General features: G+C 71.8%; 44 protein-coding genes and 1 pseudogene. 17 read left to right on the forward strand and 28 right to left on the reverse strand.

Annotated elements, in window-relative coordinates:
- Positions 1-162, forward strand: a pseudogene (locus tag ACZ7EC_RS32365) (ketol-acid reductoisomerase); the annotation flags it as partial.
- A 60-nt stretch (positions 163-222) separates the two neighbouring features.
- On the opposite strand, the gene ychF reads toward ACZ7EC_RS32365, so the two are convergent.
- Positions 223-1,311, reverse strand: a complete 1,089-nt coding sequence (gene ychF / locus ACZ7EC_RS32370; RefSeq protein ID WP_471068638.1) for a redox-regulated ATPase YchF — start codon at positions 1,309-1,311, stop codon at positions 223-225.
- Positions 1,312-1,500: 189 nt separating this feature from the next.
- Between ychF and ACZ7EC_RS32375 the strand changes: the two genes are divergently transcribed.
- Positions 1,501-2,040 (forward strand): DUF6542 domain-containing protein, encoded by a 540-nt coding sequence (locus ACZ7EC_RS32375; RefSeq protein ID WP_471068641.1) that lies wholly within the window; start codon positions 1,501-1,503, stop codon positions 2,038-2,040.
- A gap of 80 nt (positions 2,041-2,120) precedes the next feature.
- Here ACZ7EC_RS32375 and ppgK read toward each other — a convergent pair whose 3' ends face one another.
- Positions 2,121-2,867 (reverse strand): polyphosphate--glucose phosphotransferase, encoded by a 747-nt coding sequence (gene ppgK, locus ACZ7EC_RS32380; RefSeq protein WP_471068643.1) that lies wholly within the window; start codon positions 2,865-2,867, stop codon positions 2,121-2,123.
- Positions 2,868-2,916: 49 nt separating this feature from the next.
- Entirely contained in the window at positions 2,917-3,924 is a 1,008-nt protein-coding gene (locus ACZ7EC_RS32385) for a 4-hydroxy-3-methylbut-2-enyl diphosphate reductase (RefSeq protein ID WP_471068646.1), read from the reverse strand.
- A gap of 92 nt (positions 3,925-4,016) precedes the next feature.
- Between ACZ7EC_RS32385 and xseA the strand changes: the two genes are divergently transcribed.
- The 3 genes from xseA (at position 4,017) to ACZ7EC_RS32400 (ending at position 6,198) form a co-directional block, all read left to right on the forward strand.
- On the forward strand, positions 4,017-5,225 hold the full coding sequence (gene xseA, locus ACZ7EC_RS32390) for an exodeoxyribonuclease VII large subunit (protein WP_471068649.1): 1,209 nt from the start codon (positions 4,017-4,019) through the stop codon (positions 5,223-5,225).
- Entirely contained in the window at positions 5,222-5,470 is a 249-nt protein-coding gene (locus ACZ7EC_RS32395) for an exodeoxyribonuclease VII small subunit (protein WP_471068652.1), read from the forward strand. The genes xseA and ACZ7EC_RS32395 overlap by 4 nt, the downstream gene beginning before the upstream one ends.
- Positions 5,471-5,607: 137 nt before the next feature.
- Positions 5,608-6,198, forward strand: coding sequence for a malonic semialdehyde reductase (locus tag ACZ7EC_RS32400; protein ID WP_471068654.1), 591 nt, complete (start codon positions 5,608-5,610; stop codon positions 6,196-6,198).
- Positions 6,199-6,286: 88 nt separating this feature from the next.
- Here ACZ7EC_RS32400 and ACZ7EC_RS32405 read toward each other — a convergent pair whose 3' ends face one another.
- Positions 6,287-6,829 carry a DUF4245 domain-containing protein gene (locus ACZ7EC_RS32405; protein ID WP_471068657.1) on the reverse strand — a complete coding sequence of 181 codons (543 nt, stop codon included), beginning with the start codon at positions 6,827-6,829 and terminating at the stop codon, positions 6,287-6,289.
- 126 nt (positions 6,830-6,955) lie between these two features.
- On the opposite strand from ACZ7EC_RS32405, the gene glpX reads away from it, so the two are divergent.
- On the forward strand, positions 6,956-7,990 hold the full coding sequence (gene glpX, locus ACZ7EC_RS32410) for a class II fructose-bisphosphatase (RefSeq protein WP_471068659.1): 1,035 nt from the start codon (positions 6,956-6,958) through the stop codon (positions 7,988-7,990).
- Positions 7,991-8,078: 88 nt separating this feature from the next.
- Here glpX and ACZ7EC_RS32415 read toward each other — a convergent pair whose 3' ends face one another.
- Entirely contained in the window at positions 8,079-8,456 is a 378-nt protein-coding gene (locus tag ACZ7EC_RS32415) for a WhiB family transcriptional regulator (RefSeq protein ID WP_471068662.1), read from the reverse strand.
- Positions 8,457-8,575: 119 nt separating this feature from the next.
- On the reverse strand, positions 8,576-9,274 hold the full coding sequence (locus ACZ7EC_RS32420; protein WP_471068664.1) for a DUF1707 SHOCT-like domain-containing protein: 699 nt from the start codon (positions 9,272-9,274) through the stop codon (positions 8,576-8,578).
- Between the two features lie 155 nt (positions 9,275-9,429).
- Between ACZ7EC_RS32420 and ACZ7EC_RS32425 the strand changes: the two genes are divergently transcribed.
- The 4 genes from ACZ7EC_RS32425 (at position 9,430) to ACZ7EC_RS32440 (ending at position 15,734) form a co-directional block, all read left to right on the forward strand.
- Complete coding sequence (locus ACZ7EC_RS32425; protein WP_471068667.1) at positions 9,430-11,097, forward strand: fumarate hydratase; 1,668 nt, start codon at positions 9,430-9,432, stop codon at positions 11,095-11,097.
- 76 nt (positions 11,098-11,173) lie between these two features.
- A complete protein-coding gene (locus ACZ7EC_RS32430; protein WP_471068669.1) occupies positions 11,174-12,559 on the forward strand; it encodes a class II fumarate hydratase in 1,386 nt (461 codons plus the stop codon).
- 95 nt (positions 12,560-12,654) lie between these two features.
- The gene (gene fomD, locus ACZ7EC_RS32435; RefSeq protein WP_471068672.1) at positions 12,655-13,344 is read left to right on the forward strand and encodes a cytidylyl-2-hydroxypropylphosphonate hydrolase; all 690 of its coding nucleotides are present in this window, start codon (positions 12,655-12,657) and stop codon (positions 13,342-13,344) included.
- Positions 13,345-13,640: 296 nt separating this feature from the next.
- Positions 13,641-15,734, forward strand: a complete 2,094-nt coding sequence (locus ACZ7EC_RS32440) for a SpoIIE family protein phosphatase (protein WP_471068675.1) — start codon at positions 13,641-13,643, stop codon at positions 15,732-15,734.
- 52 nt (positions 15,735-15,786) lie between these two features.
- Here ACZ7EC_RS32440 and ACZ7EC_RS32445 read toward each other — a convergent pair whose 3' ends face one another.
- Complete coding sequence (locus tag ACZ7EC_RS32445) at positions 15,787-18,147, reverse strand: transglycosylase domain-containing protein (RefSeq protein ID WP_471068678.1); 2,361 nt, start codon at positions 18,145-18,147, stop codon at positions 15,787-15,789.
- Positions 18,148-18,370: 223 nt separating this feature from the next.
- Here ACZ7EC_RS32445 and ACZ7EC_RS32450 point away from each other — a divergent pair, with 223 nt between their 5' ends.
- From ACZ7EC_RS32450 to ACZ7EC_RS32460, 3 genes are read left to right on the forward strand one after another with little or no spacing between them, the layout of a single operon-like run.
- A complete protein-coding gene (locus tag ACZ7EC_RS32450; RefSeq protein ID WP_471068681.1) occupies positions 18,371-18,895 on the forward strand; it encodes a PadR family transcriptional regulator in 525 nt (174 codons plus the stop codon).
- Complete coding sequence (locus tag ACZ7EC_RS32455) at positions 18,892-19,581, forward strand: ABC transporter ATP-binding protein (RefSeq protein ID WP_471068684.1); 690 nt, start codon at positions 18,892-18,894, stop codon at positions 19,579-19,581. The genes ACZ7EC_RS32450 and ACZ7EC_RS32455 overlap by 4 nt, the downstream gene beginning before the upstream one ends.
- On the forward strand, positions 19,578-21,914 hold the full coding sequence (locus tag ACZ7EC_RS32460) for an ABC transporter permease (protein ID WP_471068687.1): 2,337 nt from the start codon (positions 19,578-19,580) through the stop codon (positions 21,912-21,914). The genes ACZ7EC_RS32455 and ACZ7EC_RS32460 overlap by 4 nt, the downstream gene beginning before the upstream one ends.
- Positions 21,915-21,972: 58 nt before the next feature.
- Here the strand turns inward: ACZ7EC_RS32460 and ACZ7EC_RS32465 are convergent, their stop codons facing one another.
- Positions 21,973-22,923 (reverse strand): LysR substrate-binding domain-containing protein, encoded by a 951-nt coding sequence (locus ACZ7EC_RS32465; RefSeq protein ID WP_471068690.1) that lies wholly within the window; start codon positions 22,921-22,923, stop codon positions 21,973-21,975.
- A 133-nt stretch (positions 22,924-23,056) separates the two neighbouring features.
- Here ACZ7EC_RS32465 and ACZ7EC_RS32470 point away from each other — a divergent pair, with 133 nt between their 5' ends.
- Positions 23,057-23,611 carry a peroxiredoxin gene (locus ACZ7EC_RS32470; protein ID WP_366668151.1) on the forward strand — a complete coding sequence of 185 codons (555 nt, stop codon included), beginning with the start codon at positions 23,057-23,059 and terminating at the stop codon, positions 23,609-23,611.
- A 3-nt stretch (positions 23,612-23,614) separates the two neighbouring features.
- Positions 23,615-24,148 (forward strand): alkyl hydroperoxide reductase, encoded by a 534-nt coding sequence (locus tag ACZ7EC_RS32475; RefSeq protein WP_397984262.1) that lies wholly within the window; start codon positions 23,615-23,617, stop codon positions 24,146-24,148.
- A gap of 30 nt (positions 24,149-24,178) precedes the next feature.
- Here the strand turns inward: ACZ7EC_RS32475 and ACZ7EC_RS32480 are convergent, their stop codons facing one another.
- From ACZ7EC_RS32480 to ACZ7EC_RS32505, 6 genes are all read right to left on the reverse strand, one after another.
- Entirely contained in the window at positions 24,179-25,543 is a 1,365-nt protein-coding gene (locus tag ACZ7EC_RS32480; protein ID WP_471068695.1) for an AI-2E family transporter, read from the reverse strand.
- Positions 25,544-25,654: 111 nt separating this feature from the next.
- Positions 25,655-26,347, reverse strand: coding sequence for an aggregation-promoting factor C-terminal-like domain-containing protein (locus tag ACZ7EC_RS32485; protein WP_471068697.1), 693 nt, complete (start codon positions 26,345-26,347; stop codon positions 25,655-25,657).
- A 398-nt stretch (positions 26,348-26,745) separates the two neighbouring features.
- Entirely contained in the window at positions 26,746-28,071 is a 1,326-nt protein-coding gene (locus ACZ7EC_RS32490) for a PhoH family protein (protein ID WP_471068700.1), read from the reverse strand.
- A 360-nt stretch (positions 28,072-28,431) separates the two neighbouring features.
- Positions 28,432-29,205 (reverse strand): isoprenyl transferase, encoded by a 774-nt coding sequence (locus ACZ7EC_RS32495; RefSeq protein ID WP_471068703.1) that lies wholly within the window; start codon positions 29,203-29,205, stop codon positions 28,432-28,434.
- Positions 29,206-29,894: 689 nt separating this feature from the next.
- Positions 29,895-30,680: a class I SAM-dependent methyltransferase gene (locus ACZ7EC_RS32500; RefSeq protein WP_471068706.1), complete on the reverse strand. Its 786-nt coding sequence runs from the start codon at positions 30,678-30,680 to the stop codon at positions 29,895-29,897.
- A gap of 79 nt (positions 30,681-30,759) precedes the next feature.
- Positions 30,760-31,629 (reverse strand): LLM class flavin-dependent oxidoreductase, encoded by an 870-nt coding sequence (locus ACZ7EC_RS32505; RefSeq protein ID WP_471068709.1) that lies wholly within the window; start codon positions 31,627-31,629, stop codon positions 30,760-30,762.
- Positions 31,630-31,706: 77 nt separating this feature from the next.
- Between ACZ7EC_RS32505 and ACZ7EC_RS32510 the strand changes: the two genes are divergently transcribed.
- Positions 31,707-32,078, forward strand: coding sequence for a DUF192 domain-containing protein (locus ACZ7EC_RS32510; RefSeq protein WP_471068712.1), 372 nt, complete (start codon positions 31,707-31,709; stop codon positions 32,076-32,078).
- A gap of 4 nt (positions 32,079-32,082) precedes the next feature.
- Here the strand turns inward: ACZ7EC_RS32510 and ACZ7EC_RS32515 are convergent, their stop codons facing one another.
- From ACZ7EC_RS32515 to ACZ7EC_RS32580, 14 genes are all read right to left on the reverse strand, one after another.
- On the reverse strand, positions 32,083-32,706 hold the full coding sequence (locus ACZ7EC_RS32515; RefSeq protein ID WP_471068715.1) for an OmpA family protein: 624 nt from the start codon (positions 32,704-32,706) through the stop codon (positions 32,083-32,085).
- Positions 32,707-32,719: 13 nt separating this feature from the next.
- A complete protein-coding gene (locus tag ACZ7EC_RS32520; RefSeq protein WP_471068718.1) occupies positions 32,720-33,295 on the reverse strand; it encodes a hypothetical protein in 576 nt (191 codons plus the stop codon).
- Positions 33,296-33,324: 29 nt separating this feature from the next.
- Positions 33,325-33,930 carry a pilus assembly protein TadG-related protein gene (locus ACZ7EC_RS32525; RefSeq protein WP_471068746.1) on the reverse strand — a complete coding sequence of 202 codons (606 nt, stop codon included), beginning with the start codon at positions 33,928-33,930 and terminating at the stop codon, positions 33,325-33,327.
- Entirely contained in the window at positions 33,927-34,124 is a 198-nt protein-coding gene (locus ACZ7EC_RS32530) for a Flp family type IVb pilin (RefSeq protein ID WP_421680318.1), read from the reverse strand. The genes ACZ7EC_RS32525 and ACZ7EC_RS32530 overlap by 4 nt, the downstream gene beginning before the upstream one ends.
- Positions 34,125-34,247: 123 nt before the next feature.
- A complete protein-coding gene (locus tag ACZ7EC_RS32535) occupies positions 34,248-35,003 on the reverse strand; it encodes a response regulator (RefSeq protein WP_471068722.1) in 756 nt (251 codons plus the stop codon).
- Between the two features lie 18 nt (positions 35,004-35,021).
- Positions 35,022-36,317 (reverse strand): sensor histidine kinase, encoded by a 1,296-nt coding sequence (locus ACZ7EC_RS32540; protein WP_471068749.1) that lies wholly within the window; start codon positions 36,315-36,317, stop codon positions 35,022-35,024.
- Positions 36,318-36,403: 86 nt separating this feature from the next.
- Positions 36,404-37,291, reverse strand: coding sequence for a DUF5936 domain-containing protein (locus ACZ7EC_RS32545; protein WP_471068725.1), 888 nt, complete (start codon positions 37,289-37,291; stop codon positions 36,404-36,406).
- A 13-nt stretch (positions 37,292-37,304) separates the two neighbouring features.
- Positions 37,305-38,252: a type II secretion system F family protein gene (locus ACZ7EC_RS32550; RefSeq protein WP_471068728.1), complete on the reverse strand. Its 948-nt coding sequence runs from the start codon at positions 38,250-38,252 to the stop codon at positions 37,305-37,307.
- 8 nt (positions 38,253-38,260) lie between these two features.
- Positions 38,261-39,598, reverse strand: coding sequence for a CpaF family protein (locus ACZ7EC_RS32555; RefSeq protein WP_471068731.1), 1,338 nt, complete (start codon positions 39,596-39,598; stop codon positions 38,261-38,263).
- A 12-nt stretch (positions 39,599-39,610) separates the two neighbouring features.
- On the reverse strand, positions 39,611-39,973 hold the full coding sequence (locus ACZ7EC_RS32560; protein WP_471068734.1) for a TadE/TadG family type IV pilus assembly protein: 363 nt from the start codon (positions 39,971-39,973) through the stop codon (positions 39,611-39,613).
- 1 nt (position 39,974) lies between these two features.
- The gene (locus ACZ7EC_RS32565) at positions 39,975-40,304 is read right to left on the reverse strand and encodes a pilus assembly protein (RefSeq protein ID WP_471068752.1); all 330 of its coding nucleotides are present in this window, start codon (positions 40,302-40,304) and stop codon (positions 39,975-39,977) included.
- 85 nt (positions 40,305-40,389) lie between these two features.
- Positions 40,390-41,646 carry an AAA family ATPase gene (locus tag ACZ7EC_RS32570; RefSeq protein WP_471068737.1) on the reverse strand — a complete coding sequence of 419 codons (1,257 nt, stop codon included), beginning with the start codon at positions 41,644-41,646 and terminating at the stop codon, positions 40,390-40,392.
- 12 nt (positions 41,647-41,658) lie between these two features.
- A complete protein-coding gene (cpaB, locus tag ACZ7EC_RS32575) occupies positions 41,659-42,369 on the reverse strand; it encodes a Flp pilus assembly protein CpaB (protein ID WP_471068740.1) in 711 nt (236 codons plus the stop codon).
- Positions 42,370-42,447: 78 nt separating this feature from the next.
- Positions 42,448-43,308 carry a hypothetical protein gene (locus tag ACZ7EC_RS32580; RefSeq protein ID WP_471068743.1) on the reverse strand — a complete coding sequence of 287 codons (861 nt, stop codon included), beginning with the start codon at positions 43,306-43,308 and terminating at the stop codon, positions 42,448-42,450.
- Positions 43,309-43,607: 299 nt separating this feature from the next.
- Here ACZ7EC_RS32580 and ACZ7EC_RS32585 point away from each other — a divergent pair, with 299 nt between their 5' ends.
- Positions 43,608-45,296 (forward strand): chitinase, encoded by a 1,689-nt coding sequence (locus tag ACZ7EC_RS32585; RefSeq protein ID WP_471068755.1) that lies wholly within the window; start codon positions 43,608-43,610, stop codon positions 45,294-45,296.
- The last annotated feature ends 221 nt before the right edge of the window (positions 45,297-45,517 follow it).

Genomic DNA, 45,517 nt, shown 5'->3' on the forward strand with positions numbered 1-45,517 from the left:
GCCGAGATCCAGGACGGCACCTTCGCCAAGAACTGGATGGACGAGTACCACGGCGGCCTGAAGAAGTACGACGAGTACAAGAAGCAGGACTCCGAGCACCTGCTGGAGACCACGGGCAAGCAGCTGCGCCGGCTGATGAGCTGGGTGAACGAGGAAGCCTGACCACCGAAAACGGGGCCGGCCTCTTACCTCGACGCCAGGCCCCGTTCCGGTGGCATCCGGTCAGACGTTGAACCTGAACTCCACCACATCCCCGTCCTGCATCACATAGTCCTTCCCCTCCATCCGCGCCTTCCCCTTGGCGCGGGCCTCCGCCACCGAGCCGGCGGAGAGCAGGTCGGTGAAGGAGATGACCTCGGCCTTGATGAAGCCCTTCTGGAAGTCGGTGTGGATGACTCCGGCGGCCTCGGGGGCGGTGGCGCCCTTCTTGATGGTCCAGGCGCGGGATTCCTTGGGGCCGGCCGTGAGGTAGGTCTGGAGGCCGAGGGTGTCGAAGCCGACGCGGGCCAGGGTCGCGAGGCCCGGCTCCTCCTGGCCGACGGACTGGAGGAGTTCGAGGGCCTCGTCCTCGTCCAGCTCGGCGAGGTCGGCCTCCAGCTTGGCGTTCAGGAAGATCGCCTCCGCGGGGGCGACCAGCGCGCGCTGCTCGTTCTTGAAGTCCTCGTCCGTCAGCTCGTCCTCGTCCACGTTGAAGACGTAGAGGAACGGCTTGGTGGTCAGCAGGTGCAGGTCGTGCAGCAGCTCGGCGCGCTCGGAGCCCTGGAGGATGCCGTGCGCGAAAAGCGTGTCGCCCTTCTCCAGGATCTCCTTGGCCTCCTCGACCGCCTTCACCTTCGGCGCGACGTCCTTCTTGATCCGGGACTCCTTCTGGAGCCGCGGCAGGACCTTCTCGATGGTCTGGAGGTCGGCGAGGATCAGCTCGGTGTTGATCGTCTCGATGTCGTCCTTGGGCGAGACCTTGCCGTCGACATGGACGACGTTCTCGTCCTTGAACGCGCGGATCACCTGGCAGATCGCGTCCGACTCACGGATGTTCGCGAGGAACTTGTTGCCCAGGCCCTCACCCTCGGACGCGCCGCGCACGATACCGGCGATGTCCACGAAGTCGACCGTGGCCGGAAGGATGCGCTCCGAGGAGAAGATCGACGCCAGCTGGGCCAGCCGGCCGTCGGGCACGCCGACCACACCGACGTTGGGCTCGATCGTGGCGAACGGGTAGTTGGCCGCCAGCACGTCGTTCTTGGTCAGGGCGTTGAACAGGGTCGACTTGCCGACGTTGGGCAGGCCGACGATTCCGATCGTGAGCGACACGTTGCGACTTCCCGTGGATGAGAGGGCCAGGAGCTGGGGCTGCCAGGCCCTCGGAGGACACTGGCCGATCCACCAGTCTACGGCGTTCCGCGCGCCCTCTTCCCTGGGAGCACCGCCCGTCCGGCCAAGGTCCGCCCATCGGCGTGTCTGGGAGCCGATCAGGCACATAAGCAGACCTAAGTTGGTCCAATGGAGCAGCACAGAACGCGACCCCCGAACGACGGACGGCGACGCGGCAACCCGGCCCGCGCCCAGTTGCCGCCCCAGGCCCGGCGGCGGCCGTCCGGCCCGGAGGCGGGGCGCGGCGCGGGGCAGACACGCCAGGGCCGGCCGGCGCCGCAGGGCCCGAGAGTGCCGGGCCCCCGGCTCACCGGGCTGGGCGGCGGGCTGTTCTGCGTCGCCGCGATGTTCCTCCTGGGCTGCCTCGACCAGCTGCTCCTCGACGGCTCGCTGCCGGTGTACGGCCTGCTGTTCCTGCCCGTGTGCGTGCTGACCGCGCTGTGGGTGCGTCCCGGAGACGTGCTGACCGCGCCCGTCGCCGTGCCCATCGCCTTCGCGTCCGGGCTGTTCGTGGTGGCCGACGGGCGCGGGGGGATGCTCGGCCGCCTGATGGGCCTGGTGACCGGCCTCGCCACCCAGGCGGGCTGGCTGTACGGGGGGACGCTGGCCGCCGGGGTGATCGTGCTCGTCCGCCGGGTGCGGTGGGTGCGGCACCGCAGGCGGCCGTAGACACAGGCGGCGCAGGTCGCGGTAGGCACAAGGAGGCGGCAGCGAGCGCCCGCGCTCCCGCGGCCTGGCGTCCGCCACGTCTACACCTGCTGGGCCGCCCGCATCGCCGCCCCCACGATCCCGGCGTTGTTCTGGAGCTGCGCGGGCACGATCTCCGCCTTGATGCCCTCGATGCGGTGCAGGAACTTGTCGGCCTTGCGGCTGACCCCGCCGCCGATGATGAACAGCGCGGGCGAGAACAGCATCTCCACGTGCGCCAGGTACTTCTGGACCCGGTGCGCCCACTGCTCCCAGCTCAGGTCGTGGTCCTCCTTGGCCTTGCTGGACGCCTTGCGCTCGGCGTCGTGACCGCCCAGCTCCAGGTGGCCCAGCTCGGTGTTGGGGACCAGGACGCCGTCCACGAAGACGGCGCTGCCGATGCCGGTGCCGAAGGTGAGCAGGATGACCGTGCCCCCGCGGCCCCGGCCGGCGCCGAACTGCATCTCGGCGACGCCCGCCGCGTCCGCGTCGTTGACCACCGTCACCGGCAGGCCGCCCAGTCTGCCGCCGAACAGGGCGCGCGCGTCGGTGTCGACCCAGCTCTTGTCGACATTGGCCGCCGTACGGACCGTCGCGCCGCCGGTGACGACGCCGGGGAAGGTCAGGCCCACCGGCCCGGTCCAGCCGAAGTGGTCGATCACCTGCTTCACCCCGTCGGCCACGCCGTCGGGCGTCGCCGGGTGCGGGGTGAGCACCTTGCAGCGCTCCCGGGCGAGGTCGCCCCTGTCGAGGTCCACAGGGGCGCCCTTGATCCCGGATCCGCCGATGTCCACGCCGAAGATCTGCATGGCCCCACGGTACGACGGGCCACCGGCGGTCACGCCGAAGCGGCGTCGGTCACTCCTGGGACGCGCCCGATCCGCCGCGCTCGGCCACCAGGCTCGCCGCCTCTTCGCGCAGGTCGCGGCGGAGCTCCTTGGGCAGCGAGAAGGTGATGGACTCCTCGGCGGTCTTGACGATCTCCACGTCCGCGTAGCCGCGCGCGGCGAGCCACTCCAGGACCTGCTCGACCAGCACGTCCGGGACGGAGGCGCCGGAGGTGACGCCGACGGTCTCCACGCCCTCCAGCCAGGCCTCGTCGATCTCGTCGGCGAAGTCCACCAGGTACGCCTCGCGGGCACCGGCCAGCTTGGCCACCTCGACCAGGCGCTTGGAGTTGGAGGAGTTGCGCGAGCCGACGACGATGACCAGGTCGGAGTCGGCACCCATCTCCTTCACGGCCAGCTGGCGGTTCTGCGTGGCGTAGCAGATGTCGTCGCTGGGCGGCGAGACCAGGCCGGGAAACTTGGTCTTCAGGGCGTCGACGGTCTCCATGGTCTCGTCCACGGAGAGCGTGGTCTGCGACAGCCAGACGACCCGCTCGGGGTCGCGGACCTCGACGTTGGCGACGTCCTCGGGGCCGTCGACCAGCTGGATGTGGTCGGGGGCCTCGCCGGAGGTGCCGATGACCTCTTCGTGGCCCTCGTGTCCGATCAGGAGGATGTCGTAGTCCTCCTTCGCGTACCGGACGGCTTCCTTGTGCACCTTGGTGACCAGGGGGCAGGTGGCGTCGATGGTGGCAAGGCGGCCCCGCGCGGCCTCCTCGTGCACGACCGGGGCGACGCCGTGGGCCGAGAACATGACGATGTTGCCCTCGGGCACCTCGTCCGTGCGCTCGACGAAGACGGCGCCCTTCTTCTCCAGGGTCTGCACGACGTACTTGTTGTGGACGATCTCGTGCCGGACGTAGATCGGGGCGCCGTACTGTTCCAGGGCCTTCTCGACGGCGATCACGGCGCGGTCCACACCGGCGCAGTAGCCTCGGGGGGCGGCGAGCAGGACACGGCGGCGAGGCGAAGCGGTCATGGGTCCATCGTAGGGGTCGTACGACCGCGCCGGGATCAGCCGGCCGCGCCCGGCCGGACCGGGCTGTCGGTGCCGCCCATTACGCTCGGCGCATGGCTTTGAAGACGACCCCTGAGGCACCCCTGCCGGTCGGTGAGGTCTCCCGGTTGATCGGGGGATGGATCGACCGGCTGGGGGCGGTGTGGGTCGAGGGGCAGATCACCCAGCTGTCGCGGCGGCCGGGCGCCGGCGTCGTGTTCCTGACGCTGCGCGATCCGTCGTACGACATCTCGGTCAGCGTGACCTGTTACCGGCAGGTGTTCGACGCCGTGGCGGACGTGGTCGGCGAGGGCGCCCGCGTCCTGGTGCTGGCGAAGCCCGAGTGGTACGCGCCGAGGGGGCAGCTCTCCCTGCGCGCCGCCGAGATAAGACCGGTCGGGGTGGGCGAGCTGCTGGCCCGCCTGGAGCGGCTGAAGTCCTCGCTCGCGGCGGAGGGGCTGTTCGCGGCGGAGCGCAAGAAGCCGCTGCCGTTCCTGCCGCAGCTGATCGGTCTGGTCTGCGGCCGTGCCTCCGCGGCGGAGCGGGACGTGCTGGAGAACGCCCGGCACCGCTGGCCCGCCGTCCGCTTCGAGGTGCGCAATGTGCCCGTGCAGGGGGTGTACGCCGTTCCGCAGGTGGTGCAGGCGGTCAAGGAGCTGGACGCGATCGAGGACGTGGACGTCATCATCGTGGCCCGCGGCGGCGGCAGCGTGGAGGATCTGCTGCCGTTCTCCGACGAGGAGCTGGTGCGGACGGTGGCGCAGTGCCGTACCCCGGTGGTCTCCGCGATCGGGCACGAGCCGGACAGCCCGCTGCTCGACCTGGTCGCCGATCTGCGCGCCTCCACCCCGACCGACGCGGCCAAGAAGGTCGTACCGGACGTGGGCGAGGAGCTGGAGCGGGTGCGGATGCTGCGGGACCGCGCCCGGCGCTGTGCGCGGGCGCTCGTCGAGCGCGAGGAGCGGGGCCTGGCGCACGCGCTGGCGCGGCCCGCGATGGAGGACCCGCACCGGATGCTGGACGAGCGCGCGGACCACGTGGCCGCGCTGCTCGGGCGGAGCCGGCGCACCCTCGGCCATCTGCTGGACCGCGCGGACTCGGAGCTGACGCACACCCGCGCGCGCGTGGTGGCCCTCTCCCCCGCGGCCACGCTGCAACGCGGCTATGCGGTGCTCCAGCGCTCCGACGGGCATGTGGTGCGCGATCCGGGCGAGGTCGGGGAGGGCGAGGCGCTGCGAGCGCGCGTCGCCGACGGTGAATTCACGGTGAAGGTGGGCGAATGACCGGCAAGACGGAGACCGGCGGGACCGAGGCGACGCTCTCGTACGAGCAGGCGCGGGACGAACTGATCGAGGTGGTACGGCGGCTGGAGGCGGGCGGCTCCTCGCTGGAGGACTCGCTGGCGCTGTGGGAGCGCGGGGAGGAGCTGGCCAAGGTGTGCCGGCGCTGGCTGGAGGGGGCGCGCGCCCGCCTGGACGCGGCGCTCGCGGAGGAGGAGGGGGAGGGCGAGGGCGCGGAGAACGAGTAGGACTCCGGGCCGCCCCTGGGTTGTGGGGTGGATCACCCCGCCCCCGATTTGGTTGAAGGTTAAACCTCGATGGGCGTAGGGTCGTGGCGTCCGCAGCGGTCCGGCAGCGGACCGTACGCATCACCGAGGAAGTCACGATGTCTCTCGTTCTTGACCCCGCCGCCCAGGACCTGCTGTTCCGCGAGGCCCACACCGCGAACACGTTCACCGACGAGCCGGTGACCGAGGAGCAGGTCCGGGCGATCTACGACCTGGTCAAGTACGGCCCCACCGCCTTCAACCAGACCCCGCTGCGCATCACCCTGGTCCGCTCCCCCGAGGCCCGCGAGCGCCTGGTGCGGCACATGGCCGAGGGCAACCGGCCCAAGACCGCCACCGCCCCGCTGGTCGCGATCCTCTCCGCGGACAACGAGTTCCACGAGGAGCTGCCGGCCCTGTTCCCGGCCTTCCCCGCCGCCAAGGACGCCTTCTTCGCCGAGCGCCCGGTCCGCGAGCGCTCCGCCGAGCTGAACTCCGCGCTCCAGGCCGCCTACTTCATCGTCGGCGTGCGCGCGGCCGGCCTCGCCGCGGGCCCGATGACCGGGTTCGACGCCGAGGGCGTGCGCAAGGAGTTCCTGGACGACGACCACACCCCGCTGATGGTCGTCAACATCGGCAAGCCGGGCCCGGACGCCTCGTACCCGCGCTCCCCGCGGCTCGCCTACGAGGACGTCGTCACGACCGTCTGAGCCGCCCCGAACCATCGCGAAGAGGCCCCCGGCACTGCCGGGGGCCTCTTCGCGATGCCCGGCGCGCCACCACGCGGCGCTCGCCGCGTCACGACGCGGAGGACTTCTCCATCCGCAGCGCCGACGCCATCTTCGTCAGCTCCGAGAAGGGGGCCGTGCCGGCGACCACGGTGGTCGAGCCGGGCGTGTCCTCCAGGACGAGGCCGTCGTAGCGACCGCCGGTGTAGCGGGTCCAGGTACGGCCGCCGATGCGCTCGGTGCTCTTGGTGGCCTTCGCGCCCTGGGTGGCCTGGTCGATGAAGTCGGCCCGCTTCTGCGCCGACTGCTCGATCTGGACATACTGGGCGTCAGGGGTCTGGAAGCCCAGGTGCCAGTAGTCGCCGTTCGCGCCGTCGTAGCTCACGGAGGTGGCCTTCCAGGCGTCGGGCAGGCCCTCGGGCCCCGCCACCGGATAGCTCGCCGCCCGGCGGGCCGTGATCAGCTCGACCCGGTAGTCGACCCGCTTGAGGTCGGGAGCGTGATTGTCGTGCGGGATGGCGAGGAAGTAGACGACCGCCGCCGCGATGCCGATCAGGGCCAGGGAGAGGATCATGTCCCGAGCCGTCTTCTGCTTGCCTTTCGTGCCTGCCACGCCTCTATCGTCGCAGGTGCCTCAGGCGCTCATCCGTGGGGTCCCCTGCTCATTTTGTCTGCCTAACGATAGAGTCATGGCCAAGACCCTCATCCGGCCGTCGCCGTATCAGAAAGGTGCGCCCCGATGACCGAAAATCATCACCTGCCCTCCGAACTCGATGTTCCCGCCGAGGCTCCCGACCGCAACCTCGCCCTGGAACTCGTCCGGGTGACCGAAGCCGCGGCGATGGCCGCCGGCCGCTGGGTCGGGCGCGGTGACAAGAACGGCGCCGACGGCGCCGCGGTGCGTGCCATGCGGTCCCTCGTCTCCACCGTCTCGATGAACGGCGTCGTCGTCATCGGCGAGGGCGAGAAGGACGAGGCGCCGATGCTGTTCAACGGCGAGCACATCGGCGACGGCACCGGCCCCGAGGTCGACATCGCCGTCGACCCGATCGACGGCACCACGCTGACCGCCAAGGGCATGCCCAACGCGATCGCCGTGCTCGCCGCCGCCGAGCGCGGCGCCATGTTCGACCCGTCCGCCGTGTTCTACATGGACAAGCTGGTCACCGGTCCCGAGGCCGCGGACTTCGTGGACATCGACGCGCCCGTCGCCGTGAACATCCGGCGGATCGCCAAGGCGAAGAAGGCCACCCCGGAGGACGTCACCGTCGTCATCCTGGACCGGCCCCGGCACGAGGGCCTGATCAAGGAGGTACGGGAGGCCGGCGCGCGCATCAAGCTGATCTCCGACGGCGATGTCGCCGGCTCCGTCTACGCGCTGCGCGAGGGCACGGGCGTCGACCTGCTGCTCGGCATCGGCGGCACGCCCGAGGGCATCATCTCGGCCTGCGCCGTGAAGTGCCTGGGCGGCACGATCCAGGGCAAGCTGTGGCCCAAGGACGACGAGGAGCGGCAGCGGGCGATCGACGCCGGGCACGACCTCGACCGGGTGCTCACCACGGACGACCTGGTGTCCGGGGAGAACGTGTTCTTCGTGGCCACCGGCATCACCGACGGTGAGCTGCTGCGCGGGGTGCGCTACCGGTCGGAGACCGCGCTCACCGAGTCGATCGTGATGCGCTCGAAGTCGGGCACCGTGCGCCGGATCGACTCCGAGCACCGCCTCAGCAAGCTGCGGGCCTACAGCGCGATCGATTTCGAGCGGGCCAAGTAGTCCGGGCGGAGCGCCCCCTGTGCGGAGGGGGCGCGGCCCTTCCGCGCGAGCGCCCCCTGTCCTCAGGGGGCGCTCTCGCTCGTCCGCCCTAGCCGGCTATGCGGTCCGGGGTCGTGACGCGGGCCGTCTTGTTCAGGTCGAGTTCGCGGCGGCGGCGCCTCGCGAGGACCACCCGGCGCTCGGCCGCCGTCAGGCCGCCCCAGACGCCGTAGGGCTCCGGCTGGAGCAGGGCGTGTTCGCGGCACTCGACCATGACCGGACAGCGGGCGCAGACGCGCTTGGCCGCCTCCTCGCGGGACAGCCGGGCCGCGGTCGGCTCCTTGGACGGGGCGAAGAACAGTCCCGCCTCGTCGCGCCGGCACACGGCCTCGGTGTGCCAGGGTGCCTCCTGGTCCCGGTCCCGTGCTGGCACCCGCTGGGCCGGTACGGCAGCTACCTGCAAGGACGAATGCGGCGGTCGCAGCACGGGTCTACTCCTGACGACGGCTTCGCGAGCGAGAGACGATGCAGCAAGCCCTACCCGCTGTACGCGCGCCTATGCACTGCGTCCCCAACGGCGGGTGATTGCCGGGGAGTTCGCGACCGTCAACGGTCCAGGCGCCTGCGCAGCCTCCGCTCCACCTTGTCCTGGACCCGCTCCAGGATGTCCGAGACGAGCTTGCCGCGCCTGGGCCGGGCCTCCACATTGCCGAGGACGGCCCAGCCGTCGACGTAGACGACCGGCGCGTCGGCGTCCGGGGAGTCCAGCGTGGCCACCTCGAAGTTGCCGAGGACACCGCCGCCGGTGCCGCGCAGCGACACGTTCTCCGGGACGCGGATCTGGATGTCGCCGAAGACCGAGACGGCCTTGATCACGACCTGCTGGTACTCGAAGACCGCCTCGCTGAGGTCGATCTCGACGCTGCCGAAGACCGAGTACGCGTGCAGCCGGCGCCCGGCGCGCCAGCGGCCCCGGCGGACCGCGCTGCTGAAGACGGCCACCACGTTCGCGTCGGACTCGGCGGGTATCCCGTCCGCGGGGCGCGGCGGTGCGGGGGCCCAGGCGGGACCGGAGGGGCGCTGATGGGCGGCGGGCAGGTCCTGGACGAAGACCTCCAGCTCGCCGACCGTCTTCGCGTTCAGCACGCCGTCCACGCGCTCGGCGTGTTCGTCGGCGGTGAGCCGGCCCTCGGCGAGGGCCTCGCGGAGGATGTCGGCGACCCGGTCGCGGTCGGCGTCCGAGGCGCGCAGGGCGGAGACGCTCGGGGTGGCGTCCTGGGTTCGGGCGGGCTTCTGAAGGTCCACGGCAGCAGCGTACCGAAACGCGATAGATCGCGACTAGGGGTGTGGACGGCGCGGCTGAGCCCTACCTCACAAGCTGGCTGTCGGCGGCAGGTTCTACGCTGGACGGGCCCGCCAGCGTCGGCGGGCCCGTCCGTCAGAGTGAGGAATGGGCTGAGATGCCTGAGTTCGCGTACACCGACCTGCTCCCCCAGGGAGAGGACACCACCCCCTACCGACTGGTGACGTCCGAGGGCGTCTCCACCGTCGAGGGCCCGGACGGACGGACGTTCCTCAAGGTGGAGCCGGAGGCGCTGCGGAAGCTGGCCGCGGAGGCCATCCACGACATCCAGCACTACCTGCGCCCGGCCCACCTCGCCCAGCTGCGCCGCATCATCGACGACCCCGAGGCGTCCGCGAACGACAAGTTCGTCGCCCTGGACCTGCTGAAGAACGCGAACATCGCGGCGGCGGGCGTGCTGCCGATGTGCCAGGACACCGGCACCGCGATCGTCATGGGCAAGCGCGGCCAGAACGTGCTCACCGAGGGCGCGGACGAGAAGCACCTCTCGCACGGCATCTACGACGCCTACACCAAGCTGAACCTGCGCTACTCGCAGATGGCTCCGCTCACCATGTGGGAGGAGAAGAACACCGGCTCCAACCTGCCCGCGCAGATCGAGCTGTACGCGACGGACGGCGGCGCCTACAAGTTCCTGTTCATGGCCAAGGGCGGCGGCTCGGCCAACAAGTCCTTCCTGTACCAGGAGACCAAGGCGGTCCTGAACGAGGCCTCCATGATGAAGTTCCTGGAGGAGAAGATCCGTTCGCTCGGTACGGCCGCGTGCCCGCCGTACCACCTGGCGATCGTCGTCGGCGGCACCAGCGCCGAGTACGCCCTGAAGACCGCGAAGTACGCCTCCGCGCACTACCTGGACAACGCGCCCACCGAGGGTTCGCCGCTCGGTCACGGCTTCCGGGACAAGGAGCTGGAGGAGAAGGTCTTCGAGCTGACCCAGAAGATCGGCATCGGCGCGCAGTTCGGCGGCAAGTACTTCTGCCACGACGTGCGCGTGGTCCGGCTGCCCCGGCACGGCGCGTCCTGCCCGGTCGCCATCGCCGTGTCCTGCTCGGCCGACCGCCAGGCCGTCGCGAAGATCACCGCCGAGGGCGTCTTCCTGGAGCAGCTGGAGCGGGACCCGGCCCGGTTCCTGCCGGAGACGACGGACGAGCACCTGGAGTCCGGGGACGTCGTGGAGATCGACCTCAACCAGCCGATGGACACGATCCTCGCCGAGCTGGCCAAGTACCCGGTCAAGACCCGGCTGTCGCTGACCGGCCCGCTGGTCGTGGCCCGCGACATCGCGCACGCCAAGATCAAGGAGCGCCTGGACGCCGGCGAGGAGATGCCGCAGTACCTGAAGGACCACCCGGTGTACTACGCCGGCCCGGCCAAGACCCCCGAGGGCTACGCGTCCGGCTCCTTCGGCCCGACCACGGCCGGCCGGATGGACTCCTACGTGGCGCAGTTCCAGGCGGCCGGCGGCTCCAAGGTGATGCTCGCCAAGGGCAACCGCAGCAAGCAGGTCACCGACGCGTGCGCGGCCCACGGCGGCTTCTACCTCGGCTCCATCGGCGGCCCCGCGGCCCGTCTCGCCCAGGACTGCATCAAGAAGGTCGAGGTCCTGGAGTACGAGGAGCTGGGCATGGAGGCCGTCTGGAAGATCGAGGTCGAGGACTTCCCCGCGTTCATCGTCGTGGACGACAAGGGCAACGACTTCTTCCAGGACCCGGCTCCGCAGCCGACGTTCACCTCCATCCCGGTGCGCGGCCCCGGCCTCGCCTGACCCGTACGGGGGTTGGGCCGCGGCCCGATGGCCCAACCCCCGGAACAACACCGGGCCCCGGCCCGCTGTACCCGGTATGAGCGAATACCGCATCGAGCACGACTCCATGGGCGAGGTCCGGGTACCGGCGGACGCCAAGTGGCGGGCGCAGACCCAGCGGGCCGTGGAGAACTTCCCCGTCTCCGGGCAGCGGATCGAGCGGGCGCACATCGAGGCGCTGGCCCGGATCAAGGCGGCCGCGGCGAAGGTGAACGCGGAACTCGGGGTGCTGGACCAGGACGTCGCGCGGGCGATCCGGGAAGCGGCGGCGGAGGTCGCCCGCGGCGACTGGGACGAGCACTTCCCGGTCGACGTCTTCCAGACCGGCTCGGGCACCTCGTCCAACATGAACACCAACGAGGTGCTCGCGACCCTGGCGAGCGAGCGGCTCGGGCGCCCGGTGCATCCGAACGACCACGTCAACGCCTCGCAGTCGTCCAACGACGTCTTTCCCTCCTCGATCCACATCGCCGCCACCGCCGCCGTCACCCATGACCTGATCCCGGCCCTCGACCACCTCGCCGCCGCGCTGGAGCGCAAGAGCGCGGACTTCGCGGACGTGGTCAAGTCGGGCCGCACGCATCTGATGGACGCCACCCCCGTGACGCTCGGCCAGGAGTTCGGCGGGTACGCGGCGCAGGTCCGGCACGGCGTCGAGCGGCTGCGCGCCTCGCTGCCCCGCCTCGCCGAGCTGCCGCTGGGCGGTACCGCGGTGGGCACCGGCATCAACACCCCGCCGGGGTTCGCCGCCGCCGTCATCAAGGAGGTCGCCCGCGCCACCGGGCTGCCGCTGACCGAGGCCCGCGACCACTTCGAGGCGCAGGGCGCACGGGACGGCATCGTGGAGACCAGCGGGCAGCTGCGGACCATCGCGGTCGGGCTGACGAAGATCGCCAACGATCTGCGCTGGATGGCGTCCGGCCCGCGCACCGGGCTCGCCGAGATCCGGCTGCCCGACCTCCAGCCGGGCTCCTCGATCATGCCGGGCAAGGTCAACCCGGTGGTGCCGGAGGCCGTGCTGATGGTCGCGGCCCAGGTCGTCGGCAACGACGCCACCATCGCCACCGCGGGCGCCGCCGGCAACTTCGAGCTGAACGTGATGCTCCCGGTCATCGCCAAGAACGTCCTGGAATCGATCCGGCTGCTCGCCAACGTCACCCGGCTGCTGGCCGACCGCACGATCGACGGCATCACCGCCGACCGGGAACGCGCCCGCGAGTACGCCGAGTCCTCGCCCTCCGTCGTCACCCCGCTGAACAAGTACATCGGCTACGAGGAGGCCGCGAAGGTCGCCAAGAAGGCGCTCGCCGAACGCCGGACGATCCGTCAGGTGGTGCTGGAGGAGGGGTACGTGGAGCGCGGCGAGCTGACCGAGGAGCAGTTGGACGAGGCGCTGGACGTGCTGCGGATGACCCGTCCGTAAGCCCCGGTCGAACCTTTTCGGCCACCGCGCACGCGCACGGGGGAACCGTGACCCGCGCCGCAGCGCCCGCCCCGCCCGGCACCTAATATCTGCCCATGACGGACGACCGAACGATGCGGCAAACGGCGGCGGGACCTGCGGCGTACTGGGCGCCCGGTACCCGGATCCTGTGGCGGTACCGGGAGAACGGCGGCGCGAGGTTCCACATCGTGCGGCCCGTCACCGTCGTACGCGACGACGCCGAGCTGCTCGCCGTGTGGCTGGCCCCCGGCACCGAGTGCGTGAAGCCGGCCCTGGCCGACGGCACGCCGGTGCACCGCGAGCCGCTGGAGTCCCGCTACACCAAGCCGCGCACGGTACGGCGGGACCGCTGGCTCGGCACCGGCGTGCTGAAGCTGGCGCAGCCCGGTGTGCCCTGGTCGGTGTGGCTGTTCTGGGAGCCGGGCTGGCGGTTCAAGAACTGGTACGTCAACCTGGAGGAACCGCTGGTCCGCTGGGCGGGCGGGGTGGACTCCGAGGACCACTTCCTGGACATCGACGTGCGCCCGGACCGCAGTTGGCGCTGGCGCGACGAGGACGAGTTCGCACAGGCCCAGCGGGACGGCCTGATGTCCGCCGAGACCGCAGAGCGGGTCCGCGCGGCCGGGCGGGCGGCCCTGGAGGCGATCGCGGACTGGGCCCCGCCGTTCTCGGAAGACTGGCCGCGGTGGCGCCCGGACGAGTCCTGGGCGGTACCGTCACTCCCCGAGGACTGGGACCGTACGCCCGCGCACGTGTCCTCATGAGACTCTTGATGCGCCCCCGGACAAGAAACGTAGGATCGTCCTCCGCAAGGGCGCTTCGGAGCGACAACTTCCGGGGCTTGCGCCGGGCTTGACCGATCGTCACCGAGGGGCGGCAGGGACGTGAACGAGGGGTATCAGGGGAGCACCGCCGGGCGCGCGGGCCACGCCGGTGGCACGGGAACTTCCTTTGGACACGCGGAAAATCCGTTCCCCGGACACGCATTGCGGGTATCGGGACTTCTGCGGGACCGACCGCGCGCCCGGCGCGCGGCCCCGGACGGATGGATGCGACACGCGTGACGGAGCAGCCCACCTCCTTCGAGCGCCCCGAGGCGGGCGCCGACCCCGCGGACGGCCGCGGGGCTCTGACGCATGCCCCGGAACCGGTCGGCACCCCCGTCTTACCCGTGCAGGCGCGGGCGGACGGGACGCCCGCCGATCCGGGCACGGCCGCCGTGTACGGCCAGCCCATGGACGGCAAGGGGAAGGAGCCCCCAGTCAACGGCCCGGAGCACTCCCAGCCCAGCACCGCGGACGCCGGCGCGGCCCATCGACCGCGCCCCACGGAGGCCATTCCGCCGCAGCCGGGCGCCGACCAGGAGCGGACGCCGGGCGGTGCGGAGCGCCGTACCGGCCGGGGTCTGCCACCGGGGCGGCCGATGCCCATGCGGCGTGACGGCGACCGGCTCAGGTTCGTCGGCGCAGCCACCCGGCGGATCGCCCGCGGACTCGACCTGGACGAGATCGTGATGGGTCTGTGCCGGGCCACGGTGCCGACGTTCTCGGACGCGATCCTCGTCTATCTGCGCGACCCGCTGCCGGTCGGCGACGAACGGCCCACCGGCCCCGTCGTGCTCCGGCTGCGCCGCACCGACCGCATACCGGAGGAGCGGGACACCGACGGCGTCCTGCTGCCCGGCGCCTTCGAGCCGGAGCCCGAACCGGTCGCGCTCGCGGAGCTGTCCTCGCTGACCACCGAGCTGTGCGAGGTGCGCCCCGGCGGCGCCCTGAACGAGGTGCTGCGCGGGGTGCGCCCGGTGTTCGCGGACGCGCCGGCCGCCCGCGCCGCGCTGCCCGAACTGCTCGGCGACGGCGCGGAGGCGCTCGTACCGGCCGGGCAGCACGCCATCCTCGCGCCGCTGCGCGGCCGGCGCCGGGTGATCGGGGCGGCCCTGTTCCTGCGCCGTCCCGAGCGCCCCGCCTTCGAGACGGACGACCTGCTGGTGGCCGCGCAACTGGCCACGCACAGCGCGCTCGGCATCGACAAGGCGGTGCTGTACGGCCGCGAGGCGTACATCGCGGACGAGTTGCAGCGCACCATGCTGCCCGAGACCCTGCCCCGCCCGACCGGTGTGCGGCTCGCCTCGCGGTATCTGCCGGCCGCGGAGACCGCGCGGGTGGGCGGCGACTGGTACGACGCGATCCCGCTGCCCGGCAGCCGGGTCGCGCTGGTCGTCGGCGATGTCATGGGCCACTCCATGACCTCGGCCGCGATCATGGGCCAGCTGCGCACCACCGCGCAGACCCTGGCGGGGCTCGATCTGCCGCCGCAGGAGGTGCTGCACCACCTGGACGAGCAGGCCCAGCGGCTGGGCACCGACCGCATGGCGACCTGCCTGTACGCGGTCTACGACCCGGTCACGCACCGCATCACCATCGCCAACGCCGGTCATCCGCCGCCCGTGCTGCTGCACCTGGGCGGCCGGGCCGAGGTGCTGCGGGTGCCGCCGGGCGCGCCGATCGGCGTCGGCGGGGTGGACTTCGAGGCGGTCGAGCTGGACGCGCCGGCCGGGGCCACGCTGCTGCTGTACACCGACGGACTGGTGGAGTCCCGGCTGCGGGACGTGTGGACGGGCATAGAGCAGCTGCGCGAACGGCTCGCCGCCACCGCGCAGCTGACCGGACCGGACCATCCGCCGCCGCTGGAAGCCCTGTGCGACGAGGTCCTCGACATGCTCGGGCCCGGCGACCGGGACGACGACATCGCGCTGCTCGCGGCCCGCTTCGACGGGATCGCGCCGAGCGATGTGGCGTACTGGACGCTGGAGCCGGAGGACTCGGCGCCCGGCCAGGCCCGCCGGCTGGCCCGGCGCGCGCTCGCCCGCTGGGACATGGAGGATCTCACCGACTCGGTGGAGCTGCTGGTCAGCGAGGTCGTGACGAACGCCGTACGGTACGCGTCCCGGCCGGTGACGCTGCGGCTGCTGCGCACGCATGTGCTGCGGTGCGAGGTCGGCGACGACGTGCCGCAGCTGCCGCGGCTGCGGCAGGCGCGGGCGACGGACGAGGGGGGCCGCGGCCTGTACCTCGTCAACAAACTGGCCCGGCGCTGGGGCGCGACGCGGCTGAGCACCGGCAAGGTGGTGTGGTTCGAGCTGCACCGCGGCTGACCACGGCACAGAGGGCGCCCGGTGCGTACCGGGCGCCCTCTGTCATGTCCGGCTACGGCCGTCGTTGCTGCTGCGGCTGCTCCCGCTGCCCTCCGAGCTGTCCGAGCGGGCCGTCCGGGGAGGGGTCGCCGGTCGGTGGCGCGGTGGTCGGCGAGCCGGTCGGGGACTGGGTCGGCGACTGGGTCGGGCTCTGCGTCGGCGACTGGGTGGGCTTCCGGGTCGGCGAGGTGGACGTCGACGGGGTGCCCGACGGCGTCTGCGAGGGCGACTGGCTCGGACTCCGGGTGGCGCTGACCGACGGCGTGGGCGTCTCGACGGCGGCGCCCTGGGAGGTGTCCAGGTCGAACGTGCTGACGCCGCCCATCGCGTTGAAGGTGTAGGCGGCCCAGATCTGCGCCGGGTAGGTGCCGCCGTTGACCCGGCCGGTGCCCGGAAGCAGACCCGTGGCGCCGGTGAGGGGAACCTGCGCGTGGGTCTTGGCGCTCTCGCCGAACAGGCCGACCGAGGTGACCAGGCCGGGCGTGTAGCCGGTGAACCAGGCCGACTTGTTGTTGTCGGACGTACCCGTCTTGCCGGCGACCTGCTGCCCGCGGCGCGCCGGGTTGGCCGCCACCGACAGCCTGGCCGTACCGTCGTCGACCACGCCGGTGAGCACGGAGGTGACCGTGTCGGCGGCCGTCCTGCTGATCACCTGGTCGCCGATCGGGTTCGGCAGCGTGACCTCGCGGTCCTTGTGCTCGACCGACTTGATGATCGCCGGGGTGACCTTCTTGCCGTGGTTGTCGAGGGTCGCGTAGATACCGGCCATCTCCAGCGGGCTGGCGCCCATGGAGCCCAGGGTCTGCGCCGGAACGGCCTGCATGCCCGTGGTGTCCATGCCGAGGTCCTTGGCCGTGCTCATCACCTTGTCCATGCCCACGTCGACGCCCATCTGCGCGAAGACGGAGTTGACGGAGTCGTCCATGGCCTTCTGGACGGTGATGTCCCCGTAGTCGGCGTCGTCCTCGTTGGGCGGCCCGAAGCCGACCTTGGTGCCGTGGTCCACGACCTGGCGGCCGCTGGTGCCGTCGTACACCGTGTCGGCGTTGATCGGCTGGCCGGCCTGGGTGACGGAGTGCTGCTGGAGCGCAGCGGCGAGGATGACCGGCTTGAAGGTGGAGGCGGGCTGGTAGTCGGTGCGGGTGGCGTTGTTCCTGAAGTGCTTGAAGTAGTCCACGCCGCCGTACATGGCGAGGACCTTGCCCGTCTTCGGGTCGACGGACACGGCGCCGGGCTGGACGTCGGCGTCGACGGACCGCTTCTTCGGGTCGAGCTTGCTGGCCAGCTGCTCCTTGACGGCCTCTTCCAGCCGGTGCTGCTTGCCCCTGTCGATGTTGAGCGTGATGGTCCAGCCGCCCTTGCGCACCAGTGCCTCGGCGTCCCCGAGCGTGGCGGCGCTGCCCTGGGCGACCAGCCGCTTCTCCAGCGCCGCGTTGGCCGCGTCCACCAGGTAGCCGGTCTGGCCCTTCATGCCGGGCGTCGCCTTGGGCGCCTTCGGCTTCTCGAAGTGCATGGACCGGCGCTTGCCGGCGTCCAGCCAGTGCTGCTTGACCATGTTGTCCAGGACGTAGTTCCAGCGCGCCTCGGCCAGCCGCTTGCCGGTGGGGCTCGCCAGCGCCCAGTCGTACTCGTTGGGCGCCTGGAGCAGCGCGGCGAGGTAGGCGCCCTCCTGGACCGTGAGCTTGTCCGCGTCCTTGTGGTAGTACGCCTGTGCCGCGGCCTGGATGCCGTAGGCGCCGCGGCCGTAGTAGCTGGTGTTGATGTAGCCCGCCAGGATGTACTCCTTGGATTTCTGGCGGTCCAGCTTCAGCGAGATGACCAGTTCCTTCAGCTTGCGCGAGACGGTCTGGTTCTGGTCCAGGTAGTAGTTCTTGACGTACTGCTGGGTGATGGTCGAACCGCCCTGCGTACCGCGCCCCATGACGGTGTTGAGGATGCCGCGGGCGGTGCCCCTCAGGTCGACACCGGAGTCGTGGTAGAAGCTCTTGTTCTCGGCCGCGACGAAGGTGTGCTGCACGTCCAGCGGGACCTTGTCGAGGTCGACACTCTCGCGGTTGAGCTGGCCGGTGCGGGCGAGCATCGTGCCGTCGCTGTACTTGTAGATGTTGCTCTGGAGCTGGGCGTCGGGGTTGCCCGCCGGAATGTCCACCAGCATGTACGCGGCGGCGAAGCCGCCTATGCACAGCAGGCACAGTCCGAAGAACGTGCCGAGGATCTTCTTCCAGGTGAACATCCGGCGCAGGAGGCTCTTGCGCGGTTTCCCGCCGGGCGCGAGATCCGCCCCGCTGCCGGCCGCGGGTATCGAGCGGCGGCGCTGGGGCGCCGCGCGGTGGCCGCCGCGCTGGCGCGCTCGTCTCTCTTCCGCTCGTCCCATGGGTCCTTCGCTCCGCTTCCGTCTCGTTGGTCAGCTCCGAAAGCTAACACCCGCCTATATGACAAAGGGCTACCGATCCGCTCTTTTACGGACGTGAGAATCAGCACCCGCTCCAAGGGAACCGACGGCTGCGGAGCGCCCGAGGTTGCTCGGCGTTCCGAAGTCACCGAGCTGCACCCTGGGTGTATACACACCGCGTATACACGGTGTGTAGAGTGGGCGCATGTCCATCGGTCACACCCTCCTAGGGCTCCTGGAGTCCGGTCCGCGCCACGGTTACGACCTCAAGCGGGCCTTCGACGAGAAGTTCGGTCAGGATCGGCCCCTGCACTACGGCCAGGTCTACTCGACGATGTCCCGGCTGCTGAAGCACGGCCTCGTGGAGGTCGACGGCATCGAGACCGGCGGCGGACCCGAGCGCAAGCGGTACGCCATCACCGAGGCCGGCGTCACCGACGTACAGCGCTGGCTCGCCACTCCGGAGAAGCCGGAAGAGTACCTCCAGTCGACCCTGTACACCAAGGTCGTCCTCGCCCTGCTCACCCACCGCGACGCCGCCGGCATCCTCGACATCCAGCGCGCCGAGCACCTGCGCAGCATGCGCATCCTGACCGACCGCAAGCGCAAGGGCGACCTCGCCGACCAGCTGATCTGCGATCACGCCCTGTTCCACCTGGAGGCCGATCTGCGCTGGCTGGAACTGACCGCCGCCCGTCTGGACAAGCTGCGCGCGGAGGTCGCCGCATGACGCATCCTCCCGGTTCCCTGCTCACCGCCCGCGACCTGCGCAAGGCGTACGGCCCGACGGCCGCGCTGGACGGCGCGGAGTTCTCCATCCACCCCGGCGAGGTCGTCGCCGTCATGGGCCCCTCCGGCTCCGGCAAGTCGACGCTGCTGCACTGCCTGGCCGGCATCGTGCCGCCCGACTCCGGGTCGATCGTGTACGACGGCCGGGAGCTGTCCGGCATGAGCGACGCCGAGCGCAGCGCGCTGCGCCGCAGCGAGTTCGGGTTCGTCTTCCAGTTCGGCCAGCTGGTACCGGAGCTGACCTGCGTGGAGAACGTGGCCCTGCCGCTGCGCCTCAACGGCACCCCGCGCAGGAAGGCCGAGCGGGCCGCGCTGACCTGGCTGGAGCGGCTGGAGGTGGACGACCTGGTCGGCAAGCGGCCCGGCGAGGTCTCCGGCGGCCAGGGGCAGCGGGTCGCGGTGGCGCGGGCGCTGGTCACCGCGCCGCGGGTGGTGTTCGCGGACGAGCCGACCGGCGCGCTGGACTCCCTCAACGGCGAGCGCGTGATGGAGCTGCTCACCGACGCGGCCCGCTCCACCAACGCGGCCGTCGTACTGGTCACGCACGAGGCACGGGTCGCCGCCTACTCCGACCGGGAGATCGTCGTACGCGACGGCAAGTCCCGCGACATGGAGCGCGCCGTATGAGCGCACGCCAGTGGAGCAGAGACCTCGGCCTGGGCTTCCGGTTCGCCTTCACCGGGGGGCGCGAGGGCTGGATGCGGGTGCTGCTGACGGCGGTCGGGGTCGGTCTCGGCGTGGCCCTGCTGCTGCTCACCACCGCGATCCCGAACGCGCTCGCGGTACGGCACGCTCGGGACGACGCCCGCGCGGACCACACCTACGGCCCGAGCCGGCCGAAGGCCGCGAACACCCTGGTGATCTCCGACACCGACACCGAGTTCCACGGCCGCGACGTACGCGGCAGGCTGGTGCAGCCGGAAGGCCCGAAGGCGCCGGTCCCACCGGGCCTGACCGGGTACCCGGCGACCGGTGACATGGTCGTCTCCCCCGCCCTGAAGGAGCTGCTCGGCTCCCGCGAGGGCCAGGTGCTGCGGGCGCGGCTGCCGTACCGGATCACCGGCACGATCGCCGAGGACGGACTGGTGGGCTCGCGTGAACTCGCCTACTACGCCGGGGCGGAGCACCTGGCCGCGAAGATCGACGGCTCCCGGACCGCCCGGATCGACAGGTACGGGTCACCGGACGCGCCCCCGCCGAGCCAGATGGACCCGGTGCTGATCCTGCTGGTGCTGGTGGTCTTCGTGGTGCTGCTGATGCCGGTCGCGGTGTTCATCGCCACCGCCGTACGGTTCGGCGGCGAGCGGCGCGACCGCAGACTGGCCGCGCTGCGCCTGGTGGGCTCCGACACCCGGATGACCCGGCGGATCGCGGCGGGCGAGGCGCTGGCCGGATCGCTGGTCGGACTGGTCTTCGGCACCGTCTTCTTCCTGCTGGGCCGGCAGTTCGCGGGCTCGGTGGAGGTCGTGGGCATCAGCGTGTTCCCCGACTACCTCGACCCCTCGCCCGCGCTGGCCGCGCTGGTCGCCCTCGCCGTCCCGGCGGCGGCGGTGGTGGTCACGCTGGTCGCGCTGCGCGGGGTGGTCATCGAGCCGCTGGGCGTGGTGCGTACGGCCAAGCCCGCTCGCCGCCGGCTGTGGTGGCGGCTGCTGCTGCCGCTGGGCGGCCTCGCGCTGCTCGCCCCGATGATCGGCCAGGGCCGTGCGGACGGCCAGTTCAACGAGTACCTGGTGACCGGCGGCGTCCTGCTGCTGCTCGTCGGCGTGACCACCCTGCTGCCGTGGGCCGTGGAGGCGATGGTGTCCCGGCTGCACCACGGCCCGGTGGCCTGGCAACTGGCGGTGCGGAGGCTCCAGTTGAACAGCGGCACGGCGGCCCGCATGGTGAACGGCATCGCCGTCGCGGTGGCCGGCGCGATCGCGCTCCAGATGCTGTTCGCGGGCGTCCAGGGCGACTACACCAAGGCGACCGGCCAAGACGTCAGCCGGGCGCAGATGCAGATCAACCTGTCGCACGGCACCCCGTTCCGTACGGCCGCGGACCGGTTCACCACCACCGAGGGGGTGCGCAAGGCGGTCTCGCTCGGCAGCAGCACGCTGGGCGACAAGGACTGGAAGACGGGGCCCGACAACACCACTCTGCTGGTCTCCGGCACCTGCGCCTCGCTGCGCGAGACGGCCCGGCTGCCGTCCTGCCGCGACGGGGACGCCTTCCTGGCGACCGGCGGGGACGACGACGCCACCGTCACCAAGCTCGCCCGGCCGGGCCGGGTGCTCCATCTCGACACGGAGCACGGCGCGGGCCAGGGCCCGGACGTGCGCTGGACCGTGCCGGCGCACCTGAAGCCGGCCCATGCGATCGCCAGCCCCAACGGCACCAAGAGCAGCGCCATCCTGCTGACCCCGGCGGCGGTGCCCGAGCGGGTGGACCGGCTGCTGGGCGGCACGGTGTACGTCATGTTCGACAAGAGCGTGCCCGACGTGACCGAGTACACCCGCAACACGGCGGCGAAGGTCGATCCGTTCGCCGATGTGATGGTGTGGTCGGCCACCGAGGAGTCCAAGAAGTTCACCTCCATCCGCACCGGTCTGTACGCCGGCGCGCTGTGCGTGCTCGCACTGATCGGGGCGAGCCTGCTGGTGACCCAGTTGGAACAGCTGCGCGAGCGGCGGAAGTTGCTGTCGGCGCTGACGGCCTTCGGGGCCCGGCGGCGCACCCTGAGCCTGTCGGTGCTGTGGCAGACGGCGCTCCCGGTCGCCCTCGGCCTGCTGCTGGCCTCGGCCGTCGGACTGACGCTGGGCTCGGTGCTGCTGAAGATGGTGGGCTCGCCGCTGGCCGTGGACTGGCCGAGCGTGCTGTCGATGACCGGCGCCGGCGCGGCGGTGGTCCTCGTGGTCACCGCGCTGAGCCTGCCGCCGCTGCTGCGGCTGATGCGCCCGGAGGGACTGCGGACCGAGTAACCCCCTGACGGCACAGGGCCCTTCCCGCACTCCGGGAGGGGCCCTTCGGGTATCTCCCTCACCCCCCGTCGACCACCCGCACCGGGAGCCCCCGCAGCGCCTCCCGCAGCGCCGCCGCCAGCTCCTCGTACTCGGCACCGCGTGCCGCGCCCGCGCGCATCGCGAGAGCGACCCGGCGGCTCGGGGCCGGGTCGGCGAAGTAGCCGGTGAGCAACTGGCTGCTGCGGGTCGTCTCCAGCTTGAGCGCGGTGCGCGGCAGCAGGGTGCAGCCGAGGCCGCCCGCGACCAGCTGGACCAGGGTGGACAGGCCGGCCGCCGTCGTCGTCACCGGCGCATCCGCGCGGCCCGCCTCCCGGCAGATGTCCAGCGCCTGGTCGCGCAGGCAGTGCCCCTCGTCCAGCAGCAGCAGGTTCAGCTCCTTCAGCGCCTCGCGCGGGATGCCCTCGCGGCCGCCGAGCCAGTGGTCGAGCGGGGTGACCAGCACGAAGTCCTCGTCGAACAGCGGGAGTTCGGCGACGCCGGGGATGCCGAGCGGGACGGCGAGCAGCAGCAGGTCGAGGCGGCCGGTGGCCAGGCCGTCGACCAGGCTGGAGGTCTGCTCCTCGTGCACCTGGAGGTCGAGGTCCGGATAGCGCTCGTGGACGAGCCGCAGCACGGTGGGCAGCAGGTACGGCGCCACGGTGGGGATCACCCCGAGGCGCAGCGTCCCGGTGAACGGGGCGCGGACCGCCTCCGCCTCCTCCAGCAGCTCGCCGACCGCGTCCAGCACCGCCTTGGCCCGCACCGCGAGCCGCTCCCCCGCGGGCGAGAGCAGTACCTTGCGCGTCGTACGCTCGAGGAGGGTCACGCCGAGGGTCTCCTCCAGCGCCGAGACCGCGCCCGACAGGGCGGGCTGGCTCATTCCGATGGCCGCCGCCGCGTCCCGGAAATGCAGGTGCTCGGCCACGGCGGCGAAGGCGCGCAGCTGCGCGAGGCTCGGTTGCCTCCGCTTGCCGTTACTGATGGTCACTGATAGATACCTCCGATCAACACGACCGAGTGTAGCTATTTCACTAATCAATGCACCCTGTGCCAACATCGACTGAGTCCAACCCATGGGAACCACCCTCAAAAGGGGCGGTTCTTCGCTGCAAGGAGAGTCTGTGCTCACTGTCGGTGACAAGTTCCCCGAGTTCGACCTGACCGCCTGCGTCTCGCTGGAGAAGGGCAAGGAGTTCGAGCAGATCAACCACAAGTCCCACGAGGGCAAGTGGCTGGTCGTGTTCGCCTGGCCGAAGGACTTCACCTTCGTCTGCCCGACCGAGATCGCCGCGTTCGGCAAGCTGAACGACGAGTTCGCCGACCGCGACGCCCAGATCCTCGGCTTCTCCGGTGACTCCGAGTTCGTGCACCACGCCTGGCGCAAGGACCACCCGGACCTGACCGACCTGCCCTTCCCGATGATGGCCGACTCCAAGCACGAGCTCATGCGTGACCTGGGCATCGAGGGCGAGGACGGCTTCGCGCAGCGCGCCGTGTTCATCGTGGACCCGAACCACGAGATCCAGTTCACGATGGTGACCGCCGGTTCCGTGGGCCGTAACCCCAAGGAGGTCCTGCGGGTCCTCGACGCCCTGCAGACCGACGAGCTGTGCCCGTGCAACTGGAGCAAGGGCGACGAGACCCTCGACCCGGTCGCGCTGCTGGCTGGTGAGTGACCCATGTCGCTCGACTCGCTGAAGTCCCGGATCCCGGACTACGCCAAGGACCTCAAGCTCAACCTGGGCTCGGTCATCGGCAACTCCGACCTGCCCGCCCAGCAGCTGTGGGGCACGGTGCTCGCGACCGCGATCGCCTCCCGCTCCCCGATCGTGCTGCGTGAGCTGGAGCCGGAGGCGAAGGCGAACCTCTCGCCGGAGGCGTACACCGCGGCCAAGTCCGCGGCCGCCATCATGGCGATGAACAACGTCTTCTACCGCACCCGGCACCTGCTGTCCGACCACGAGTACGGCACCCTGCGCGCCGGACTGCGGATGAACGTCATCGGCAATCCGGGCGTGGAGAAGGTCGACTTCGAACTGTGGTCGTTCGCGGTCTCCGCGATCAACGGCTGCGGCATGTGCCTGGACTCGCACGAGCAGGTGCTGCGCAAGGCCGGTGTGGAGCGCGACACCATCCAGGAGGCGTTCAAGATCGCTTCCGTGGTGCAGGCCGTCGGCGCCACCCTGGAGGCCGAGGCCGTGCTGGCCGAGTAAGGCCGGCCCCGCGTCACCCGAGGACCCCGCTCACCCCTGGTGGGCGGGGTCTTCCGCGTCCGTCGCCGCGCTCTCCTCCGGGACCGGGGAGGCGGCGGGCGGCTGCTGCAGCTTCTCGGAGTACTGCCGCAGATAGCCCACCACGGTGTTCGTCACCGCCACCAGCGGTACGGCGACCACCGCGCCGCCGATGCCGGCCACCATGCCGCCCGCCGCGACGGTCAGCACCACCGCGAGGGGGTGCACCCGCACCGCCCGGCCCAGGATGAAGGGCTGGAGCACATGCCCCTCGATCTGCTGGACGGCGAGCACCACGACCAGGGTCATCACGGCGGTGAACACACCCTGGGTGACCAGGGCCACGATCACCGCGAGCGCGCCGGAGGCGACCGCGCCGACCAGCGGGATGAAGGAGAACAGGAAGATGAAGACCGCCAGCGGGACCGCCATCGGCACATCGAGGAAGTAGATCCCGATGCCGATGAAGATCGCGTCGATCAGGGCGACCAGCACCGTGCCGCGGACGTACGCGGTCAGGGTGCGCCAGGCGCGCGGTCCGGCACCGGCCACGCCCTCCCGCGCGGCGGAGGGCACCAGCTTCAGGAACCACTGCCAGATGCGCTTGCCGTCGTAGAGCAGAAAGAGCGTCGAGAAGAACACCAGCAGGATGCCGGTCAGGGCCTCCACGATGACCTGCACGCCCTCCAGGCCCGCGGACGTTATCTGGTCGGCGTTGGCGCCGATGGCCTCGCGCAGGTTCTTGGCGATCTGGTTGATCTGCTTGTCGGTGACGTGGAAGGGGCTCCGCAGCAGCCAGTTGCGCAGATCGTCGATGCCGGACTGGATCTGGTTGGAGAGCGTGTCGATGTTCTCCATGACCTGCCAGGTCACGAACCAGCCCATCAGGCCGATCACCACGAAGCCGCTGATCGCGGTGAGCGCCGTGGCCGGACCGCGCGGCACCCCGCGCCGGGTGAGCCGGGCGACCGTCGGCTGGAGCAGCGCGGTGATCAGCAGCGCGATGACGAAGGCGAACACCACCAGCTGGATGGCGCTGATGACCCGCATCAGCACCCAGACGGTGCCCGCGAGCACGAGCAGCCGCCAGCCGGCCTCGGCGGCGACCCGCACCCCCCAGGGCACGGCCTGGGCGGGATCGGGGCGCGGCGCGGCCGGGCCCGGCGCGGGGGGACGGCGGGCGTGCGGCACCGCGTCGGCGACGGCTTCGGAGCCGGGCGCGGCAGCGGCCTGCGCCCCGGCCGGCTCCGGGCGGGCCGGTTCGCGCGCGAACGCGCCGCTCTCCTCGTCCACCTCCGCCCGCCGGGCATCCAGCCGTTGGCTCATCTCGGTGAGACCCGCGCCCAGCCTGCCGAGCCACCCTGGCACTCGCGACATGTTCCGTCCTCTTCCCCCCGCGTGGAGTCGTGCGGTTACGACCGTACATGCGAAAGCCCCTTCCCTGGGGACGGGAAGGGGCTGCGCGGGGTTGAGCGTGGCGGGCCGGACTCAGTAGTTGCCGTTGGCCTGCCAGTAGGTCCAGGCGTCACAAGGGCTGCCGTAGCGCTGGTTCATGTAGTTCAGGCCCCACTTGATCTGGGTGGCCGGATTGGTCTGCCAGTCGGCGCCCGCGGAGGCCATCTTGCCGCCGGGCAGCGCCTGGACGAGGCCGTAGGCACCCGAGGAGGCGTTGACCGCGCGGTAGTTCCAGCTGGACTCGTGGTCCACGATGTTGCTGAAGCACTGGAACTGGCCGGCCGGCACGATCTGGCGTGCCATCGCCTGGATCTGGGCGACCGTGTACGAGCCCTGCACGGGGAAGTCGGCGTTGGCGTCGCCGCGGCTGGCGGCGGCCTTGGTCTCCGCCCGCTCCTTGGCCTCCTTGGCCGCCTTCTCGGCGGCCGCCTTCTTCGCGATCGCGGTCTCGGCGGCGGCCTTGCGGGCTGCTGCCTCGGCGTCCTTCTTGGCGCTCGCGTCGGCGGCGATGGCCTGGGAATCGGCCTGCTGCGTCAGGGTCGCGGACTGGACCTGGGCCTGCTGACCCGTCGGTATGTCCGCGAGGAGCGTGGTGTCGGCTGCTGCCGTCGGCTCGACGTCGTTGTTCTGCGCGACGCTGCCCGAGGCAACTCCGACGACGCTTCCGACGGCGGTGACCGCGGTGGCCGAGGCCACTGCGAATCCCCGGACCGAAATCCGGCTCACACGGTTTCCTTCCAGCATCGCCCGCTTCGGTGACCCTGGCGGACGCAATCGTGCCCCTGTGCACTGGCCTCCCAACTGCGGGGTCACGGGAGGCGCGGGCCCGGTGGGCAACTCCCCCTGCGGGGAGCGCCGCGTGGTGCGCGGGCGGCATACGACGAACGCTATGGAGTTTGGTTCTTCCTGTTGTTCCACACCGCTGGGGGTGCAGCTGTGTCGTATGCGGGGCCTGACAGGACTGAGACTCTGCCGTAACCGGACGCCGGGAGGCAATTCCGAGTTGAGTGTGAAAGCTCACATCCCGTTTGGCCCAAGGGATTTCCGGAATACCCACACACGAAGGCGCCGCCCGGCTAGGCTCTGGTGCCTTTGCCGGGCGGCGCCAACGAGGCTGGATCGGCTCAGATATGGCCGTCTTCGAGCATTTCGGTCACCAGGGCGGCGATCTGCGACCTCTCGGAGCGGTTCAGGGTGACATGCGCGAACAGCGGATGCCCCTTCAGCTTCTCCACCACGGCGACCACACCGTCGTACCGTCCGACACGCAGGTTGTCGCGCTGCGCCACGTCATGGGTGAGGACCACCCGCGAGTTGGCGCCGATCCGGGACAGCACCGTCAGCAGCACATTGCGCTCCAGCGACTGCGCCTCGTCCACGATGACGAACGCGTCGTGCAGCGAGCGGCCGCGGATGTGGGTGAGCGGCAGGACCTCCAGCATGCCGCGGGCGGTGACCTCCTCGATGACCTCCCGGCTGGTGACCGCCGACAGCGTGTCGAACACGGCCTGCGCCCAGGGGCTCATCTTCTCCGCCTCGGTGCCCGGCAGATAGCCCAACTCCTGCCCGCCGACCGCGTACAGCGGCCGGAACACCATGACCTTCTGGTGCTGGCGGCGCTCCAGGACCGCCTCCAGGCCCGCGCACAGCGCCAGCGCCGACTTGCCGGTGCCGGCCCGGCCGCCCATCGAGACGATCCCGACCTCCGGGTCGAGCAGCAGATCGAGGGCGATGCGCTGCTCGGCGCTGCGGCCCTTGATGCCGAACGCCTCCCGGTCGCCGCGCACCAGCCGGACGTTGCCCTCCGCGGTGATCCGGCCGAGCGCCTTGCCGCGCTCCGACTGGATGGTCAGACCGGTGTGCACGGGCAGTTCGGACGCCTCCGGTACATAGAGGTGTCCGGCCTCGAAGAGGACGTCCACCTGCTCGCCGGGGAGCGTCAGTTCGGTCATCCCGGTCCAGCCGGAGTTCTCCGTGATGGCCAGCTCCGCCCGGTACTCCTCGGCGAGGAGCCCGACGGACGAGGCCTTGATGCGCAGCGGCAGGTCCTTCGACACGACGGTGACGTCGAACCCCTCGGCCTGCAGATTGCGGGCCACCGCGAGGATGCGGGAGTCGTTGTCCCCCAGGCGGTAGCCGGTGGGCAGCACGCTGGGGTCCGAGTGGTTGAGCTCGACACGCATGGTCCCGCCCAGGTCCCCGATCGGGATGGGGGAGTCGAGGCGGCCGTAGCGCACCCGGTAGTCGTCCAGCAGGCGCAGGGCCTGGCGGGCGAAGTAGCCGAGTTCGGGATGGTGCCGCTTCGCCTCCAGCTCCGTGACCACCACGATGGGGAGCACCACCTCGTGCTCCTCGAAGCGGGTCAGGGCGTTCGGGTCGGCCAGCAGGACGCTGGTGTCGAGAACATAGGTGCGCCGGTCGGGCTGGTGGCGCTTTGTGCTGGTCACCACGGAAGGACGTACCCCCTCGGATGAGGTCGGGGAGCGACGAAGCGGAAGCCGGGCCGGGAGGGCGGGGCGGACCGGGCCGGCCGGCGGCCGGTGCCCAGGGCGGGCCGGGGGCCGGACCTGCGCGGCGCTGTCGCACGGTCGTGCTGGTGCAAAGGACCTCCCGGGCGGACGGCCCCTGCCGCCCGCTGAGATCCGACGCCCGTGGTTCGGGCGTCGACCTGCTTGGCTTATGCCCTCGAACGAGCGCCGCCATGCAAAAGCGGCCACCGCAGCGGCGGTGAACTCCTGGTGACGACGGCTCGAACGGGGACGCACGAAGGCCCCGCCGGTGATCTCACCGACGGGGCCGAAGGCCGCTGCTCAGCCGCCGAAACGCCGGTGACGTGCCGCGTAGTCGCGCAGCGCGCGCAGGAAGTCGACCTTGCGGAAGGCGGGCCAGTAGACGTCGCAGAAGTAGTACTCGGAATGGGCGGTCTGCCACAGCATGAATCCGGACAGCCGCTGCTCTCCGCTGGTGCGGATGACGAGGTCCGGGTCGGGCTGGTCGCTGGTGTAGAGGTGACGGCCGATCATGTCGATGTCGACGGAGTCGGCGAGGTCCGCCATGGCGACGCCCTGGTCGCGGGCCTCGTAGAGCATGGAGCGGACGGCGTCCGCGATCTCCTGCCGGCCGCCGTAGCCGATGGCCACGTTGACCACTATGCCCTCGGTGTGGGCGGTGGTCTCCTCGGCCTCCTTGAGGGTGGCCTGCATGCCGGCGGGCAGCAGGTCCATGGCGCCCACGTGGTGCACCCGCCAGCGGCCGTCGGCGGCGAGGGTGCGCACGACGTCCTCGATGATGCCGAGCAGGGGGCCGAGCTCCTCCTGCGGGCGGTCGAAGTTGTCCGTGGACAGCAGCCACAGGGTGACGACCTCGACATCGGTCTCGGAGCACCAGCCGAGGAATTCCTCGATCTTCTCCGCGCCGGCCCGGTGGCCGTGGACCGTGGTGGAGCCCGACGCCTTCGCCCAGCGGCGGTTGCCGTCCATGATGACGCCGATGTGCTTGGGCACCTGGTCGTGGTCGAGGTGGCCCTCCACCCGGCGGGCGTAGAGCCTGACCAGCAGGCCGCGCAGGTTGTCGCGCAGATTCACGTGGCCCTCCGGGGGGTTGGCGCGGGGTACGGTGCCGGGCCCGTCGAGCCTACCGCCGCCCGGCCCCTGGTACGGCCCTGGTACGGACCGGTGGGCGAGGGGGGCGGGGCGGGGTCGGGACTCCGGCCCTCGCTGTAGGGACGCCCGCAGGGCGGCGGTCGGTTCCCGGCCGGGACCTGTCGCGTGGCCAAGAAAAAACGGGCCGGTCCGTGGGGGGGAGACGGACCGGCCCGAGGGGGGGTTTCCACCATAACCCTTCGTGAGGGCGGATGGGGGCATCCGCGCCCTACAACTACTCTCCGAAGTCGTCCAGGAACGCCCTGGTGGATGCGGAACGATGGATTCAGGGGGTCATTCCCGCCGATTCGCCATAGGATCCCAGGCAAACCAGGTCGCAAGCGTGAAAACCGAAGGATTTCGGAGACTTGCCGCCATCCGGGGCCGCGTCGGCGTGTTGCACCCGGATCCCCCCGATGGACTACCCGGTCGGCGAACGGGGATTTGACGGGTTCCGCGCGCCCCGCGGGCGGTCTCCCCGCAGCACGGCACCGCGCAGCCCCCTCCACTGCGCGGTACCGCCCGCGCTGCTTTGCTGGCGCGAATTGCGTTGGTCTGAACTTACGTGACGGGTGGGGCTGGTGTGAACAGAGTCCGATAACGATGTGGACACCGCGGGCCCCCGAGGGGGTCTAACCAGGCTTGCGGGCGTCGAAGAGGTGCCGCGCGCTGTGGGCGACGAACGGCCCCTCCCGCTCGATCCGCTCGTGCAGCGCCCGGAGTTGGGGCTCGTACGCCTCGACGGTGAATCCGGGCACCATCCAGACGACCTTGCGCAGGAAGTGGACAACGGCAGCGATGTCGTGGAACTCCATCCGCAGCCGCTCCGCCCGCAGCGCGATGATCTCCAGGCCCGCCGCCTCGGCCGCCGCCCGCTCCCGCAGCGGATCCCGCGCGCGGCGCACGGCCTCCGGCTGCGGCCCGAGGAAGTACTCGACCAGCTCGAAGACGCTGGCGGGCCCGACGTGCTGGGCGAAGTACGTGCCGCCCGGCCGCAGCACCCGCGCGATCTCCGCCCAGTGCGGCACCACCGGGTGCCGGCTGAGCACCAGGTCGAAGGCGCCGTCGGCGAACGGCAGCGGCGCGTCGTCCGGGGCGGTGACGACCACCACGCCGTGCGGCCGCAGCAGGGCGGTGGCCCTGGCCGCGTTCGGCGCCCAGCCCTCGGTGGCGGCGATCAGCGCGGGGCGGGCGGGAGCGGCGGTGCCGAGGGCGAAGGCCAGCACCTCCCCGCCCCCGGTCTGGAGGTCCAGCGCGGCCCCGGCACCGGCCAGGCGCTCCCCCGCCGAGCGTGCGTACCCCCACGAGGGCCGCGCCTCGGTGGCCCGCCCCTCGAACCAGGAGAAGTCCCAGCCCTCGGTGGGTACGGCGGCACCCTCGGCCACGAGTTCGGCGAAGGACCGGCGCGCTGACGTCATGTCCCCATGATGACGGGCCCCGCCGCCCCGGTCCTCTCCTTTTCCGCGGCCGGTCCGCCACCGCCTCTCCCCGGTTCCGCTACCGCCGGACCAGCGGCATGACCCGCTCCGCCGCGAACCGCACGAACCCCTCCGGGTCGGGCTCGTCGGCCGTCGGCTGCAGTACGACGGTGTCGGCGCCGGCCTCGGCCAGCCGCCGTACGGCCGCGGCGACGGCGGACGCGTCCCCGGCGACGCCCGCGCCGGGCTGCGCCCGCTCGGCGGCGAGACCGGCCCGGACCCGTCCGGCGGCGCCGGTGCCGGTGGCGGCGAGGAGATGGACGACCACCCGGTGCGGCCGCGCGTGCCCGGCCTCCGCCCGCCCCTCCTCGATGAGCCGGCGGGCCTCGCGTACGCCGTCCGGGGAGGTGGCGCAGGTCAGCAGCGTGCCGTCGGCCCTGGCGCCGGACAGCCGGAGGGTACGGGGCCCGGTGGCGCCGGCGTACACGGGCACCGGCCCCGGCGGCGGCCAGTCGAGGGCGACGCCGTCGAGGGTGACGTACCTCCCCCGGATGGTGAGCTTCTCGCCGCGCAACAGGGCGCGCAGGGCGTCGAGATGCTCGCCGAGGAGGGTGAGCGGCGAGGCGGCGCGGGCGCCCACCTGCCCCATCCAGTCCTGCACCCCGTGCCCGACGACGACGCTCGCGCGGCCGGGGAACATCCGGTGCAGGGCGGCGGTCTCCATGGCGGTCACGGCGACGTTCCGCAGCGGCACCGGCAGCAGTCCGATCCCCACCCGCAGCCGCTCGGTCCAGGCCAGCGCGGCGGCGGCCGACGAGACCCCGCCCTCCAGGAAGCAGTCCTCCCACAGCCACAGCTCGTCGAGGCCCGTCTCCTCCGCGAGCCGGGCGTACCCCCGCAGCCGCTCGGGCGGGAGCTGGGGCCGGAACACAACGCCGAGTGAAGTCATGAGTGCCTTCTTATAGGGGGATGCAGAAGGGCACAAACGCTGTACGGGACAGGCCGGTTGACGGTGGAGGGCGGACCATGGCGCGACGACGGTGGCGGGACGGCCGGGGAGTGCTGCGGATTCCCGGCGAGCACCGGACCGTGGAGGTCCCCCTGGAGATCGCGGCCTCCTACCGGGCCCGCACCAGGGGCCTGCTCGGCCGGACCTGCTTCGACGGCGCGCTGCTGCTGTCCCCGGCCGGCAGCATCCACACCTTCGGCATGCGCATCCCCATCGACGTCGCCTACCTGGACCGCCATCTGACGGTCCGCGCCGTCCGGACCATGCGACCAGGCCGCCTGGGCCTGCCCCGCCTGCGGTCCCGCCATGTGCTGGAGGCGGAGGCGGGGGCGATGGCGGGGTGGGGGCTGCGGGCGGGGATGCGGGTGGAAATGACCGCCGCCGAGTGAGCCGTCAGTCCGTGGTGCGGGGGAAGGAGACCTCCACCCGGCGGTTCTTGCGGCGGCCCTCTTCCGTGGAGTTGTCGGCGATGGGGTACTGCTCGCCGTAGCCGCGGACCTCGAAAGTGATGTCGGGGCTGTGCAGGTCCTGGTCGAGGACGGCCTGGACGGCGTTGGCGCGCTGCCGGGACAGCACGATGCCGTGGGCGGCGGAGCCGAGGTCGTCGGTGAAGCCGAAGACGCGGACCTGGGTGGCGTGCTGCTTCCTGACCTCGTCGGCGATCGCGGCGATGCGCGCCCTGGCGTCGGTGCCGAGCTTCGCGCTGTCCTTGCCGAACAGGACCTCCGCCTGGAGGGCGAAGGTGACGTCCGCGTTGGTGTCCTCGCGGCGCTCGTCGCCGCTCTGGTCCTCGACGACCGACTTGATGTCCAGCACCTTGGGCGCGGCGAGGGTGGCGCCTTCGGGCAGCTTGAGGTCCGGGTCCTTCGGGTCGATCTTCACCGGCGCGGCGGCGGACGGCGCGGTGTCGGGGGGCCCGGTGGGGTCGGTGCCGTCGGCGTGCGCGGCGGTGAGCGTCGCGGCCAGCAGGAACGCGGCGGAGCCGAGGGTGAGCGCGAGACGGGGTCGGGTGGTCACGGTCACGGGGGCCTCAGCCGGAGATGGGGAGGGTGGCGGAGGAGAAGGTCGGCAGCTGGAACTCCACCTCGTTCGCGGGTGGCGCCGGGAACTGCATGAAGACGGCGAGGGTGTCACCCGCCCGCAGGGTGGAGAAGCCGGTCGTGGTCAGCGGCCGGCCCTCGGTGTCCCGCAGCACGTAGTACCGCTTCTTGCCCTTCGGATCGACCAGTGTGGCCCCGCCCAGGGATCTGCCGTTCTTGATGATCTCGGTCTCGTTGCCGCTGAGCGCGGAAGGGATGACGACGCTCTGGGCACCGTCGTTCTTCAGGGTGCCGTCGACGGTGACGAACCCGCCGGAGTCCCGCTGCGCGGACGTGATCTGCAGGCTCAGGCCGTCGGAGCCGCGCAGTTCGGCCAGCGGTTTGTGCGACTGCCCTTCCTGGGTGCTGGGCCCGGCCCCGGCGGCCGTGGAAGCGGATGCCGTCTTCTCCGGCCGCTTGCCGTCGTCGCCGCTGGTGCCGCACCCGGCCGCGCCCGCGGCCAGTCCGGCCGCGACGGCCAGTGCGACCATCCCTCTGCGGGTCTTCGCGGGGAACCGCATGGTCATAGTCCGCTTCCTTCGTCACTCGTCGTCGGTCAGTCGGCCAGGTGCACATCGAAGAGGTCTTCGGGTCCGGGAAGCCCCGACGGGTCGTCCGGGTCCAGGTCCCACACCTTGCCCTTGCAGGAGAGCCGGGGCAGCTCCGCCTTCGCGGCACCCTTCGCGCCGTCCTCGTGCGGCGGCTCGAAGGTGCACCGGGGCTCGATCTCGGCGGTGGCGGAGGCCGTCGAACGGAACTTCTCCGTTCCGGGTACGACGGAGTGGCCGACGGACTTGTCGGTCCGCACCTCGGCCCGGTACTCCAGCGGGCCGGCCGGGGCGCATCCGGTCAGCCGGGCGTCGTTCTGCCCGGCCAGTTCCCCGGCCCGTGCGCAGGGGTCGCCGTCGAGGGGCGCGTCGCCGTCGAAGACGTCCTGCCACTTGGCCGGGTCGAGCAGCACCTTCAGCCACTGGCCGGTGAGCTGGTCCCGTACGTCCTGGGCGGCGGCGAGCGCCGCGGCGTCGGCGGCCGTCTGGGCGCCGCCCCGGTTCACCGCCGCCTGGCCGACCGCGAGATAGGCGAGCGCAAGAAAGAGCAGGCCCGCCACCACCGTGAGATAGATGGGGAAGGCCTGCCCTGCGTCGCGGCCGGGCCGGGTCAGCCGCCGGTGACCTCGGAGATCTTCGAGGTGATCGCGTCGTAGATCGTCTGCCCGATGCTCGTCCCGGTGATCGCCAGCACGATCGCCACCACCACCGCGATGATGCCGAGGTACTCCACCGCCGTCTGCCCCCGGTCGTCGCGTGCGGCGCGGGTCATCAGATACGTCACGGTGGTGTTGAACCATTTGCTCACGGTTGTCCCCTCCAGCTGCGCGTCCGATCGGGGCACCGTACGGCGCGGCGCCCGCCGGGGCCGAGGGTCCCAGGGCCCAACCTCGGGCCCATTCGACGGCGTTGGCGCGGGTCCGGTCCGGCATCAGGCCACCCCCAGCCATTTCGCGGTGGCCTGGGACCTGGTGGCGGTCTGGAGCTTGGCGAAGATGCGGTTGATGTGGTTCTTGACCGTCTTCTCGCTGATGAAGCAGGCGGCGGCGATCTGCTGGTTCGTCATGCCGGACGCGATGAGGTCCATGATCTCCGCCTCCCTGACACTCAGCCGGAACCGCGAGCGGATCGACTGTCCCATAGTGGGTTGCAATTGTGAAGGAGGAGGGGAGGTATTTTGGCCGCCATTGGGGGCGACTTGAGATCTCGTGTGTGCAGGTGCACTCCCCCGCAACTCGGCCAGTAACGCCCGCGCCGCCCCCGGCGTCACATGCGGACGCCCCTCGTGCACGTCCCGTACGGCCCGTACCAGCTGCTCGGCCGTGAACTCGCCGTGCACCAGGTATCCCCCCGCCCCCAGCCGCAGCGCCTCCCGTACCGTCTCGGCCTCGTGGCTGTAGGTGAGCATCATGACGGGCGCGAGGCGCACCAGATGGGGCAGGACCGAGATGCCGTCGGCGCCGGGCATGCGGACGTCGAGGAGGACGACGTCGGGGTGGTGCCTCAGCGCGGCCTCGTACGCCTCGCGGCCGTCCGCCGCCTGTGCCACCACCGTGGTGTCCGCGCGGTCCGTGAGCAGCGCGGTCAGGCCGGCGCGCACCACCGGGTTGTCGTCGGCCACCAGGAGCCGTAGCCGGGCCGGCCGGGAGAGGGCCGGTATGCCGGGGTCGTTCGTGTGCGGGCGCATGGGTGTGCGTGCCTCCTTTCAGGATTCCGGGTTCGGCAGGGGGAGTTCCACCCGCACCTCGGTGCCGCGCGGGTGGGGGCCGCGGCCGATGCGGATGCGGGCGCCCGCCTGCGCGGCCCGTTCGACCATGCCGAGCAGCCCGAAGTGGCCGCGGGCACGCAGCTGTTCGAGGGTGGTGCCGGGCGGCAGACCGCGGCCGTCGTCGCGGACGGTCAGGCGGAGCAGGGTGCCGTCGACGCGGACCCGTACGTCCACACGGGTCGCCCCGGCGTGCCGGTGGGCGTTCTCCAGCGCCTCCGTGGCGACGGCGAGAAGGGCTCGGGCCCGGTCTGCGGGCAGCGGGGGGAGGGTGGCCGGGGGGTCCGGGCAGGCGCAGGTGACGTCGAGGGTCGTACGGTCGGCGAAGTCCCGTACCACCTCGGCCAATTCGCACCAGAACGGTCTGGCTTGCGCGGGCGGTTCGCGGCGCAGGTCGGTGAGCAGCGCGCGGGATTCCGCCGCCGCTCTGCGGGCCGAGCGGGAGACCAGTTCGGCCTGTTCGCGGATGCGGGCGGGGTCGGGGTCGGCGGCGGAGGCGGTGGCCGCGAGGCCGTCGGCGGCGAGGGCGACGCCGTACAGGGTCTTGGCGACGGAGTCGTGCATCTCCCGTGCCAGCCGGGCCCGTTCGGCGCTCACGGCTTCCGCCGCCGCGAGCCGGGCGCGCGCCGCCGTCAGCGCCTCGGTGGCGGTGCCGAAGCGGAGCATCAGGCCGCGCAGGGTCGAGCCGAGGGCCCCGGCGACGACGCACAGACCGGGCAGCAGCAGGGCCTCGGCGACGGGCGCGGGCCGGCCGGCCTTCAGGGTGAGGTGGACGACGAAGAGGATCAGCGCCTGGAGCGAGGCGAAGCAGGCCGCCCCGCGCCAGCTGTAGAGCAGCCCGGCGAGCAGCGGGGTGCAGACGCCGACGTAGGCGAGCGTGGTGTCCGGCCCGGCCGAGACCAGCAGCAGCGAGCCGAGGAGGGTGTCGGCGGCGAGGATCGCGGGGTGGCGCAGCAGCAGCGGCCCGAACCGTTCCCAGTCCCGGAACAGGACGTACGACACCATGACCGTGACGACGACGGCCGCCCCGACGAGCCGTACGCCGAGCCCCGGCGCGGCGTGCAGCAGGGCCGCGGGCGCCGCCACGACGATCATCGCCAGCCGGAACCCGAACACCTGCCGGCACATGGCCTGGAGCGCCCGGACCTGAAGCCGCTCGGAGGGCGGGCCGGAGGCGGGCCCGGAGGCGGCGTCGGCGGCGGAGTCGGCCGGCGGTACGGCGGCCGGGGCGGCCATCTCCACCGGCGGCGCCCCCCTCCCGCTCCCCGCCCCCACCTCCGGCCCGCTCCCCGCCCCCTCCGGCGCCCCCTCCCGCACCCCGCTCACTTCCCCGTGAGCGATCCGAAGTCCACGCCCGAGCCGAGGATCAGGCCGGCGCCGAGGAGGAGCATCGTCGCCGGGACCATGAAGGTGGTGATCATCAGCGTCGCCTTGGGCACCGCGCGGGCGGCCTTGCGGCGGGCGTTCTGGGCGTCGGTGCGGCGCATGTCCCTGGCCAGCGAGACGAGCGTGTCGACGATCGGCGCGCCCAGTTCCTCGCCCTGCTGGAGCGCGGTGACGAACATGGCGACCTGCTCGGAGTCGTTGCGCCGGCGCAGCTCCGCGAAGGCCTGGCGGCGGCTCACGCCGAGGTCCATCTGGCGCAGGGTGATGCGGAGTTCGTCGGCCCAGGGGCCCTCGTAGCGGGAGGCCACCCGGTCCAGGGCCTGCCGGAAGCCGAGCCCGGCGCTGACCACGACCGCGAGCACGTCCAGGAAGTCGGGCAGGGTCCGCTCGATGACGTCCCGGCGGACCCGGATCGCCGACCAGATCCCGACCTCCGTCCAGAACGCGCCGAACAGCAGGAGCAGCACCGCCACGAACCACTGGCCGCGCAGCAGGAACACCAGGAAGCCGGTGCCGCCGAGCGCGCCGTACACCGCGCGGCGGGCGGCGTAGCGGTCGATGGTCAGGCCGCCGGGGTTGCCCGCGAGGTCGATCCGGCGCCGGATCCGGGTGACCAGCCGGGGCCCCATCAGCCGCAGCACCAGCGGCGCGTACCGCATGCCCATGCGGTCGATGACGGAACCCACCGCGCCGGTGCGGGTGGCACCGACCTCCAGGGCGACGGCGAGGTCGGCGGGCAGCTCGGCGTCGGCGCGGTACATGCGCACACCGGTGAAGATCCCCCACACGGCGACGCCCGTCAGCAGGGCGAGCAGCAAGGCCATGGTTCCTCCTCCCTCACACGTCGATGCGGCTGAGCCGCCGGATGAGGACGAACCCGACGGCGTACAGCGCGAACGCGACGAGCACACAGCCCTGGCCCACCGGGGAGCCGGTCATCCGGGCCAGGGCGCCGTCCCGGACGCCGTTCATCAGGAACAACGCGCCGACCCCGAGAACGGGCACGGCGTACGACGTCATGGTCACCTGGGAGAGCTGGGTGCGGATCTCGCGCCGGGTCTCCTTGCGCTCCTCCAGCGTCTCGGTGAGGTTGCGCAGCGCGGAGACGACCTGGCCGCCGGCCCGGTTGGCCAGCACCAGCGTCGTCACCAGCACGACCAGTTCGCGTGAGGGGAGGCGCTCGGCGAGCTCGCCGAGGGCGTCGTCCAGGGAGTGGCCGACCGCCAACTGGTCGGCGACCTTGACCAGTTCCTCACCGGCCGGGGCCTCCAGTTCCTCCGCCGCCATGCCGATCGCGGTGCGCAGGGCGAGTCCCGCCTGGGTGGCGTTGGCCAGGATGCGGGCGAGTTCCGGGAGTTGGCCGATGAACCGTTCGATGCGCCTGCGCCGCTGCCAGTTGAGGAACTGCACCGCCGCCCAGACGCCCAGCAGCCCGGCGATCGGCCCGAAGAAGGGCGCGAGCGCGGCCTGGCCGGCGATCCAGAGCACGGCGACCGTGCCGAGCATGGCGGCGGCGAACTCGCCCGGCGTGATGTCCAGCCCGGTGGTGGCCAGGCGCCGTTCCAGCCGGCGGCCGGGGCGGGTACGGCGCAGCCGCCGGTCGAGACCGCGGAAGTACCGCCTGCGCCCGGTGGCCGGGGCCGGCGGACCGGTGTGCGAGAGGCGGTCCACCAGCTCGGCCCGCCGGGCCCGGCCGCGGGCGTAGCCGTGCACGCCGATCACCGCGAGCAGGCAGGTCAGCAGCGCCGCTGCGAGGGTGAGCCGGACGAGGGTGTGGAGTTCCATACGGGGGCCTACCTGGCTTCTCGGGTGGCGAGCTGGTCGGCGGTGCGGGCGACGCCGAAGGCGCCGGGGACGGGCTGGCTCGCCATGTGCAGGCGGTCGGCGGTGCGGCGGGGCAGCGGGAAGTAGGCGAAGGCGCCGGGCACCCGGCCGTCCGCCGTCATCGGCTCCGCCTCGAAGCGGGCGGCGGTGGCCAGCCGGTACGGCTCCCCGCCATGGCTGTCCAGCAGCGCGATCTCGGTGATCCGGCGGGCGCCGTCGGCGAACCGGGTGAGCTGGACGATGACGTCGACCGCGCTGTTGATCTGGTCGTGCAGCGCGACGAACGGCACCTCCACGTCGGACATGGAGGCCAGCGTCTGGAGCCGGGTGAGGGCGTCCTCGGCGCTGTTGGCGTGCACGGTGGCCAGCGAGCCGTCGTGGCCGGTGGACATCGCCTGGAGCATGTCGAGGGACTCACCGCCGCGGACCTCGCCGACCACGATCCGGTCGGGCCGCATCCGCAGCGAGTTGCGCACCAGGTCGCGGATGGTGATCTGGCCCTTGCCCTCGACGTTCGGCGGCCGGGACTCCAGCCGGACCACATGGCTCTGCTGGAGCTGGAGTTCGGCGGAGTCCTCGATGGTGATGATCCGCTCGTGCGGCGGGATGAGCCCCGACAGGGCGTTGAGCAGGGTGGTCTTGCCGGTGCCGGTGGCGCCCGAGACGATGATGTTGAACTTCGCCCGCACGAGCCCCGCCAGCAGGTACACCATCGGCTCGGCCAGCGAGCCGAGCCCGATCAGCTCCTGGAGGGTGAAGGAGCGCGGGAAGCGGCGGATGGTGAGGACGGGCCCGGTCAGCGACAGCGGCGGGATGATGACGTTGACGCGCTCGCCGGACGGCAGCCGCGCGTCCACCATCGGATTCGACTCGTCCACCCGGCGGTTGACGGTCGACACGATCCGCTCGATGGTCTGCATCAGCTGGTCCGCGGAGGCGAACCGCAGCGGCAACTGCTCGACACGGCCCGCGCGTTCCACGAAGATCGCGTCCGCGCCGTTCACCATGATCTCGGTGATCGAGGCGTCTTCCAGGAGGGGTTCGAGGATGCCGAGGCCCAGCGCCTCGTCGACCACCCGCCGGATCAGCTGGGCGCGCTCCACCGTGGAGAGCACCGGGCCCTCGCGGCTGATGATGTGCCCGAGGACCCGCTCAAGGCGGCTGCGGCGCTCCGCGGCGGCCAGCGCGCCCATCTCCGCGAGGTCGATCTCCTCCAGCAGCTTGGCCCGGTAGGCGGCGACCAGATGCCCGTCCCCGCCCCGGCTGCCGTGCTCCTCCGGAGTGCTGATACGTGCCCGCAGGCTCATGGTCCCGGCTCCTCAGTGGTCGAGCGGCATGGTCGCGGTCTTGGTGGCGTCCCCGAAGCTCCACACGATCTCCGGGATCCGGACGGTCGCGGTCACGGTGACGGAGCCGCCCCCGCCGCCCTCCGCGCAGCTCACCCGCATCCCCCCGCCGACCGCCGCGGCGCACGCCTGCTGCGCGTCCTGCCGCAGCGACGCGGCCCGCGCCCCGGCTCGGGCCGCCGTACCGGCCTGCTCGGCGGCGTAGGCGACGGCGCCGAGCTGGATGCCGGCGAGGGCGACGAGCAGCAGCACGGGGAGGAACCCCAGGTACTCGATGGCGACTTGACCGCGGTCACGACGGCCGCGGCGGCGACGGTGTCCGCTCGGGTACGGCATCTCAGTCCTTCGCCTCCTCCACCGCGCCGGCGTGGCCGTGCACCCGCGCCGGGAAGGCGAACAGGCCCGGAAAGAGCACCGGGACCTTGAGGGAGACGTCGGCCGTGACATAGCCGGACCCCCCGCAGCTCACCGTCGCGTCCCCCCGCCACGCCGCCGACAGGTCCCTGCGCCCCGCCGCCGAGCAGGCCGCCTGGCGCGCGCCGCCCGGTGGCGCCGCCGTACCGGCCCGTACCGCCTCGTCCGCGGCGTTCCCGGCGAGCGTGAAGGTGTACCCGACGAGTACGGCCTGCCACACCAGCACCAGGGTGAGCAGGATCAGCGGGGTCATGCCGAGGAACTCGATGCTCACCTGGCCCCGGTCCGCGCCCCTTTTCGCCGCCGGTTCACTCGTCACCGGTTCACTTGTCACCGGCTCACTCCTTCCGCCGCCGAAAGCCCCCACCACGCGCCCCGGCGCGCGCACCACCCCGCGCCCCGCCCCGGTGCGCGCCCTCGGCCGCCCGCGCGAGCCCCAGCTCCCCCGCGAGCGCCCACAGCGCCTGCTTCACCGTGCTGCGGGCGTCCAGCTCATGCACCCGCCCGGCGTCCACCACCGCCTGAAGCTCCTTGAAGTTGGCGGGTACGGCGGTGTGCGCGAGCGCCGTCCCGGTGATCCGCTGCACCAGCGCCGGCTGGATCTCGGTGTGCCGGCTCTGCCGGTTGACGACGACCGTGGTCTCCTCAGCCTTGCGGATCTGGAGCCGGTCCCACATCCGCACGGTCCGCTTGGCGGCGCGTACGGCGATCACGTCCGGGGTGGTGACCAGCAGCGCCGTGTCGGCCGTCTCGATCGCCGCCGCGCCCGCCCCGCCGAGCTGCGCGCCGCAGTCGATGACGACGACCTCGTAGCGCGAGCGCAGGGCGCGCACGATCCCGCGGGCCGCGCGGTCGGTGACCTCCTCGCCGCGCTCCCCCTCGCCGGGTGCGAGCAGCAGCGCCAGCCCGGTGTCATGGCGGAAGAGGGCGTCGGCCAGGACCCGCGGCGAGATGTCGCTGATGGCGGCGAGGTCGGCGACCGAGCGCCGGAACTGGACGTCCAGGTAGGAGGCGACGTCCCCGGACTGGAGATCGAGGTCGACCAGCGCGGTGGACCGCCCGGACGCCTGCGCGGCGAGCGCGAGCTGTACGGCCGTGAGCGTGGCGCCGACGCCGCCCTTGGCGCCGCTGACCGTCACGACCGTACCGCCGGGGCCGCCCGGCGCCTCGCCGCCGCCCTGGCCGAGATGGCGCCGTACCTCCGTCGACCACTGGGCGACCGTCTGCACCCGGCCGGCCAGTTCGTCGTACGACAGCGGGAGCGCGACCAGCCCGCGGGCGCCGGAGTCCATCGCGGCGGCGAACAGGCCGGGGCTCGCGTCGTTGGTGACGAGGATGACGCCGACGGCCGGGAAGCGCAGGGCGATCTCCCGGATCAGCTCCAACGCCGGTGCGGGGCCGATGCGTTCATGGACGACGAGCACCTCGGGGAGTTCGTCCACGGACTCGGCGGCGAGCTGGGCGAGGGCGTCGACCAGTCGGGTGGAGTCGGTGACCGGCGGCTGCGGTTCGGCGTCGGGCAGCTGGCTGAGCAGGGTGACGAGGGAGCGGACGGCGTCCGGGTCGGCGCCCGCCGGGAGGATCCTGGTCGGCATGCGGGCCGCCTCTCACTTGTCCGTCGCGAGTTCGTAGGTGCGGTCCTTGTCCGGGACGCCGGTCTCCCCGCCGGGCCCGATCAGCGCGAGCCGGACGCGCTGGGCGAAGGACTCGGCGTAGGTGATGCGCTGGGCGTCGAGGGTGGACAGCGCGAAGGTGATCGGGACGGCCTCACCGGGCTGCTGCTGGCTGTTCTTGGCGGCGTCCGGATCGAGGGCGGTGATCCGGCCGACGTCGAGGACGCGCGCGTCGGTCACGATGATCTTCGACTGGTCGGGGTCGCCCTCCTTCTTGCCCGCGAAGGTGGCGTAGACGTTGACCCGCGAACCCGGCGTGATCTTCCCCGCCACGCCCGTCGCCGCGTCGATCATGATGGCGACCTCCTGCTGTCCGGGCTGGAGGGCGGGCTGGTCCACGATCATGTCGCTCTGCAGCAGGGACCCGGCGCGCAGCGTGGTCACCGCGATCTTCCCCTGGAGCCCGCGCAGATCGGTGACCGCGGTCCCGGACAGCCACCGCTTGGGCATCCGGACCTTCTCGAACTGGCTTGCGTCCAAGGCGGTGTACGGCTTGACGTCGGAGCGGACCCGGTAGGCGGTGACCTCGGGGCCGACCTTGGAGTCGACGTCGTGGACGACGGAGAGCACGCCGGCGAACGCGAGCAGAGCGCACAGGACCGACAGGAGCAGGAGGATCACGCCGCGGCGCTGACGGGAGTTCATGAACCGTGCAACCTCATTGGGGGAGTCGGTCGTTCGGGATGTGGACGTGCGGGTCGTGGTCCGGCGGCTGTCCCCGGCTCAGGCGGGCGTGCGGGGCTCCAGGGCCCGTGGAGCGGGCGGTTCGCGGAGGGGCGGGACGGCGGAGCAGAAGACGCAGCGGTCGCCGATGACGTCGAGCCCGCACCAGTGGCAGCTGGACTGCCGTACGGAGGCGACCAGTTGGTACAGCACGGACAGATCGTCGAGGTGGGCGCAGAACTCGACCATACGGCCGGTTCCCCACCACGCGCGGGACTCGGCGGGCAGCGCGGTCTCCCGGACCCCCTGCGCCTGCCACGCGGCACCGAGCCCGGCCGCCCACTCGCCGGGCAGCTGGCCCTTCGCGAGGAGCATCCAGGTGGGGAACTCGGGCCCCTTGAGGGTGGCTCCGGGCGCGACCTTGACGAGCTGCGGCTCGGGATGGGCGAGTACGGCGAACTGGCTGCCCGGCACCCAGGATCTGGCGTGCGCCTTCAGCCCGACCGGTACCCGGTCGAGCCGGGCGACGGAGCCGAGGACCGCGCCCGCGTGGATGTAGTGGGCGAGCAGCCGGCCGGCGCAGGCGAGCACACCGGGACCGAGGTCACAGGTGGCGAGCTGGCGTAACTGGCGCCCCAGCACGGCGACTCCGAGCGGCGGCAGCTCCGGCCTGAGCAGCGCGACCCGGTCGCTCTCCAGCAGCGCGCGCAGGGTGTACAGGCGCCGTACGACCGGCTCGGGGGTGGCCGCCGAGCACAGGACGACGACATGGCCGTGACTCTCGATGAGGTCGCTCAGTTCGGTGAGCGCGTGGTCGAGGGGATGCCGGTCGAGCCCGGCCAGCACGACGGCGGGCATGGTGCGTTCGTCCTGTGGCGGCAGCGCCAGGTCGGCACTGGTCACGGCAATGGCAGTTGGCACGCCCCGCTCCCCGGTGACTTCACTGCGTGACTACCTGAGCACTGTATCCACGCGTGCGGGGCGGGAGAACAGCGTTGGTGAAGCACATGTGGAACTTGCTGGGGGCAAGTCCCCGCAAACCGGGGCAGGTTGCGAAACCGGCCGACCCCCGCATCGGTCTGGACCTCTTGACAGCAGGATTGGTCTGGACCAACTTGTCTGTGCACCGGTGGCCACCGGCTCCGCCCCCACTCCGACTCCCCTCCCCGGAGGTCCCCGTGGACCGCGCACCAGGCATCCCCAGACCACCCCGCCGCCGGATGGCGGCATGGTCCGCCGCCGTCACCCTCGCCCTCGCCGCCGCCGGGCTCGCCGCGACCGCGGCCCCGGCGTCCGCGGCGGACGTCAACAACGTCGTCAACGCCGGTTTCGAATCCGGCCTGTCGAGCTGGACGTGCTCGGCGGGAAGCGGCACGACCGTCTCCTCCCCGGTCCACTCCGGCAGCAGCGCCCTGAAGGCGACCCCCGCCGGCCAGGACGACGCCCAGTGCACCCAGACGGTCGCCGTCAAGCCCAACTCCTCGTACAGCCTGAGTGCCTGGGTCCAGGGCGGCTACAGCTACCTGGGCGTGACGGGCACGGGCACCACGGACGTCTCCACCTGGACGCCGGACACGAGCACGTGGAAGCAGCTGTCGACGTCGTTCACCACGGGCGCGTCCACCACCTCGGTCACCCTCTACACGCACGGGTGGTACGGCCAGGCCGCCTACTACGCCGACGACGTCTCCCTCTACGGCCCGGACGGCGGCGGCACGGGAGGCGGCACTCCGCCCCCCACCGTCCCGGCCGCCCCCACCGGCCTCGCGGTCTCCGCCACCACCTCGTCCTCCGCCACCCTCACCTGGTCCACCTCCTCGGGTGCGACCGGCTACAACGTGTACGAGAACGGCGCGAAGGTCTCCTCCACCACCGGCACCTCGACCACGGTCACCGGCCTGTCCCCCGCCACCTCGTACTCCTTCCAGGTGACGGCGACGAACGCGGCGGGCGAGTCGCAGAAGTCGGCGGCGGTGACGGCGACCACCGCCTCGACCGGCAGCGGCGGCAACACCGGCGGCTCCCTTCCGAAGCACGCGGTGACGGGCTACTGGCAGAACTTCAACAACGGCGCGAAGGTCCAGAAGATCTCCGACGTGCCCGCCGCCTACGACATCATCGCGGTGGCCTTCGCGGACGCGTCCACGACACCGGGCGCGGTCACCTTCACCCTGGACTCGGCCGACCTCGGCGGTTACACCGTCGACCAGTTCAAGGCGGACATCAAGGCCAAGCAGGCGGCCGGCAAGAAGGTGGTCGTCTCGATCGGCGGCCAGAACGGCACGATCTCGGTCAGCGACTCCGCCTCCGCCACGAACTTCGCGAACTCCGTCTACTCCCTGATGCAGACGTACGGCTTCGACGGCGTCGACATCGACCTGGAGAACGGCCTGAACGCGACGTACATGACCCAGGCCCTGCGCGCCCTGTCCGCGAAGGCGGGCCCCTCCCTGATCATCACGATGGCCCCGCAGACGATCGACATGCAGTCGACGTCCGCCTCCTACTTCCAGACGGCCCTGAACGTGAAGGACATCCTCACGGTCGTCAACACCCAGTACTACAACAGCGGTTCCATGCTGGGCTGCGACGGCAAGGTCTACAGCCAGGGCACGGTCGACTTCCTCACCGCCCTCGCCTGCATTCAGCTCCAGGGCGGCCTCGCCCCCTCCCAGATCGGCCTGGGCCTCCCCGCCTCCACCAGCGCGGCCGGCAGCGGCTACGTCTCCCCCTCGGTGGTGAACAACGCCCTCGACTGCCTCACCGCCGGCACCAACTGCGGCACCTTCAAACCCGCCAAGACCTACCCTGACCTGCGCGGCGCCATGACCTGGTCCACCAACTGGGACGCCTCCTCGGGCAACACCTGGTCCACCACGGTCGGCTCACACGTCCACGCCCTGCCCTGACCTCCCCTCACCCCCCGGCGCCCGGCCTCCTCCACGGAGTCCGGGCGCCCAACACATTCCAGCCACCCCCGGCCCGACGCGCATTGCGACCGGCAACAGGACTATGTGATGGATCGTGAGCCGGCTTGAACGCAGAAAACCCCCGCACCATACGGTGCGGGGGTTCCCCGGAATAATTGTTCGGCGGCGTCCTACTCTCCCACAGGGTCCCCCCTGCAGTA

Source organism: Streptomyces sp. NPDC037203 (genome assembly GCF_055605065.1).

Excerpts from the sequence above, each read along its gene's own strand:
- ACZ7EC_RS32375 (WP_471068641.1), top strand. The coding sequence starts at position 1,501 with ATGGAGCAGCACAGAACGCGACCCCCGAACGACGGACGGCGACGCGGC.
- ACZ7EC_RS32505 (WP_471068709.1), bottom strand. The coding sequence starts at position 31,629 with ATGACTTCACTCGGCGTTGTGTTCCGGCCCCAGCTCCCGCCCGAGCGG.
- glpX (WP_471068659.1), top strand. The coding sequence starts at position 6,956 with ATGACCGAAAATCATCACCTGCCCTCCGAACTCGATGTTCCCGCCGAG.
- ACZ7EC_RS32540 (WP_471068749.1), bottom strand. The coding sequence starts at position 36,317 with ATGGCCGCCCCGGCCGCCGTACCGCCGGCCGACTCCGCCGCCGACGCC.
- ACZ7EC_RS32520 (WP_471068718.1), bottom strand. The coding sequence starts at position 33,295 with ATGACCATGCGGTTCCCCGCGAAGACCCGCAGAGGGATGGTCGCACTG.
- ACZ7EC_RS32480 (WP_471068695.1), bottom strand. The coding sequence starts at position 25,543 with ATGTCGCGAGTGCCAGGGTGGCTCGGCAGGCTGGGCGCGGGTCTCACC.
- fomD (WP_471068672.1), top strand. The coding sequence starts at position 12,655 with ATGACGGACGACCGAACGATGCGGCAAACGGCGGCGGGACCTGCGGCG.
- ppgK (WP_471068643.1), bottom strand. The coding sequence starts at position 2,867 with ATGCAGATCTTCGGCGTGGACATCGGCGGATCCGGGATCAAGGGCGCC.
- xseA (WP_471068649.1), top strand. The coding sequence starts at position 4,017 with ATGGCTTTGAAGACGACCCCTGAGGCACCCCTGCCGGTCGGTGAGGTC.
- ACZ7EC_RS32535 (WP_471068722.1), bottom strand. The coding sequence starts at position 35,003 with ATGCGCCCGCACACGAACGACCCCGGCATACCGGCCCTCTCCCGGCCG.
- ACZ7EC_RS32385 (WP_471068646.1), bottom strand. The coding sequence starts at position 3,924 with ATGACCGCTTCGCCTCGCCGCCGTGTCCTGCTCGCCGCCCCCCGAGGC.
- ACZ7EC_RS32445 (WP_471068678.1), bottom strand. The coding sequence starts at position 18,147 with ATGGGACGAGCGGAAGAGAGACGAGCGCGCCAGCGCGGCGGCCACCGC.
- ACZ7EC_RS32460 (WP_471068687.1), top strand. The coding sequence starts at position 19,578 with ATGAGCGCACGCCAGTGGAGCAGAGACCTCGGCCTGGGCTTCCGGTTC.
- ACZ7EC_RS32400 (WP_471068654.1), top strand. The coding sequence starts at position 5,608 with ATGTCTCTCGTTCTTGACCCCGCCGCCCAGGACCTGCTGTTCCGCGAG.
- ACZ7EC_RS32450 (WP_471068681.1), top strand. The coding sequence starts at position 18,371 with ATGTCCATCGGTCACACCCTCCTAGGGCTCCTGGAGTCCGGTCCGCGC.
- ACZ7EC_RS32565 (WP_471068752.1), bottom strand. The coding sequence starts at position 40,304 with ATGACCCCGCTGATCCTGCTCACCCTGGTGCTGGTGTGGCAGGCCGTA.
- ACZ7EC_RS32585 (WP_471068755.1), top strand. The coding sequence starts at position 43,608 with ATGGCGGCATGGTCCGCCGCCGTCACCCTCGCCCTCGCCGCCGCCGGG.
- ACZ7EC_RS32425 (WP_471068667.1), top strand. The coding sequence starts at position 9,430 with ATGCCTGAGTTCGCGTACACCGACCTGCTCCCCCAGGGAGAGGACACC.
- ACZ7EC_RS32510 (WP_471068712.1), top strand. The coding sequence starts at position 31,707 with ATGGCGCGACGACGGTGGCGGGACGGCCGGGGAGTGCTGCGGATTCCC.
- ACZ7EC_RS32395 (WP_471068652.1), top strand. The coding sequence starts at position 5,222 with ATGACCGGCAAGACGGAGACCGGCGGGACCGAGGCGACGCTCTCGTAC.
- ACZ7EC_RS32560 (WP_471068734.1), bottom strand. The coding sequence starts at position 39,973 with ATGCCGTACCCGAGCGGACACCGTCGCCGCCGCGGCCGTCGTGACCGC.
- ACZ7EC_RS32570 (WP_471068737.1), bottom strand. The coding sequence starts at position 41,646 with ATGCCGACCAGGATCCTCCCGGCGGGCGCCGACCCGGACGCCGTCCGC.
- ACZ7EC_RS32455 (WP_471068684.1), top strand. The coding sequence starts at position 18,892 with ATGACGCATCCTCCCGGTTCCCTGCTCACCGCCCGCGACCTGCGCAAG.
- ACZ7EC_RS32430 (WP_471068669.1), top strand. The coding sequence starts at position 11,174 with ATGAGCGAATACCGCATCGAGCACGACTCCATGGGCGAGGTCCGGGTA.
- ACZ7EC_RS32550 (WP_471068728.1), bottom strand. The coding sequence starts at position 38,252 with ATGGAACTCCACACCCTCGTCCGGCTCACCCTCGCAGCGGCGCTGCTG.
- ACZ7EC_RS32555 (WP_471068731.1), bottom strand. The coding sequence starts at position 39,598 with ATGAGCCTGCGGGCACGTATCAGCACTCCGGAGGAGCACGGCAGCCGG.
- ACZ7EC_RS32475 (WP_397984262.1), top strand. The coding sequence starts at position 23,615 with ATGTCGCTCGACTCGCTGAAGTCCCGGATCCCGGACTACGCCAAGGAC.
- cpaB (WP_471068740.1), bottom strand. The coding sequence starts at position 42,369 with ATGAACTCCCGTCAGCGCCGCGGCGTGATCCTCCTGCTCCTGTCGGTC.
- ACZ7EC_RS32500 (WP_471068706.1), bottom strand. The coding sequence starts at position 30,680 with ATGACGTCAGCGCGCCGGTCCTTCGCCGAACTCGTGGCCGAGGGTGCC.
- ACZ7EC_RS32545 (WP_471068725.1), bottom strand. The coding sequence starts at position 37,291 with ATGGCCTTGCTGCTCGCCCTGCTGACGGGCGTCGCCGTGTGGGGGATC.